Consider the following 56437-nt stretch of genomic DNA (forward strand, 5'->3'; position numbering starts at 1 on the left):
GTGCTGTTGTGATTTGGAACCATTCTGCCGGAGCAGCTTTTTGTCAGGGCAGAGGCGAGCGACGAAGGGCATACCGGAAGGTACGTTCGAGGCGCTCGCCTCTGCCCTGACGAAAAGATGCCCGGCCCTTCGGGTTGGTTGAAGCGGGCCGACTGATGTGTCGGCCGGCTTGGCCGTATGCATTGGCTACGACGCGCGCCGGCCGGCACATCAGACGGCGCCGCTTGAACCAACAGAATTGTTTCCAAATCACAACAGCACGCTCTAGGCCGCCTGCAGCACACGAACCCGCCCCGGAGCCGGGACCGGGCCGCGCGCGGTGCAGGGGAGGGGCGGCTACCTGCCGCCGGCCTCGACGATGCCCTTGGTCAGGCTGCCGGTCGCCGGATAGAGCGGGATCAGGCAGGCCTGCAGGGCGTGGTAGATGTCGCCCTTGCCGGCAAAGAGCGTGTAGCTCGGCACGAGGTCCTCGTTCAGTTCCTCGTGCCAGCCGCCGCGCTCCCCGTCGATGAAGTGGCGCGCGATGCCGTCCCAGATCCTGCGGTACCAGGTCTCGTGGAAGTCGTTCGGCAGGTGCTCGCAGAGGAAGGCTGCAGCACCGGCACCCTCGGCCATCGGCCACCAGAGCTTTTCGCGCTTGGCCGGCTGGTCCTGCCAGTCGAGCGTGTAGAAGAAGCCGCCCCTGTCCTTGTCCCAGCCGAGCGCGATCGACTGTGCGAACAGGGCCTTGGCCGCCTCGGGCATCCAGTCGTGCTTCCTGCCGCCGAGCGCCCACAGCTGCAGGACCAGCCGCGCCCATTCCAGCCAGTGGCCGGGCGTCGTGCCGGAGGGGCGGAACATCTCGTTGCCGGTATAGCCCTTGTCCACCGTCCAGTTCTCGTCGAAATGCTCCGGCACCCGGAAGCCGTTCTCGCCTGCCTTGCGGCGGATGATCAGGTCGGCGATGCGCTCGGCCTTCTTCAGATAGGCGTTGTCGCCGGTCGCCTCGTAGGCGGCCATCAGCGCCTCGGTGAGGTGCATGTTGGAGTTCTGGCCGCGATAGCCGGGGACGGGCGACCAGTCGTCCGCAAACTCCTCGGCGATCGCGCCGTGCTGCTCGTCCCAGAAGCGGGTGTCGAGCACCTCGGTCACGTCCGCGATCATCCGGTCGGCATCCGGATGCCCCGCCACCTTCGCGCTCGAGGCGGCCAGCAGCACGAAGGCATGGCCGTAGCCCTGTTTGGTGGCGTCGAGCAGGCCGGAATTGTCGAGCGACCAGTGGTAGCCGCCGCGCGCGGCGTCGCGGTGCTTTTCCCAGAGATATTTCATGCCGTGGTCGACGATGTCGTCGGAGCCGGGACGGCCGAGCAGGCTGCCGATCGAGAAGCAGTGGACCATGCGGGCGGTGGAATGGATGCCGCGGATCGGATTGCCGGCGTTCAGCGGCCGGCCTTCGATGTCGAGTTCGTAGAAGCCGCCGTTCGGGTTGAAGGTCCGGTTCTGGAAGAAATCGAAGAGGCGGTTCGCCTGGTTCCAGAGCCAGTCGCGGTGATAGGCGCGGTTGCGCCAGGCCAGATCAAGCTGTCCGTTGGTGCCCATGTTCGTACTCCTCGTGCTTTCAGGGAGAGCCGGCCGCAGGGAAGCCGCCGGCTGCTTGAGCAGTGTTTCGCCAATGAGGCGTGAGCGCGACGCGTGGAGACCGGGGGAGGTTCCGATCGGCGCCGGCAGAATGGGTGGCGAGTTATGGCCCAGATCGGCAGTCAGGGCAAGCTTGCAGCGGCAACGGCACGGGCGGTCTATATTATTTACAGCTTATATGTGTTCGCGTAGAGTTTTCGAATACTCGGGCTCGTGCGGCCCGGGATCCTGAAACTTGCAGCGAAATCTTCAGATACGAGATCGGTCACGACGAAACCGTGGCACGCGATGCCGGACGGCATTGCCGGCGGCGCGTGTGCGGGCGAGCAGGGGAGTTTTCGACCATGAAGTTCAGCAAGCGCATTCTTGCAATGACGATTCTCGCGGGCGCCGCCCTCGCCGGCGGTCCCGCGATCGCCCAGGACGCCATCTCGGCACCGGCGCAGAAGACGGTCGGCGGGCACTCGCAGCAGCAGATGGTGCCCTCGCTCGCCGTCCTCAACTCCGGAGGCGCCACGCTTGCCGACGGCAAGCTGACCATGACCGATATCGGTCCGAGCACGATCGTCTTCGCCGATCGCCCGGTGCGCGCGGCGGGTCATGTGTCGACCACCGAGTTCATGCGCCAATGGGACGAGGGCAACGACAGCTTCGCCAAGGATCCGCCGAACGCCACCATTTCCGTCTTCGGCCGCGACGGGCAATCGGTGCAGGATGCCGTGGTCGTGCTGAAGACGCCGAAGCTCGAAGGCAAGGTCCTCACCTTCGAGGTCTCGGTGCTGGAGGGCGAGATTTCCGGTGCGGACGGGCCGGCCTCGCTGTTCATCGACTGGTTTGCCGCCCGAGGCCCCTATGGCGGCGCCGTCGTCGCCGGCGGGGCCTGGCGGCACGGGCCGGTGTGGCACGGGGGATGGTATGCGCATCCGGGCGCCTATTACGGCGCGGGGGTCGCGGCTGGTGCTGCGATCGGCGCTGCGGCCGTAGCCGCCGGGCGGCCGTACTACTACGCGCCGCCGCCCTGCGGCTATTATCCCTATCCGCCGTGCTATTGAACGGTGGCCATCGCGCCGGTTGCTACGGCGACCCGGCCGATGCCGCCTCGGCGCAGATCCAGTTGCGGAACGCGCTCATCGCCGGCGTCATCGCGCGTGATTGCAGCCGGGTGAGCCAGTAGCTGCCGACCGGCACGTGGATATCGAACGGCTGCACGATCGCGCCTGAGGTCAGCTGCCGTTCGAACATCGACGGCGGCGCTAGGCCCACGCCCGCCCCCTGTAGGATCGCCTCCATCATGGCGAGCGAGGTGTCGAAGACGATGCTGCTGTGGCGCTGGACGGCGCGCGGCAGCTTCGCCGCCTCGAACCAGCGCGTCCATTCGTCCGGGCGGTAGGAGCGCAGCAGCGTGCGGCCGAGCAGGTCGGAGGGCTGGCGCAGCTCGCGCGCGATCTGCGGAACGCACAGCGCCGAAAGCGGCGCCTCCAGCAGTCTTGCGGCCTCCGTCCCGTGCCAGGCGCCGTCGCCGAAACGGATCGCGAAGTCCAGTCCTTCGGCGGCCAGGTCCACGCGGTTGTTGTTGGTCGAGAGCCGGAGCTCGATGAAGGGATGGCGATCGGCGAAGGCCGGGAGCCGCGGCAGAAGCCAACCGACCGCGAAGGTCCCGACCGCGCCGACCGTCAGGATCTCGCGGATCCTGTCGCCGCGGAAGCGCTCGACCGCCGTCGCCATGCGGTCGAAGCTGTCGCGCAGGACCGGCAGCAGGCTCTCACCCTCCGGCGTGATCATCAGCCCGCGCGGCAGGCGCTTGAACAGCGCCGTGCCGAGTTGCGCCTCCAGCGCCTTGACCTGGTGGCTGACCGCCGCCTGCGTCACGTTCAGCTCGATCGCCGCCCGGGTGAAGCTCAGGTGGCGTGCGGAGGCCTCGAAGGCGCGGAAGGCGTTCAGCGGAAGATGTGGCCGAACCATGGCGATGCCCCAGTTTTTCTAATGCCTGATCTCAGTATTCGTCCTTTGTCGCCGCGTCAAACCGCTGGTAGCAATGGGCCGCGATCCATAGGAAGAAAGGGATTTCGATGAAGATCGGCCTATTTTCTCTCGGCATTCTCGGTGCCGCCGGTGTCTTCCAGGCGGCGGAAGCCAAGACAATTTGTACGATCGTCGCCGATGCGGCGACCGGTGCGACGCTGGTGGAGGAGGGCAATTGCCAGGAGCGCTACACGCCCGCCTCGACGTTCAAGGTGCCGCTCAGCCTGATGGGGTATGACGCGGGCTTCCTGAAGGACGCGCATGCGCCGTCGCTGCCCTTCCGCGAGGGCTATCCGGACTGGGGCGGCGAGAACTGGACGCAGGCGACCGATCCGACGCGGTGGATGAAATACTCCGTCGTCTGGTTCTCGCAGGTGATGGCGCAATCGCTGGGCGAGCCGACGCTGCACGACTACGCCGCCAAGTTCGACTACGGCAACGCCGACTTCTCCGGCGACCCCGGCAAGAACAACGGTCTTGAGCGCGCCTGGATATCCTCCTCCCTGAAGATCTCGCCGCGCGAGCAGGTTGCCTTTCTCCGCAAGCTGGTGAACCGCACGTTACCCGTCTCGGCGCACGCGACGGACATGACGATGAAGATCGTGGAGACGACCGTGTTGCCGGACGGCTGGACGGCGCAGGGCAAGACCGGCATGGCCTATCCGCGCAAGCCGGACGGCCAGTTCGACTACGACCACCCCTGGGGATGGTACGTCGGCTGGGCGACGAAGGGCGAACGCACGCTGGTCTTCGCACGGCTGGTGCAGGAGGAGACGCGGCAGAAGGGTTCGGCGGGCGCCCGGGTGCGCGACGGGTTGTTCAAGGAACTGCCGGCGATGGTGCCGACGGAGTAGGACCTGACGCGAGGGCCTGGGGACGGCCACGGCGCCTCTTGGATCGCCGTGGTCGGCCGGGCCTGTTTCACGGCTGCGCTCCGTTTTGGGCGCGGCGGTTCTGCGTCATCGGAGAGGCAGGCCATCCAGGAGAAAGCCGAGGCCCTTCCGGAAGGCGCCGTCCCAGTCGCTGTCCAAAAGCAGCTGGGCGCTCTCGATCGTCGGGTACTGTTCGCCGAGGCGCGTGAGCCGCTGCTGCGCTGCCGCCATGTCGTCGTCCGAGAAGCCGAAGCTCGCGCGGGTGATGGTGGCGCCCATCACATGGTTCCAGAGCGACCAGATCGCCGCGTTCAGTTCGGCATGTCCGACACCGGCCGTGACCAAGGTCCTGCTCAGCAGTTCCAGGCGATGGAGCATGTTCGGGCCGAGGGCCCGGCGCGGCAACAGCGACGTAGTCCAGGGATGGCGCAGCATGCTGGCGCGCCAGTCTTCCAGCATGTGAACGACGTCGCCGCGCCAGTCCTGGCGGTCGGCATCTTGCGGCAACCCGCGATATTCGAGGACCGAATCGAGCGCCAGATCGAAGACGGTCTCCTTGTTGTCGACGTACCAGTAGAGGCTCATCGCGCCCGAGCCGACACGATCGGCCAGCTTGCGCATCGTCAGGCCATCGACGCCCTCGGCGTCCAGCAATTCGATCGCGGTCGCGACGATGCGCTCCAGCGACAGAGGCTGCGCATCGCCCGGCGCCTGCGAAGGCATCCTTGTCCGCTGGGGCCGTTTGCCGGGGGCGCGGCCGGATTTGGCTGCCATTCGTCCTCCTTGCCGATCGCACGCCGATTCCGGCCGACAATGCGACAATTCGAGTTTTGACCAATTGACTCGTACGTCGTACGATGCAATCAAGTCGTACGACGTACGAGTCAATCATACGGCCGTTTGGTGAAAGTTCAATCCTGCCGGCTGTCAGGGCACGCTGCCCGCAGCCCCCGGAGCCGGGAGAAAATCATGTCACGCGCAATCAACCATCTGCTTGTCGGAGGACTCATCATCATGACCATGGGCGTTCCCACCACGACGACGGCGAACGAGACCGATCGCAAGCTGACCATCGTCAATCCGCAGTCCCTCGGTGATCCGTCGCCGAATGGCTACAGCACGGCCGTGATCGTGCCTCCCAACGCCCGGCTCGCCTACATTTCCGGGCAGGGCGGCTTCGACAGCCGGGGAGCCTTGTCGCCCGACTTCGCCGTCCAGGTCGAGCAGGCCTACGCAAATCTGCGCACCGCCCTCGACGGGATCGGCGCAAGGACCGATCAGGTCGCCAAGCTCACGGTCTACGTGGTCGATCACGACATGTCCAAGCTGGAAGTCCTGACCGGGAACGTCAAGAAGATGTTCGGCGAGGCGCTGCCCGCGCAGACCCTGGTGCCCGTCCCCAAGCTCGCAATCGACCCCATGCTCTTCGAGGTGGAAGCCGTGGTCGTGCTTGACTAGCGAGGCGGCCACCGCTGCCGCCGGGCTCGGTCAGGCGGCATGGCCCGATTGACGGCATGGGGATCGTTGTGCCGTTATCGGCACAGCGCCGCATTTGCATTGGGAGGTCCATGATGGCGACCGTCGCCCTGTTTCATTCCGTCTATGGCCTTCGCCCGCTGGAACTGCAGGCGGCGGAGCGGCTGCGTGCCGGCGGTCACAGCGTTCTGGCGCCGGATCTTTACGACGGCCGGTTGGCCGGTTCGGTCGAAGAGGGTTTCGCCATCAAGGACGAGATCGGCTGGCGCAGCCTGTGCGAGCGTGCCGAACGCGCGGTCGCGGATTTGCCGCCGGACGCCGTCCTCGGCGGCTTTTCCATGGGCGCCGGCATAGCCGCAAGTCTCTGGCCCGACAGGCCGGAGGCGGCCGGCATTCTCCTCCTGCACAGCATTGCCGAAATCCCCGCCAACGCCCGGCCCGGAACGCCGGTCCAGGTCCATCTTGCCGATCCCGACCCGTTCGAGCCGGCCGACGAGGTCGCGGCGTGGCTTTCCGCGCTTGCCGGTTCTTCGATCGCGCTGGAGGTGTTCCACTATCCCGGCGCCGGTCACCTGTTTGCCGACGCCACCCTGAGCGACCACGATGCGCAGGCCGCAAGGCTGATGTGGGAGCGCGTCGAGCGGCTGCTGGCAACGCTCTGAGAGAGATCCGACGGCTCCGGTTCGGCCGAAACCTCCGGCATGACCCAGACGGAAGCGTTGCAGGCGGCCGGTCGGCCGCCTGTTCAGCTGCGCAGCCCGGGCGCTTCCTGGCCCGTGCGGGCGACATATTCGGTATAGCCGCCGCCATACTGGTGGATGCCGTCGGGTGTCAGTTCCAGCACCCGGTTCGACAGGGCGGCGAGGAAATGGCGGTCGTGCGAGACGAACAGCATCGTGCCTTCGTATTGCGACAACGCCTTGATCAGCATTTCCTTCGTGTCGAGGTCGAGGTGGTTGGTCGGCTCGTCGAGGACCAGCAGGTTCGGCGGGTCGAACAGCATCCGCGCCATCACCAGCCGTGCCTTCTCGCCGCCGGAAAGGACGCGGCACTTCTTCTCCACGTCGTCGCCGGAAAAGCCGAAGCAGCCTGAAAGGGCGCGCAGCGGCGCCTGTCCCGCCTTCGGAAAGGCGTCTTCGAGCCATTGGAGGATCGTGCTGTCGCCGTCCAGCAGGTCCATGGCGTGCTGGGCGAAATAGCCGAGCTTGACGCCGGCGCCGATCGTGACCGTGCCCTTGTCCGGCTCGGCGGACCCCGCCACCAGCTTCAGCAGCGTCGATTTGCCGGCCCCGTTGATGCCCATGATGCACCAGCGCTCGCGCCGGCGCACCATGAAGTCGAGCCCCTCGTAGATCGCGCGGCTGCCATAGGACTTGTGGACGCCCTTGATGTTGATCACGTCCTCGCCCGAGCGCGGCGCCGGCAGGAAGTCGAAGGCGACGGTGTGGCGGCGGCGCGGGGGCTCGACGCGGTCGATCTTGTCGAGCTTCTTCACCCGGCTCTGCACCTGGGCCGCGTGCGAGGCGCGCGCCTTGAAGCGCTCGATGAACTTGATCTCCTTGGCGAGCATCGCCTGCTGGCGCTCGAACTGGGCCTGCTGCTGCTTCTCGTTCTGCGCGCGCTGCTGTTCGTAGAAGGCGTAGTCGCCGGAATAGGTGGTGAGCGATCCGCCGTCGATCTCGATGATCTTGCCGACGATCCGGTTCATGAACTCGCGGTCGTGCGAGGTCATCAGCAGGGCGCCGTCATAGGTCTTGAGGAATTCTTCGAGCCAGATCAGGCTTTCGAGATCCAGGTGGTTGCTCGGCTCGTCCAGCAGCATCACGTCCGGGCGCATCAGGAGGATCCGCGCCAGCGCCACGCGCATCTTCCAGCCGCCCGAAAGCTTGCCGACGTCGCCGTCCATCATCTCCTGGCTGAAGCTCAGGCCGGCGAGCACCTCGCGGGCGCGGCCCTCCAGCGCATAGCCGTCCAGTTCCTCGTAGCGCGCCTGGACCTCGCCGTAGCGCTCGATGATCCGGTCCATCTCGTCGGCCTTGTCCGGATAGGACATCTCGGCCTCCAGCTGCCGCAGTTCGGCGGCGACCGCGCTGACCGGCCCGGCGCCGTTCATCACCTCGGAGACGGCGCTGTGGCCGCCCATCTCGCCCACGTCCTGGTCGAAATAGCCGATGGTGACGCCCTTCTCGGTGGAGACCTGCCCCTCGTCGGGAACCTCCTGCTGGGTGATCATTCGGAACAGCGTCGTCTTGCCGGCGCCGTTCGGGCCGACGAGGCCGATCTTCTCGCCCTTGTTCAAAGCGGCCGACGCCTCGACGAAGAGGAGCCGGTGGCTGTTCTGCTTGCTGATGTTTTCGATGCGGATCATGCGGCGAAGGCCCCGTCGGTTGCGGCGCCGTCACGTGGTGGATCGCCGGTCGCGATCCCTTGGAGCACCATTGGATGGGGCCAGATACATCAGCGGATTGCCGAAGGCCAGCCCCGGAGCGGGCCGGCATGCCTTCCGCTCCGGCCCGGCTCCGCTCAGCTTCGAGCGGGAATGCGGGCGATCGCCTTGATCTCGAAATCGAACCCGGCCAGCCAGTTGACGCCGACCGCCGTCCAGTTCGGATAGGGCGCGCCGCCGAGCACCGCCTCGCGGACCTTCATGACCGTCTCGATCTGGGTGGCCGGGTCGGTGTGAAAGGTCGTCACGTCGACCACGTCGTCGAGCGAGGCACCCGCGGCGCGCAGCACGGCGGTCAGATTGTCATAGGCCAGCCGCACCTGGCGTTCGAAATCGGGCTCCGGCGTACCGTCCTCGCGGCTTCCCACCTGTCCGGACACGAACAGCAGGTCGCCGGAGCGGATGGCCGCGGAGTAGCGGTGCGCCTCGTAGAGGCTGTGGCGGTTGGCGGGGAAGATCGGTTCGCGTTGCATCTCGTTTTCCTTGGATGTCGGGTTGTCTGGATGCGGAAGCCGGGCGGCTCTGGACGGCCGGGCGAGGTACGGGCTTCCCACGGCAGAGACAGGTTGATATACGTCTCGTATGTGAAACTATCTCGCATACGCGGCGTATGTCAATACGCATACGCCGCGTATCTGAAAATGGGGTGTGCCTGATGGCGACGCGGCGATCGGAAATGATGGAGGAGACCCGGAACAAGCTCATCCAGGCGGCGCGCACGGCCTTTGCGGAGAAGGGCTATGCCAATGCCTCGATGGACGACTTGACGGCTGCCGTCGGGCTGACGCGGGGCGCGCTATACCACAATTTCGGCGACAAGCGCGGCCTGCTGCAGGCGGTGGTGGATCGCATCGACGGCGAGATGGCGGCCCGGGCGCAGGCGATCGGCAACGCCGTCGGCGATGATTGGGCGGGGCTTCTGGAGGAGGGGAGAGCCTATATCGAGATGGCGCTGGAGCCCGAGGTGCAGCGGATCGTGCTGCTCGACGGGCCGGCGGTCCTGGGCGATCCCTCGCAGTGGCCGAGCCAGAACAGCTGCCTGCAGGCAACGATCGCCAAGGTGGAGCGTCTTCTCACCGAAGGCCGGCTGAAGCCCGTCGATCCCGAAGCCGCGGCACGGCTCCTGAACGGCGCCGCCCTGAACGCGGCGCTCTGGATCGCCGCCAGCAGCGAGCCGGAAAAGGTGCTGGCGAAGGCGCTGGAGGCGTTCCGCTGCCTGGCGTCCGGCCTGCTCGCAGAGCCCGTCTGAGCCGGGGCGCAAGCGCAGCCGGCCGGCTGCGGCGGACGGGTGCCGGGCGAGCCGGCGTTAGGCGCGACGCTCAGCCCTTGATGTACCAGCCCCAGGGCTCGTCGGCCTCGAAGGCAGTGATCTGCTTGGTTTCCAGGTAGTTCGACAGGCCCCAGCGGCCGAGTTCGCGGCCGATGCCGGACTGCTTGTAGCCGCCCCAGGGCGCCTCGGTGAAGGTCGGTTGCGAGCAGTTGATCCAGACGATGCCGGCGCGGAAGGCGCGTGCGACGCGCTCGCAGCGTGCCCGGTCCTTCGACATCACCGCCGCCGCCAGGCCGAAGCGGCTGTCGTTGGCCATGCGGATCGCATCCTGTTCGTCGCGGAACGGTTTGACACAGACGACGGGGCCGAAGATCTCCTCCTTCCAGACGAAGCTGTCCTCCGCCATGTCGGTCAGGATCGTCGGCTCGAGGAAGTAGCCGGTGTTCAGGCCCGCCGGGCGCTGTCCGCCGCCGGCGACCGTTGCACCTTCCTCCTTGCCGCGTTCGATCGCGGCCAGCACCTTATCGTACTGTCCCTTCGAGACGAGCGGCCCGAGCAGCGTGCCGTCGGCAAGGCCGTTGCCGATCCGGATCTTCGCGGCCTCCTCGACGAGACGCGCGAGCAGGGCCGGATAGAGGCTTTCCTCCACCAGCACGCGCGAGGTCGCCGAGCAGACCTGGCCCTGGTTCCAGAAGATGCCGAACATGATCCACTCGACGGCCCTGTCGATGTCGCTATCGGCGAAGACGACGAAGGGCGACTTGCCGCCGAGCTCCAGGCTGACGTTCTTGATGTCGCGGGCCGCGGCCGCCATGATCTTCGCGCCCGTCGGCACCGAGCCGGTAAAGGCGAGCTTGTCGATGCCGGGATGCTCGGACAGCGGCCGGCCGGCCTCGGCGCCAAGGCCGGTGACGATGTTGAGGACGCCGGCCGGCAGCCCGACCTCTTCGACGATCGCGCCGAGCTCGAGCGCCGTCAGGGGCGTCAGTTCGGAGGGCTTGAGCACCATGGTGCAGCCTGCGGCAAGCGCCGGCGCAACCTTCCACGAGGCCATCAGCAGGGGATAGTTCCACGGAATGATGGCGCCGGCGACGCCGATCGGCTCGCGCACGACCTTGGCGGAGAAGCGCGGTTCTGCAAGCGCGATCATCTCCTCCGGCGTCTCGTCCATCTCCTCGGCAAGCCCGGCATAGAATTGGAAGCAGCCGGCGGTGTCCTCCATGTCCCAGATCGCTTCCGGCAAGGGCTTGCCGTTGTCGCGCACTTCCATGCGGGCGAGCTCATCCTTGCGGGCCAGGATGATTGTGGCGATGCGGCGCAGGCATTCTGCGCGCTCTTTGCCCGACAGCCGCGGCCAGGGGCCGTGGTCGAAGGCGCGGCGGGCGGCGTGGACGGCAAGGTCGATGTCGGGCGCGGTTCCGGCCGGGGCGTGGAAGATCGTTTCCTCCGTTGCAGGATCGATGACCGGGAAGGTACCGCCCGCGGCCGGGGCCATCCATTGTCCGTCGATGAAGAGCTTTTCGCGCATGTTCGTTCCACCTTGATTGTTCCGTCTCGTGCCGGCGCCGTGCGGCATGAAGCGTTGTCCTTAGGGTCAGGATGCCCGCGTGCCGATGGCCGGAGCCGCCGCCACCTTCAGGATTTCCTCGGCCGCCCGCGTGACCCCGGCTGCCGCCTGCATCGTCTTCGCATTGGCCTTCAATCGCTCCGCCATCGCCGTGTCGGCCACGAGATCGGTGATCGCCGCCGCCAGTTCGGCGTCGCTCCAGCGATAGCGGTCGAGCTTCCTGCCGACGCCGGTCTCGGCCGCGCGCGTGGCGTTGTCGTGCCCGTCCCAGCAGTAGGGCATGACGAGCGAGGGCACGCCGAAATAGAGCGCCTCGCAGAAGGAGTTGTTGCCGCCGTGATGGATGAACAGGCTCGCCTGCGCCACGACCGAGGGCTGCGGAAACCAGCTGTCGATGAAGACGTTGTCCGGCACCTCGCGGTATTCGTCGCGCCAGTGGCCGGCGTTGATGAGGAAGCGGCAGGGCAGGGTGGAAAACACCTCGATCATCCGCTTCATCATCGAAACGTCCATCGCCCCCAGCGAGCCGAAGCTCGTCAGCACCAGCGGCGCGTCGTTGTGGCTGGCAAACCGCGGCGGCAGATAGGGCGGCTCGTGACGCACGCAGCCGTCGAGGAAGACGAACCTTTCCGCGTCAAGCGGCACCCGCCGGGGGTGGCGGATGATCTCGGGCGCCAGCAGCAGGTTCAGCCACGGCGAGGCGGAGAGGAAGCTGGAGGTCTCCGGCGGCTTCAGGCCGCATTCGGCGAGGAAGGCGGAAAAGCGCCGGTGCGCCGGCGCCGTCACCCGTTCATAGGCCTTGGCGAAGTCCCGCCAGTCCTGTCCGGGCCGCTCGCCGCAGCCGGAGAGATAGGGCGGCACGGTCTCGTCGGGCACTTCCGTCTCGGCGCAGGAAACGACACGGATCCACGGCACGCCGGCATTGGCGATCGCCGGGAACATGACGACGTTGTCGAGCACGATCGCGTCTGGCTTCAGCCGTGACAGCAGCTGGCGCAACGGCTCCTCGACGCGGATCGCGGTGTCGACGATCGCGTCCCAGGTCGGGCCGACATAGCTCTCCAGCTGTTCGAACGGGGTTTGCCGGAAGGCATCCTGGTGGCGCTCGATGAAGTCGTTCCAGTCGGTCGGCGGCCCGGAGGCGTCGTCGGCAAGCTGGTATTCGGGAAAGCCGTATTCGGCAAAGACGCCGGAAAAGCCGGGGTGGCAGATGAACACCGGTCGCGCGCCGAGCCGCCGCAACTCCTGGGCGATGCCGACGCAGTTCAGCGCCGCGCCGAAGCTCGCTTCCGGAAAGAGGGCGATCGTCTTCGATGCGGCCATGGCGTTCAACGCGACACGAGTTTGAAGGCCGGCGGCACGCCGCGCCCGGCGAGCCGGGGCCGCTGCTGGCGGGAAAGCTGCAGATGCACGCGCATGAGATCGGCGGCGAGCTCCATCTGCCCGCGCTCGATCTGCTCGAGGATCTGCAGGTGTTCGAGGTTGGACTGCATCAGGCGGAACACGGCGACATGGCCGGCGGTCGGTATCGCGCGGCGACGGCGATGATGATTGACGAGCGCTTCTGCCATGAAGGGATTGCCGCAGCCCTTCGCGATCAGCGTATGGAAATCGAAGTCGGTGCGCTCGAACAGCTTGCGGTCGAAGGTGCTCTCGCCCATCCCCTTCAGGATCAGCATCGACTGGCGCAGCGCGACCAGCGCCGGCAGGTCGCGGCGGAAGTCGGGCAGCGTCAGCGCGAGCGGTTCGGTGGCCAGGCGGAATTCGTAGCTGCGGGCGACCGCGTCGCCGCTGACCGCAAACTGCTTCAGCAGCCACTGCTGTCCGGCGCCGCGTTCGGCGATATTCTCCTCTGCCAGTTTCATCAGCGCATTTTGTACCGTCTGCCGCGAGACATCGTATCGCCGCTGCAGCGAGGCGATCGTCTGCGTCTCGGCGATGCGGCCGGCGGCGAGGTCGCGCAGGATCGCCGCATGGATCTCGCTTTCGCCGTCACCTTCCGCGGTGTCGTCGAGCCGCGCCGTCGCTGCCGGGTCGACGGCGAGCAGATAGCCGCCCTCGGGCTCGACGGTGACGAGTCCGCGCTCGGCAAGTACTTGAAGCGCCTTGCGGATCGGGGTTCTGGAGACGTTGCAGAGCGACGCCAGCGCCTGTTCGGCCAGCCGCTCGCCCGGCGAAATTCCGCGCTCGCCTGCAACGTCCAGTATTTTTTGCGCCAGTTCGACATGGCGATAGCTGGGGCGCTTCGGTTCCGGAATCATGCGCTCAATCAGGCCTCCATCGCCGCGCATGCTGCCCGTTGCGCCGCCGTTTCGCAAGTCTCGCGATGCGGAAATTGTGCATGGTGCGATTTCGGGCGAATCCCTATTGACGTATTTTTTTTATAATTAATACTGCCCAGGCACGCAGTGAAGAGTCCGGATCAACCGGCGGGCTGCATCGCACAGAGGCCAGGAACAAATCAAACAAGGGAGTTTTTTCGTGAAAGCGAGAAACGGAAAGGTCGCATTGCGCGCCGCGGCGGCTGTGATCGCCATGAGCCTGACCGCGGGGACGGCATCGGCCGCAGACCTCGTCATCTCCAACTGGGACGGCTACATGGCGAAGGACATCGCCGAGAGCTTCAAGGCGGCGACGGGCCTGGAGATCGAGGTCGTCAACCACGCGACCAACGAAGAGATCATGGGCAAGCTCATGGCGAGTGGCGGCAAGGGCTACGACATCGTCTTCGTCTCGTCGCCTTTCGCCGAGGTGTTGAATGCGCAGGGGCTCGTCGAGCCGCTGGACAAGTCCGCGATCCCCAATCTCGCCAATCTCTATCCGGAGGCCGCCGCACTCGCCTATGATCCGGGCAACGCCTTCTCCGTCCCCTACACCTGGGGCACGACCGGGCTCTGCTATCGTTCCGACAAGGTGAGCGGCACGCCCGACAGCTGGATGAGCCTGCTTCAGCCGGCAGACGACATCAAGGGCAAGACGACCATGCTGGCGACCGACCGCTGGCTGATGGGCGCGGGCCTGCTCGCCAAGGGCTATTCGGTCAACGAGGCCGATCCGGCCAAGATCAACGAGGCGCGCGATCTCCTGATCGAGGCGAAGAAGACGCTGCTCGCCTATGACGACACCACCTTCTATTCCAAGCTCGTCTCCGGCGAGGCGTCGCTGGTGCACGCCTGGGACGGCTGGTGCAACTACGGCATCTCCGAGAACAAGGACATCAAGTTCGTCGTGCCGAAGGAGGGGTCGGACCTCTGGGTCGACACCATGGTCGTGCTGAAGGGCTCGGAAAACAAGGACAACGCGATGAAGTTCATCAACTTCATCCTGGATGCAAAGAACCACGCCTGGGCGGCGGAGAACATCCTCTACAAGGTGCCGAACAAGGCCGCCATGGAGAGCCTGCCGGCAGCGCTCGGCGAGCAGTACCCGAACATGAAGATGCCGCCGGCCGAACTCGCCAAGTACGAGCTGCTCCGCGACCTCGGCCCGGCACAGAAGGACTATTCGCGCGCCGTGAGCGAGATCAAGGCCGCGAACTGACTTCGTCCTTCTCCCTGCGTGCGGGGAGACGGTGCCGGCCGGCGGATGAGGGGCCACCCCAATTGAGGTGGCGGCCTCCGTTGAGTCCAGCCCCTCACCCCAGCCCTCTCCCCGCAAGCGGGGAGAGGGGGCGCCAGTGTCGTGCCCCGCCGCGCATTTTCCTCATCGGCGGGTGCGTTGGCAGCCACGTCGCTTTTTCATGGAACAGCAGCAAGGCCCACTCCGACGTGTCGTTCAATGCCACCAGACCGAACCTGCTTGCCGCTCCCGGCGTGGCCTGGCTGATGGCCTTCATGGTGGTGCCGTGCCTGCTGGTCTTGTCCTATGCCTTCTTCCAGCGCGGCGTCTGGGGCGGCATCGACTACACCTTCACGCTGGAGAACTTCGCCCGCGTCGCCGATCCGCTCTATGCGCGGATTTTCCTCAACTCCGCCCGCATCGCGCTGACGACCACGGTGATCGCGATCCTGATCGCCTATCCGGCCGCCTATGCCATTTCGCGGGCGCCGCGGCTGCGCCAGCCGATCCTGCTCTTCTTCGCCGTCCTGCCCTTCTGGAGCAACTACCTGATCCGCACCTATGCCTGGATCGTGCTGCTCAACCGGGAGGGGCTGGTGAACAATCTCATCCGTTCGCTCGGCTACACCGGCGAACCGCTGTCGCTGCTCTATACCGAGGGTGCGGTGATCACCGGCCTCGTCTACAACTACCTGCCCTTCGTGATCCTTGCGATCTATTCGACGCTGTCGCGGCTGAACCCGGAGCTGATGGAGGCCTCGCGCGATCTCGGCGCCGGGCCGGTCCGTACCTTCTGGCGCGTGACGCTGCCGCTGACCCTGCCCGGCGTCGCCGCCGGCGGCGTGTTCGTCTTCGTGCTGTCGATCGGCAATTTCGTCACCCCGGCGCTGCTCGGCGGCGGCCGCTTCCAGATGGTCGGCAACCTCGTCTACGACCAGTTCCTGACCGCCAACGACTGGCCGTTCGGCGCTGCCCTCGGCATGGCGCTGATCGCCACCATGATCGTTCTCCTGTTCGCCCAGGCCCGCGCCACCGCGCATGCGAGCGGCGAAGGGAGAGGGGAGGCGGCATGAGCGGGCAGACGACCATGGGCGCGATGACGGCCGCGCCGCCGGCGGCGGGCGCTACCGTGCCGGGGGTGTTTCGGCGCAGGCTGCCGGGCCGCATCGTGCTGCTGTTGGTCTTCGGCTTCCTCTACCTGCCGATCGCCGTGCTCGTCCTCCTGTCCTTCAACGACAGCGGCCTGCCGACGTCCTGGTCCGGCTTCTCCACCCGCTGGTATGTCGCGCTCGCCGGCAACGGCGACATCCTGCGCGCGGCCTGGAACACGCTCGTGGTCGCCGTGTTCGCCACGCTGATCTCGACGGTGCTCGGCACGCTCCTGGCGCTCGGCATGGAGACGCGGCGGCGCAAGAGCAACGGGCTGGAGGCGCTGGCGTTTGCGCCGATGGTGATCCCCGACATCGTGCTCGCCGTGGCCCTGCTGTCGTTCTTCTCGCGGCTGAACCTGACGATGGGGCTGCACACGATCGTCATCAGCCACGTGGTCTTCGACCTCGCCTTCGTCTGCTCGGTGGTGCGCGCACGGCTGAAGAACTTCGACTACTCGATCGTCGAGGCCTCGCGCGATCTCGGCGCGTCCGGCTGGACGACCTTCTGGCGGATCACCTTCCCGGTGCTGCTGCCGGCCATCGTCGCCGGCGCGCTGCTGGCGTTCACGCTTTCGGTCGACGAGTTCATCATCGCCTTCTTCACCGCCGGCGCCGGCCGCTCCTCGATCACCCTTCCCATGCAGATCTACTCGATGATCCGCTTCGGCATCACGCCCGAGGTCAATGCGCTCGCGACGATCGTCATGGGGGTGAGCGCGACCGCGCTGATGATCTCGCAATGGCTCAACAAAGAACAGGTTCGATGAACGCAGAGACGTCCCCCATCCTCCGGATCGAGAGTGTGGCCAAGAGCTTCGGCCCGGTGACCGCCGTCGACGGCGTCTCGATCGACGTGCGCGAGAACGAGTTCTTCGCGCTGCTCGGGCCGTCGGGCTGCGGCAAGACCACGCTCTTGCGCATGCTTGCCGGCTTCGAGACGCCGAATGCTGGTCGCATCCTGCTCGACGGCCGGGACATATCGCCGCTGCCGCCGGAGAAGCGGCCGCTGAACCTGATGTTCCAGTCCTATGCGCTGTTCCCGCACATGAGCGTCCGCCAGAACCTCGCCTACGGGCTGGAGATGGAGCGGCTGGAGAAGGCCGAGATCCGCCGCCGCGTCGACGAGACGCTGTCGACCACCGATCTCACCCAGTTCGCCGACCGCAAGCCCGACCAGCTCTCCGGCGGCCAGAAGCAGCGGGTGGCGCTGGCGCGCGCGCTCGTCAAGCGGCCGAAGGTATTGCTGCTCGACGAACCGCTCGGGGCGCTGGACAAGAAGCTGCGCGAGAAGATGCAGCTCGAATTGAAGCGCATGCAGCACGAGGCCGGCATCACCTTCGTCATCGTCACCCACGACCAGGAAGAGGCGCTGGTGATGGCCGACCGGATGGCAATCCTGAAGGACGGGCGGCTGCTGCAGGTCGGCACGCCGGAGGCGATCTACGAGCGGCCGGCCGATCGCTTCGTCGCCAATTTCATCGGGGTGATGAACTTCATCGACGGCCGCGTGGGCGAGGGCGGCCTGTTCGAGGCGGAGGGACTGCGGCTGGCGCTGGCCGATGCCGGGCCCGGCCCGGCGACGCTCGCCATCCGCCCGGAAAACGTTGCCCTGGGCGCGCTAGGCGAGGGCCTCGCCGGAACGATCGCCGACATCGCCTATCACGGGCTCGACCGCGTGCTGCATGTCAAGACGGCGGCCTCACCGGTGCCGCTGCAGATCCGCGTCCCGGTGAGCGGGACGGCCACCCACCAGGTCGGCGATGCGCTGAGCCTCAGGATCGACCCGGCCCGCTGCCGGCTGTTTGCGGGAGCGGCGGCATGAGGCGTCCAATGCTCGCGGATGCGGGTGGGGCCTTGCCCCCTGCGGCCATGGTCCTTCGCCCCGCTTGCGGGGAGAAGCTGCCGGCAGGCGGATGAAGGACGTTGCCGGGGCAGAACGGAATTCACGGACGTCATAAAGAGGGAACACCATGTCCAAGACCATCGCATTCTTTCCGGAGGCGGCCTTCGGGCCGGCGCTGAACTCGGTCGGCATCGCGCAAGCCGTCGAGGCGCTCGGCCACAAGGCCGTGTTCCTCTCCGATCCGGGCTTCGTGTCGGTCTATGAGGGCTACGGCTTCGAGGCGCATCCGGTCAACCTGTCGGAGCCGATGCCGGCCGAGCAGATGGCGAAGTTCTGGGAGGACTTCATCAACGGCCATATCCCGAATTTCCGCAAGTCCCCGATCGACCAGGTCGACAACTACGTCAAGGACTGCTGGACGGCGATCGTCGACAGCGCCAAGTGGGCGCAGAAGGACCTGCCGGGCGTGCTCGCCAGGATCAAGCCGGACCTGATCTGCGTCGACAACGTCATCCTGTTTCCGGCGATCAAGCAGTTCGGCAAGCCGTGGGTGCGGATCATCTCCTGCTCTGAGAACGAGATCGAGGATCCGAAGATCCCGCCGCACCTGTCGGGCTGCGGCGAGAAGGACTATGCCTGCCATGCGGCCTATCGCGACCGCTTCAACAGGGTGATCAAGCCGATCCACGACGACTTCAACGCTTTCCTGGCGGAGAACGGCGAGGCGGCCTATCCGATCGGCCAGTTCTTCGAGGCCTCGCCCTTCATGAACCTGCTGCTCTATCCGGAGCCGGTGAAGTTCGCGCGCGAGCATCCGCTCGAGCCGAAGCAGTTCCAGTATCTCGAAGGCTGCGTGCGCAAGGAGAAGGCCTACGAGGTGCCGGCGTTCGCGGAGAAGAACGACAAGCCGCTGATCTACATCTCCTTCGGCTCGCTCGGCGCGGGCGACACCGACCTCTTGAAGCGGCTGATCGCAACCATCGGCAAGCTGCCCTACCGCGCGCTTGTCAATGTCGGCGACTACAAGGACCAGTATGCGGACCTGCCGGGCAACGTCATCGTCGACAGCTGGTTTCCGCAACCCTCCGTCATCCCGCAGGTCGACGCGGTCATCCACCACGGCGGCAACAACTCGTTCACCGAGTGCCTCTACTTCGGCAAGCCGGCGATCATCATGCCCTATGTCTGGGACGGCCACGACAACGCCACCCGCGTCGACGAGACCGGCCACGGCTTCAAGATGCCGCGCTACGACTGGACCGACGCCGATCTCGCCGCAAAGCTCGACGCCTGCATCAACAATCCCGCGATGAAGACGAAGCTCGCCGCCACCAGCGCCCACATGCAGGCCCGCAGCGGCCCGAAGAAGGCCGCGGCGATCCTGGACGAACTGGTGAAGACGGGGAAATTCGATGGCTGAGGCATCGCTTCGAGTTCACCCCCCTCTGGCCTGCCGGCCATCTCCCCCTCAAGGGGGGAGATCGGCAAAGGGCGCGCTGACCGCCCCCAACCGATCTTGGAGCACGGCAGGCCTCGAAGGCCTATTGATCGGAACGGCGACAGGACCTGGCGCTTGCCGCGTTCAGTCTCCCCCCTTGAGGGGGAGATGCCCGGCAGGGCAGAGGGGGGTGAGCGAGCGGACTTCGGATCGGAGAGAGGCACTGCCATGACCGAGACCACAAAATCCTCCGCGCCGCATATTCACGGCGCCTCCACCTTCGCCGATCTCGTCGACTGGGGCAGCCAGCCGGACAGCCTCGAGGGCCAGTCGTCCTCCTCGGGGCGGCTCGTCTTCAAGGGGCCGGACAACCGGCCGGAAAGCGGCATCTGGGTCTGCACGCCCGGCCGCTGGCGGCTGTCGATCCCGCGCGACGAATTCTGCCATTTCGTCGCCGGCCGCGCGGTCTATCGCTCCGACGAGGGCGAGGAGATCGCGGTCGAGGCGGGGACGGTCGTGATGTTTCCCGCCGGCTGGACCGGCGAGTGCACCGTCATCGAGACGATGCGCAACATCTACATGCTTGTCTGAGGAGCACCGATGACCACGCCATACTGGCCCGATGCCGCCAAGGTCGCCCTCGAGGACTGGGGCGCCAGCGCCACCGCCACCGAAGGCACGCCGCACATGAGCGGCAAGGTGCTCTCCGTCAACGCCGACGGCACCAGCGAGTGCGGCATCTGGTCGTGCACGCCGGGCACCCGCAAGATCACGATCGCGAGCGACGAGTTCTGCTGCTTCCTCGGCGGCCGGGGCCGGTATGTCCACGAGAGCGGCGAGGAGATCCCGGTCTTTGCAGGCGCCGTCGTCTTCTTTCCCGGCGGCTGGACCGGAACGTCGATCATCACCGAAACACTGACCAAGGCCTTCATGAGCCGCGGCGACTGACATCGAAGAGGAAGCACCATCATGCCCATCACGCCCTTTATGAAAAAGCCGCTCGAACAGGTCGACCTCGTCGACTGGGGCGTCATCCCGACCATGATCGAGGGCGAAAGCCGCACCTCCGGCAAGGTCATCCACAAGGGCCCGAACGGCGAATCCGAATGCGGGCTCTGGATCTGCACGCCGGGCAAGTGGTTCTGCCACGTCACCCGCGACGAGTTCTGCCACTTCCTGGAGGGGCACTGCACCTATGTGCACGAGAGCGGCGAGGTGATCGAGATCACCCCCGACACGGCCGCCTTCTTCCCGCAGGACTGGAAGGGCGAGTGCACCGTCCACGAGACGATCAAGAAGGTCTACATGATCCGGTGAGATCAAAACCTGCCCCTCACCCCGCCCTCTCCCCGCAGGCGGGGAGAGGGAGACGAAACGCTGCGGCGCGCCTCCTTCTCCCCGCTCGCGGGGAGAAGCTGCCGGCAGGCGGATGAGGGCCGTGCGCCGCCAGGAACCCAAGGAAACAACAGCATGTTCAACCCCGCCGAACCCGTCTTCTACCGGCATCCGGACTACGTGCCTGCCGCGGGCAAGCACCATCCGGTGATCGATCCGGCGCGGCTGACCGAGGTCGGCCGGTTCGCGATCACCACGATGGACGAGATGGAGACCGCCCTGGATGCGGCGACCACGGCCCAGCGTGGCTGGCGGAAGCTCGACGCCAAGTCGCGGGCGACCGTGCTGCACCGGATCGCCAACCGGATCGAGGCGACCGACATGCGCCGCTGCGCCGAGCTGATGTCGCGCGAGATGGGCAAGCCCTATCCCGAGGCGATCGGCGAGGTCGCCAACTGCGCCGGTGCCTTCCGCTATTTTGCCGAGATGGCGCGCGACGAGGCCGGCAAGGTCGCCGGCACGACGCAGGCCGGCTCCTTCCAGCATGCCCGCTACGAGCCGCTCGGCATCAGCGTCCACATCATGCCGTTCAACTTCCCGATCCTGCTGATGTGCTGGACCGTCGCCGCTTCGCTTGCCTCCGGCAACGGCTGCGTCATCAAGCCGGCGCCGGCGACGACGCTTTCGACGCTGGCGTTCATGGCCGTCTTCGAGGCGCTGCCGGCCGGCCTCGTCGCCTGCCTGCCGGGCGGCGTCGAGCTCGGCGAGGCGCTGATCGCCTCGCCCAGGACCCATGCGGTCGCCTTCACCGGATCGGTTGCGGCCGGCAGGGCGGTCGCGGTCGCGGCTGCCGGCCAGATGAAGCCGGCGGTGATCGAGGCCGGCGGCTCCGACCCGATGATCATTTCCCGGCATGCGCCGCTGGAGGTGGCCGCCGCCGGTGCGGTCACGGCGGCCTTCCACATGTCCGGCCAGGTCTGCACCTCGGCGGAGCGCTTCTTCGTCGTCGAAGACGTGCACGACGCCTTCGTCGAACGGTTCGCCGCCGAGACCAGGCGGCTTCGCATTGGCAACGGGCTGTCGAAGGCCGAGATCGGCCCGCTGGTGTCGGAGGCGGCGCGCGCCAAGGTGATCCGCCTCGTCGCGGACGCGAAGGCGAAAGGGGCGACCGTCGTCCTCGGCGGCAAGATCCCCGAAAGCGAGCCGGTCGGCTGGTTCTACGAGCCGACGATCCTGACCGGCTGCACCCCCGACATGGCGATCCTGCGGGAGGAGTGCTTCGGCCCGGTCGCCGCGATCATGAAGGTCAAGGACTTCGACGAGGCGATCAGCCGGGCGAACGACAGCGAATTCGGCCTCGGCGCCTCGGTCTTCACCACATCGCTCGAAGAGGCGATGGAAGCGGCCGACCGGCTGGAGGCCGGCATGGTCTGGGTCAACAATCCGCTGATCGACAATGACGCGCTGCCCTTCGGCGGCTGGAAGAAATCCGGCCTCGGCCGCGAGCTGTCGAAGCTCGGCCTCGATGCCTTCCGTCGCTCCAAGATGGTGATCATCGACCACAAGCCGGTGATCCAGGACTGGTGGTATCCCTATCCGGACGACTGGTTCTACGAGGCCGAGGGGCGCAAGCATGTGTGAAATGGCGTCCCTTCTCCCCGCTTGCGGGGGAGGGGCGGTCCGGCAGCGAAAACCGATAATTTGGAACGACAGGAACACGCATCATGATCATCACCATCCTCGGCGGCGCCGGCTTCATGGGCGCTGGCATCGTCCGCGACCTCCTCTCCGACCGCGCCATCGTCGACATCGGAAAAATCCGTCTCTGCGACACCTCGCGCGAGAAGATGCAGGCGCTGGCGGGCGAGCTCGGCGATCCGCGCATCGAATGCGTGGACCTGAACGTCACCGATGCGGCAGCGCTTTCGGCAGCCATCTCAGGCGCCGACATCTGCATCAACTGCGTGCCGACGCTGCTGGGCTTCCAGATGACGATCTTCGAGGCCGCCCTGGCCGCCCGGGTCGCCTACATGGACCTCGGCGGTCTCGGCACCTACACCGTCAGGCAGATCGCCGAGCACGAGCGCTTCAAGGCGGCCGGCGTCACCGCCGTCCTCGGCGCGGGCTCCGATCCCGGCATGTCGAACGTGATCTGCCGGGCGGTGGCCGACGAGCTGGACGAAATCGACAGGATCAATCTCTACTGGGCGGCGGAGCTTGCGGGCGAGGAGAACCCGGTCCTCGTGCCGCCCTACTCGGTTTCGACGGTGCTGGCGGAGTACGCCCATCCGAGCACGCAGTTCTATGACGGCCGGCATGTCGAGTGCCCGCCGATGAGCGGGCGCGAGGTCCTGGACCTGCCGGAGCCCTGGGGCCGTTGCGAGTTCATGCATTCGCCCCATTCCGAGCAACTGACCGTTCCGCTGGCCGACGGCATCCGGGAAAAGGGGATCCGGGAATTCTCATGGAAGCTGCACCTGCCGCATCGCGAGCACGAGGCCTGGGTCGGCCTGGTGAAGGCGGGCTTCGGCGATTTCGACGAGGTTGTCGAAATCGGTGGCGTCGCCGTCAAACCGCTCGACGTGCTCAACAAGGTCATCGAGCGCAACATCCGGAAGAACGCCGACCGCATTCCGGCCCAGGAAAGCCACGAGATCCACTTCGCGATCGGGCAGGGCCGCAGGAACGGCAAGCCCTGCACCGTGCGCGTGGAAGTCGTCGTCTCCCCCGACCCGATGTATGCGCCCTATGTCGACGCCTGCACCTCGATGAACGCCGCGATCGCCGCACAGCTCATCCTTAAGGAACCGAAAAGGCCGGGGGTCTACGCGCCGGAGAGCTATTTCGACGCCGCGACCTACTTCCCCGAGCTGGAAAAGAGGAAGTTCAGGATTTCGAAGACGGTTTCCTGAGGCGGGGCATCCTCAACAGGGCGATCCGCGCATCGCCCTGTTGCGACAAACCTTTCCGGATTCGTTAGATCGCCGAAAATGCCCGTTCATGATTGTGGCGGAAAAGAGAAAAATAAATCCTATCATTCTTATAGACATTCTCTATAATGGTCTCCGGCGGGCATGGCTGCCCGGCTGATGTCCGGCTTGCGTCGATATCGCGAGCCGGGCTTCCAGAGGAAGGATGATGACGATGAGCAACGTGGATGCCTTCGGCAAGGCCGGTTTCGGCCACAAGCGCGAACCGCATGCGCGAGGTGGAGCGCCCGTCCGGCGCCGGACGCTCGACGGCATTGTCTGCAATGCGGTCGCGGGCGCGGCCATCCTCTTCGTTGCGGCGCTGGTCCTCGGCCTGATCGGCTGATCCCGCTGAACGATCCCGACACGCATTCTCTCATTCGCCCGCCCTCGGCGCGACGACGCGAACCTCAGAGGTTCCACATCCTCCTGGCATTGCCCCGGTAGAGTTTTTCCCGTTCGTCCTGCGCGCACGGGCCGAAGATGGCCTGGGTCGCCGCCACCCATGTCGAAAGGCCGCCGCCCTTCGTGCAGACCGGCCAGTCGCTCCCCCAGACCACGCGATCCCAGCCGAAACTGGCAACGATGTGCTCGGCATAGGGGCGGATGGTCTCGACCGTCCAGCTCTGCGGGTCGGCATAGGCGACGATGCCCGAGATCTTGGCCATCACGTTCGGCCGCCGTGCGATCTCGCTGATCCCCCGCTTCCACGTGTCGAGTTCCCCCGAGACGATATCGGGCACGCCGCAATGGTCGAGGACGAAGCGGACGTCCGGGGCGCTGTCGATCAGGGCGAGCGCCAGCGGCTGCTGGCGGGCCAGCATGCAGATGTCGAAGGTCAGCCGGCTGCCGGCCATGCGCCGGAGGTTGTCGCGAAACAGCGCCTGCTCGGAAATGTCGTCGGGGACGACGTGAAGGACGCGCCGGAAACCCTTCACGAAGGGATCGGCCTCGCATTTTTCCAGATAGGCGGCAAAGCCCGTCTCCTCCGGCCGGCAGGCGGCGATGACGCCGGCGATCAGGTCCCCCTGCGCGGCGGCGAGGCCGCGGACCATCTCGGTCTCGACCTCGATGTCCGAGGTCGCCACGTCCACCTCCATGTGCAGGGCCGCCTCGATGCCGAGGCGCTTGGCCTCTTGCGCATATTCCGGATAGGTGAAGTCGCGGTTCAGGTCGCCGGCGCCCGAAAGCCAGGGATAGGCGAGCCGCGACTGGTCGATCAGGTGCAGGTGGGTGTCGATGAACATGGCTTCCTCCCTCGTGGTGCCGCTTCCCGTCGGCAGGCCTTCCCAGGGCCTCTCTGCCGGACACGTCGCGCGACTTTAGAAAATTCGGGGCGCCATGTCCTACAGGAAAGAGCGATTTCAACGACTTGGCGGCAGGAAATCGCATCGTCCCGGTCTCGACGTCACCCGATTGTGATCCGGCCTTTCATGTCGTTGGAATTGCGCAGCTTTTCCTTGGGTGGCAGGATCGCCGAAACGCGACTGCGCGAGCGGCCCGCCTCCGGGGCGTGGCGCTGCGCGCCGAACGGCATATCGAAACGGGCGCGGAGCACGGCGCCCCCGCATACCGACGTATAGCTGCGCAATCCGCCGAACCTGCGTCATCTTCTTCCTGTCGAGTTGGCCTCGCCGGCCGGGCGGGCTGTCCAGGGCCCGTCACTCACAGGTCATGGAGAGATGAAATGACAGATGACGACATCTCGCGGGGCACCGGTCCCCTGCGGCGGGACGTGTTGGCGCTCGGTCTCGGAGCGAGCGTAGCCACGGCGCTCCCGCATTTTGCAATGGCTGCCACAACGCACGACAACAAGGAAAGGAGACAACACATGGGCATGGTGAAGACAAAGGACGGGGTTGAGATATTCTACAAGGACTGGGGCCAGGGGCAGCCGATCGTCTTCCATCACGGCTGGCCGCTGAGCAGCGACGATTGGGACGCCCAGATGATGTTCTTCGTCGAGAAGGGCTTCCGGGTCGTGGCCCATGACAGGCGCGGGCACGGCCGTTCGAGCCAGGTCAGCGACGGCCACGACATGGATCACTACGCTGCGGACGCCGCAGCAGTTACCGAGCATCTCGATCTGCGCAACGCCGTCCATATCGGCCACTCGACCGGCGGCGGCGAGGCCACGCGCTATGTCGCAAGGCACGGCAAGGGCCGGGTCGCCAAGCTCGTGCTGATCGGCGCCGTCCCGCCGATCATGGTCAAGACGGCCGCAAATCCGGGCGGCCTGCCGATCGAGGTGTTCGACGGTTTCCGCAAGCAGCTCGCCGCCAACCGCAGCCAGTTCTACCTCGACATCGCCAGCGGCCCGTTCTACGGCTTCAACCGTCCGAACGCCGAGGTCTCGCAGGGCGTGATCCAGAATTGGTGGCGCCAGGGCATGGAGGGCGGCGCCAAGGCGCAGTACGACGGCATCAAGGCATTCTCGGAGACCGATTTCACCGAAGACCTGAAGGCGATCACGGTGCCGACCCTGGTGATGCACGGCTCCGACGACCAGATCGTGCCGATCGACGATTCCGGCCGGCTGTCGTGGAAGCTGGTCCAGAACGGCACCCTCAAGGTCTATGACGGCTACCCGCACGGCATGTGCACCACACATGCCGACGAGATCAATGCGGATCTCCTGGCCTTCATCCAGGCAAACGGCTGATCCTTGCGCGAGGGACGCTCGCCCGCGGTGACCGTCCCTCGCTTGTGCTGCCGCTCGGCCCGCACGGTCCCGGCAATCGCGAAAACGCCCTGCGGCTCCGACTGCACCGGGATCGGCGCCTTGCGCCTGCGCCACCCGGAGAGGCGAAAAAGTTCACCCGCCCCGTCGTCCCGGTTGGCCGCCCTTCGATGAAGTCATGCGCGCGCCTGTCCGGTCGTCCCAGCCGACCTAACCTTTGCGCCAGCTTGGCGCTGCCGGCGACGCCCCCTAGGGTGATGCACAATTCGTTGTGGCGGTCCCACAAGCCGCGTGTTCGGTCCCTGTCGCTGCGCAGTCCGGCGGGGAGCTTCACGCGCCTTTCCCACCCGGGCGTGAAAGCCTCGGTGCATGAGAGCCGCCAGAGTGCCGTCATCGCCAAAAGGAGGTTTGCCATGCTGCAGAGGCTTTCCGCAGCGGAAACAACCCCGATCATCAACATCGTCGATGACGACGACACCGTTTGCGATTCGCTGGTCGATCTGTTCGGCTCGTTCGGGATCCTGGCCAACGCGTTCGGCGGGCCGGCCGAGTTTCTCGCCGGCTTCGACCCCCAGCGGCCCGGCTGCATCCTTCTCGACGTCAACATGCCCGGGCTCAACGGCCTCGAACTGCAGGCAAAGCTCTCCGAGATGGGCTGCCGGCATCCGGTCGTCTTCATGACCGGAATTGCCGATGTGACCGTTTCGGTCGATGCGATGAAGGCCGGCGCGACCGATTTTCTCCTCAAGCCCTTCGACGGCGGAAAGGTGGTGGCGGCGGCCATGCATGCCATCCGCCTGGACGCCGAGCGGCGAAGCGCGTCGCAACTGGCCGAGGAGGCCAGAAGGCGCGCCGAGAAGCTGACGCCCCGCGAGCGCGAAGTCTTCAAATACGTGGCCGATGGTCTTTTGAACAAGCAGATCGCGCACGAGCTGGGTGTCAGCGAGATCATGGTGAAACTGCACCGCGGACGGATGATGAAGAAGATGGGGTGCCGCTCGCTGATCGATCTCGTCCGCCGCTATGACCTTCTGGTCTCCACGGCGCCCGGCGGCCCCGTCTCTACAAACTGAGGTTGCTGATCCGCCCCGCCTGTCGGCATCCCGGTCTGTTGACAGGGGCAAAATGTGTCCTTTATGTATAAAGTACAGATTGAGAGTCGAAGCGCTGCCGCGCCGGCCGTGGCCGTCGGGGTGTGCCCTCGCAGGCAGCGCAGAATGGGAGGAAAAGATGACCCGGATCACCGGCATGCGCGTGTTCGACCTGCGGTTTCCGACGTCCAGGAGCCTCGACGGTTCCGACGCGATGAACCCGGATCCGGACTATTCGGCCGCCTATGTCATCCTCGACACCGACCAGCCGGGCGTCAGCGGCCACGGGCTGACCTTCACGATCGGCCGCGGCAACGACATCTGCTGCATGGCGATCAGGGCGATGGAGCACCTCGTCGTCGGCCTTGACGTCGACGACGTCCGCAAGGCGCCCGGCAAGTACTGGCGTCATCTCACGGGGGACAGCCAGTTGCGCTGGATCGGCCCCGACAAGGGGGCGATGCACCTGGCGACGGGGGCGGTGGTCAATGCGATCTGGGACCTGCTCGCCCGTCTGGCGGGCAAGCCGGTGTGGCAGCTCGTCAGCGAGCTTTCGCCGGAAGAGATCGCCGACATCGTCGACTTCCGCTACCTGACGGACGTGCTGACGAGGGACGAGGCGATCGCCATCCTGAAGAAGGCGGAAGCGGGCAAGGCGGAACGGATCGAGACGCTCAAGCGCGAAGGCTATGCCTGCTACACGACGTCGGCCGGCTGGCTCGGCTATCCGGAGGAAAAGCTGCGGCGGCTCTGCAAGGAAGCGGTCGATGCCGGCTTCAACCATGTCAAGATGAAGGTCGGCCGCGATCTCGACGACGACATCCGCCGGCTGACGATCGCACGCGAGGTCATCGGCCCGGATCGCTACCTGATGATCGACGCCAACCAGGTCTGGGAGGTCGACCAGGCGATCGACTGGGTCAACAAGCTCGCATTCGCCCGGCCCTACTTCATCGAGGAGCCGACCAGCCCGGACGACATCGCCGGCCATCGCAAGATTCGCCAGGCGATCGGGCCGGTGAAGGTCGCGACCGGCGAGATGTGCCAGAACCGCATCATGTTCAAGCAGTTCATCGCCGAAGGCGCGATCGACATCGTCCAGATCGACAGCTGCCGCATGGGCGGGCTGAACGAGGTTCTGTCGGTGCTGCTGGTTGCGGCGAAGTACGGCCTGCCGGTCTGGCCGCACGCCGGCGGCGTCGGGCTGTGCGAATATGTCCAGCATCTGTCGATGATCGACTATGTCGCCGTCTCCGGCACGAAGGAGGGCAGGGTGATCGAATATGTCGATCACCTGCACGAGCATTTCATCGATCCCTGCGTCATTCGCGCCGCCGCCTACATGCCGCCGTCGCGCCCCGGTTTCTCGATCGAAATGAAGCCGGAATCGATTGCCGAATTCACGTTCCGATCCTAAAAGGTGATCGTCGCATTCGGGGCGGCGCCGCGAGGCGGGCCGCCCCTCCGCATGTAGGGGGAAGAGTTGAGCCAGATCCTGACGATTGCCGACCTCAAGGCGCGCGCGAAGCGGCGCGTACCGAAGATGTTCTTCGACTATGCCGATTCCGGCGCCTATACCGAAGGCACCTACCAGGCGAACGAGGAGGACTTCCACAAGATCAAGCTGCGCCAGCGCGTGCTCGTCGACATGACGAACCGGTCGCTGGAATCGACGATGATCGGCGAGAAGGTCTCGATGCCCGTGGCGCTGGCCCCCACCGGGCTGACCGGCATGCAGCACGCCAACGGCGAGATGCTGGCAGCCCAGGCGGCCGAGGAATTCGGGATCCCCTTCACGCTCTCCACCATGAGTATCTGCTCGATCGAGGATGTCGCCTCGGTCACCACCCGGCCGTTCTGGTTCCAGCTCTATGTGATGCAGGACCGCGACTTCGTGCTGAACCTGATCGATCGCGCCAAGGCGGCGAAATGCTCCGCGCTGGTGCTGACGCTGGATCTGCAGATCCTCGGCCAGCGTCACAAGGACATCCGCAACGGCCTTTCGGCGCCGCCGAAGTTCACGCCGAAGCATATCTGGCAGATGGCGACGCGGCCGCTGTGGTGCATGCAGATGCTGGGCACGAAGCGGCGCACCTTCGGCAACATCGTCGGCCATGCCAAGAGCGTCACCGATCTGTCGTCGCTGTCGGTGTGGACCTCCGAGCAGTTCGATCCGCAGCTCTCCTGGAAGGACGTGGCCTGGATCAAGGAGCGCTGGGGCGGCAAGCTGATCCTCAAGGGCATCCTCGACGAGGAGGATGCGCGCATGGCGGTCTCGACGGGCGCGGACGCGATCATCGTCTCCAACCACGGAGGCCGGCAGCTCGACGGCGCCCCCTCATCGATCAGCATGCTGCCGCGGATCGTCGATGCGGTCGGCGGCCATGTCGAGGTGCATCTCGACGGCGGCGTCCGCTCGGGGCAGGACGTGCTCAAGGCGCTGTGCTACGGCGCGAAGGGCACCTATATCGGCCGGCCGTTCCTCTACGGGCTCGGTGCCGGTGGCAGGTCCGGGGTGAAGCAGGCGCTGGAGATCATCCGCAAGGAACTCGACATCACCATGGCGCTGTGCGGCGAGCGCGACGTCCGCAACCTGTCGCGCCGCAACCTCCACCAGGCCGTCTGAGGCCCTGGTCAGGGCCGTCCGGAATCGCTCCATCGATTAACATTAGTTTAAGCTAATCCTTTTTGATGGGGCGTCCGGAATTGCGAGGGCCGCCAAAGGGGCGCAAACTCCCTTCGTTCTAACGGAGGGAAGCATCCATGACGGATCGCAGACAACTCGAAAGGACTGTCCGCGCGTTCTACAGGGCACGTAACGACAATGACATCGACGCGATCATGGATTGCGTCGATCCAAGGGCCAGCTTCCGCATCACCGGCAGCTACAGGCTCGGCCCTTTGACCCACATGGTCGAGGGCGAGACGGAGATCAGGGCACGGTTCAGCGACCTGATGGCAACCTGGGATCTTTCCGACATGGAGGTCGAGAGCGTCCATGTGGACGGGGACACCGTGCTGGTCCACCGCAGCGGACCGATCCGCTTCATTCCGAAGGATATCTTCATCGATACCGAGATGATGGACAAGCTGACCTTCGAGGACGGCCGCATCATCGAATACACCGAGTTCGTGGATACGCTGATGGCGGCGGAGATGGTCGGCTTCGTCAAGCCGTCCGGCATCTGGACCGGCGTTTCGGCCATGCCGGTCGATCCGCTTGCGGACGAGCGGCCCAACGCCTGATCTTCCGGCGGTTCGCCCTTGCGGCCCCGGAGTCGGCTCAGACGACTTCGCCGTAGAGCGCGCGCTCCAGCGCGGTGACCTCGGCGGCGAAGCGGCGGTATTCCGCACGCTTCAACGCAAGCAGGACGAAATGCAGCCGCTCGCCGAGGGCCTCCTTCAGGAAGGCGGAGCCTGCCGCCTTCTCGATGGCGCTGCGCCAGTCGGGGGCAAGCTGATCGTCCGCGCCTTCGGCATAGGCGGTCGTCTGGCCGCCCGGATCGGCCCTGGCCGCGATCCCCCGCTGCATGGCCGCAAGCACGGTGGCGCCGACGAGATAGGGATTGGCGTCGATGCCGGCGGCGCGCTGCTCGAGGTGGCGGCCGGCAGCGGGCCCGGCCGGGATGCGCACGGCGACCGAGCGGTTGTTGGTGCCCCAGGTGGGCGCGGTCGGCGCATAGCTCTGCGCCGCGAACCGCCGCCAGGAGTTGAGGTGGGGCGCAAAGACGAGCATGGATTCCTCCATCGTCTGAAGCAGCCCGGCCACCGCCTGCGTCAGCATCGGCGACAGGTCGCCGCCGCGATCGGCAAAGAGGTTCTCGCCGGTTTCGTCCGTGAGGCTCGCATGCACATGCATGCCCGATCCGGCGCGGCCGGCAAACGGCTTGGCCATGAAGCAGGCCATCATGCCGTGGCGGACCGCGACGGCGCGCAGCAGGCGCTTGAGCATGGCGAGGTCGTCCGCCGCCCGCAGCGCCTTGCCGTGGCGCAGCGTCAGCTCGAACTGCCCCTGCGCATATTCCGAGATCATCGTCTCGACGGGCAGGCCTTGCGCCTCGGCGGCGCGGTAGACCGCGTCGATGAACGGCTCCAGCCGATCGAGCTCGCTGACCCCGTAGACCTGGATGCCCTCCGGCCGCTCGCCGGTGAGCGGCAGCCGCAGCGGCTGGAAATGGCCGGCGGCATCCCGCTCGCGGTCGAGCAGGTAGAATTCGAGCTCATAGGCGAGCACCGGGTGAAACCCTTCCGCGCGCAGCATGGCGTCCCGCCGGGCCAAGGCATGCCGCGGATCGGCCGCCATCGGCGTGCCGTCGAGCTCGTAGAGCGCCAGCCGCACCTCGCCGCGCGGCGGATCGGTCCAGGGCAGGGGCACGAGCGAGCCGGGAACGGGCCAGGCGCGCCGGTCGGCATCGCCGTCGGACCAGACGAGGCCCGTCTCCTCCACATCCTCCCCGGAGACGTCCAGGCCGAGGATCGACCCCGGCAGGTGGCGGCCGGAACGGAAGATCGCCAGCAGCTCGTGGCGGCGGATGATCTTGCCGCGGGCAATGCCGTTGAGGTCGATCAGGACGAGATCGAACGACCCGATCTCGGGGTGCGCGGCCAGGAAAGCCTCGGCCTCGGCGATGTCGGCCACGCCCTCCGGCCGGGCGGCGGTATCCGTCGTCATGCCTGTTCCCTCCCGCTCAGCCGTGCCAGCACGCTGCCGAATGCCCCCACCAGCCCGTCGGCCTGCCCGGCCGAAAGCGCCGGGCTGACGAGGACCATATTGTGGAACGGGGTGAGGAGATAGCCGAGATTGAGCATGGCGAGATGCAGCGCCTGTTCGATCGTGTCGGACGCCGCTTCCCGTGCCTCCTGCGCATTGCGCACCGGCCGCGGCGAGAACACCACCTCGATCCGCGCCCCGACGCGCGACACCGTCCAGCCGAGGCCGTTCGCGGCGATCGCCGTCCTGAAGCCGGTCTCGATCCGGTCGGCGCGGGCGTTCATGATGCGATAGGCCTCGTCGGTCATCACCTCCTCGAGACAGGCGCGCAGGCAGGCGAGCTGGATCGCGCTGCCGGACAGGGTCGTGCCGATGCCGGAATGACCGTGGCCGCTCTGCAGGCTGCGCACGGCGCGCAGGCGGTCGGACACCGCCTCCGTCATGCCCCAGACGCTGACGGGAATGCCCCCGCCGATCGGCTTGCCCATCACCATCAGGTCCGGCTCCAGCCCGTGCAGGCGCGTGTAGCCGCCCGGACCGCTGGAGATCGTGTGCGTCTCGTCGATCAAAAGCAGCGTGCCGGCCTCGCGGGTCAGCCGCCGCAGCGTCGCATGGAAGCCCGGATCGGGCAGGATCATGCCGCAATTGGTCATCACCGGTTCGGCCAGCACGCAGGCGATGTCGCCGCCGGCGAGCGCCGCCGCAAGGGCGGCCTCGTCGTTGAAGGGAACCGAGACGGTCAGGTCCCCGAGATCGCGCACCTGGCCCAAGAGGTTGCGGCGCGAGACCGTCCGCCCGTCCACAAGGTCGACGAGCGTGTCATCGACCGCGCCGTGATAGCAGCCGTCGAAGACGAGCAGCCTCGCCCGGCCGGTCACCGCGCGGGCGATGCGGATGGCGAAGCGGTTGGCGTCGCTCGCCGTCGCGGCGAGCTGCCAGCGCGGCAGGCCGAAGCGCTCGGCGAGCAGGCGGCCCACCACGGCAGCGTCGGAAGAGGGAAGCATCGTCGTCAACCCGCGCCGGCCGGCATCGGCAAGCGCCCGCAGCACGGGCTCCGGCCCGTGCCCGAACATCGCCCCGGTGTCGCCGAGGCAGAGATCGGTGACGGAATTGCCGTCGATATCGGTCAGCGTGACCCCGGCGGCGGTGTCGATGACCGGCGGGAAGGGCGTCGGCCAATCGAGCATCCAGTGCTGCGGCACCCCGTCGAAGAAGCCGGGCCCTGCCGCGGCGTGGACGGCGGCCGTCCGCGGCCGCCGGCTTGCGAACACGCTCCGTTCCTTCTCGATCAATGCCGCCGCGCGGGCCTCGAGATCGGCCATCCGCACCGGCGTTTCCGCTACCCCCGTCAGCATGAAGCACACTCCTCGAAGCCCGTGCCGCGACCGGCCCGCCTTTTCGGTCTCGGTCGGCTAATGTGATCACTTATATTGAATTGTGATCGCATCGGTCAATGTGTCTGTGGGTTGCCGGGCAACCTGTTCCGGTGGCCATGGCGGCCGCCTGTCGCAAGGCTGCGGCCGACGCCGTCCGAAACATTTCGTAACAATTCTTTGCACATCCGTGCCAGCCCGGGCTGTAAGTCAGTCCCGGCGTGGGCCGAACTGCTCGGGGGCGTGATCCCCTGGAGCCGGCGGGGATTGGCGTGTCCGCCTGTGATCTCCGGGACGTTGACGCTCATGTCGACGAATAACTGCAGTTTCCCATCCGGAATTGTCGTGGTCACCGAGGTTTGATCTGGTTGAATCTCCTGCTTCTGTCGTACCGAGCGCCTGTTGCCGAAGCCATTTCCAGCATCATCCGCGCCGGGGGCCACGATGTGACCTGCGTGTCGGACCCGGGTTCCTTGCGCGAGGCGCTGCGGCGGGAGGCTTATGCGGCGATCGTGACCGAAACGCCGCTGGTCGGGATGGCGCGTGCGCATGCGAACCTGCCCGCCATCAACATCGATGCCTTCATCTACGGATTGTCGGACCCGATGCGCGAGACGGGCACCGCGGGCGCCAGGTTCGACGTCGAGGCCTTTCTCGGGCGCCTGCGCTATGTGGAGCGGCATCAATTCAAGTAGCCGGGACGGGGGGCGGTCACTTCGCGGCTTGCCTTCGATGGCAATAGCCGGAACATATCGGGGCATCCGATGCTCGCGCATACGGGAGCGGGTTCAATCATGGAGCAGGCATGCAGCAGAATTCCGCCGGCGCGCACATACTGATCGTCGAGGACGATCCGGACATCGGAAAGCTTCTTGCCCTCACCATGCAGGAAAACGGCATGCACGCGACGGTCCTCGAGGATGGCAGCCGCATCCAGTCCCACCTTCGCAGCATGGCCTGCGACCTCATCGTCCTCGATGTCATGTTGCCGGGGGAGGACGGGCTGACGATCTGCCGGCGCATTCGCGCCGAGAGCACGACCCCGATCATCCTTCTCACCGCATTGGGAGAGGAGGTCGACCGGATCGTGGGTCTCGAGGTCGGCGCCGATGACTACATCACCAAGCCCTTCAGCCCGCGTGAGGTGGTCGCGCGCATTCGCAGCCTTCTGCGGCGCGCCTCCTACGGTCTGGTCGCCTCTTCGAGCCGGCGTCCGCTGGTCTTCGATGGCTGGCGGCTCGATCCGCTGCGCCGCCAGCTTCACGATCCGAGCAGTGCGCGCATGGCGCTCACGACCACCGAGTTCGATCTGCTGCTGGCCTTCTGCCGCAATCCGGGCCGGGTGATTTCCCGCGAGGAGCTGCTGACTCTGACCCATTCCGGCCTTGCAGGCCCGATCGAGCGAAGCATCGACGTCCATATCAGCCGCCTGCGCCAGAAGATCGAACCCGACCCCCGGGAGCCGAAGCTCCTCCAGACCGTGCGGCTCGGCGGCTACATCTTCACCGCGCACGTCGAAGAGCTCGGGCTGCCATGAACCTGCCGTGCCACCGGATCTCGAGAGCGACATGAAATTCCGTCCCCGCCTTCCCTTCTGGTTCTCGACCGTGCACGGGCAGATCACGGCCATCGTGCTTCTCGGCCTGCTCGTCGTCATCATCGGCGGCCCGGTGGTGGAGCGCTGGTCGCGCCGGGAGACCGGATTTCTGGACATGGAAGACATGGCCGGGCGGGTCCATGCGCTTGCTACCATCCTGAAGGCTGCAACGCCTGCCGAGCGCGAAGTTCTGCTCGACACGGCGCGGAGGAGCGGTTGGGACGTCACTCTGCAGCCGCTCTCGCTTGCGGACGCATTCACGACGTCGTCATCGTCGGAAGGCCTCTACGATAGCGTCATCGATACCTTCTTTCCTTCCGATGGCGCGCAAAGGCCGCTGGGAGGGTGGAGGACGTTCTACGAGGGGCGCCGTGTGGTGGCCGCCAAGGTCGATGATCGGACCATGGTCGTCTTGGGAAACCTGCCGACCGCCCTGTTTCGTGTCGAGGTCGTGCAGCAAGGATCGTACTATGTCGTGTCGCTGGTCACGCTCATCGGGCTGTTTTCGGTCTTCTCCGTAGGGGCGATCACGCGGCCGTTGCGGCGCATCGCTTCGACCGCAAGAGATGCCGATCTCCTCCCGGGACCGACGATCTTCGAGGAGCGCGGCAGCGTCGAGATCGTTGCCGTGGCGCGCGCGCTCAACCAGATGCGCGGTCGGATCGCGACGATGCTGGAATCGCGGACACGGATGCTGCGCGGCATAAGCCACGACCTGCGAACGCCGCTGACGAGGCTGAGGCTGCGGATCGAGCAACTGCCGCAACCGGATGTGCGCGAGGCGCTTCTGGCAGATGTTGACCATCTCGACCGCCTGCTGAAGGAGAGCCTCAGCTATCTGCGCGATACCCACCAGCGCGAGGCGGTCGAACGCGCCGACCTGGCGGCGACGCTCCAAACGATCTGCAACGAATTCTGCGACGTCGGACACCAGGTGACCTATTCCGGTCCCAACCGGCTGATTGCGGCTTTTCGGCCGCTCGCCATCGCGCGTGCCCTCACGAACCTCTGCGAGAACGCGACGAAGTTCGGCGACAACGTCACCGTCGAACTGCGCTCGAACGCTGGAGGCATCGTCATCGATGTCGCAGACGACGGCCCCGGCATTCCCGAGGAGCATCTCGGGAACGTCCTCGAACCCTTCTACAAGGCCGACAGCGCGCGCAGCGGCGACACGGGCTTCGGGCTCGGGCTCTCGATCGTGTCCGAAATCGTCGAGGCCCATCACGGCCGCCTGGAACTGCAGGCCCGGCAGCCGAACGGGCTGATCGCGCGGATGATCCTGCCCGTCCGCCCGTGATCGGGCCGATCGCCTCACGCACCGGGCGCCGCCGCAACCTCCGGCAACAATTCGTAACATAACATTGCGCGCAAGCGGCGGGCGCTGCCGTAGTTCTTCGGGCCGGTTCTCAACGGAGCGGCCCGGCATGTCCAGTTCGAAAAAAGTCCATGGGTTCATAAATTTATCCGAGCCGGAGGCGTCGCGCGGCCGCGGCGCCGACGCGCTGGAAAGACATCTCTCCACCGTGCTTCTGCTGCTCGTCGCGGCCAGTGCCGTCTTTGCGGTGTTTCCCCAGCTCGATCTCGAATTCTCGCGCCTGTTCTTCGACGGGGAGCGTTTTCCGCTGGCCGACAACGCGCTTCTGGAGGCCTTCCGGACCGTGCCGGTGGGCGTCGGCGGCTTCATCGTGATCGTCGCACTGCTGTCCTTGATATCGCGTCGCTTTCGCGCGCGTCTCGGAATCCGGGCCCGCGATGCGCTGGTGCCGATCGCGACCTACGGATTGGGGGTGGGGCTCGTCGTCAACGAGATCCTCAAGGAAACGATCGGGCGGGCCAGGCCGCGTGACGTGTGGGAGTTCGGCGGCGACAGCGGCTTCACCTCCGCATGGGTCATGTCCGATGCGTGCCAGACGAACTGCTCGTTCACGTCGGGAGAAGCCGCGGGTGCCATCGCCATGTATTCCATGTTGGCGCTGTTCTCGCCGGCGTCGTCCTTCCTGCGGCGTGCGGCCGGCGGGGTGATCTGCATGACGGCCGCAGCACTCGGTCTCAACCGGATCGCGGTCGGCGCTCACTTCCTGTCCGATGTGGTGCTGTCGGTGCTAATCACGCTGGCGATCATGCTGGCCGCGAGAGCAGCCCTGCAGGGCCCGATCGGCAGCTTTGTCGACCGGCGGGCATAGGGGGGCATGCCTCCGGAGACCGCGCCAAAGCGGCCCGGTCACCGCAAACCGAAGGCCTTTGCCAGATGATCACTGAAGGCTCTCACGCGCGGCGTGATGTCCCCACGTGTCGAAAAAGACATGTTGAGGGCGATCGGCCTGCGGATCGTGCCCGCCAGGACCTGCCGTAGCACTCCTGTCGACACATCCTTCTCGCAGATGCCGCAGGGAAGAAGGCCGACGCCGTGACCGAGCAGCGCCAGCTCCCGGATCATCAGGAAGCTGTTCACCTCGACGGCGGCCTGCGGGAAGCTTGTCCCTTCCGTCATGCAATCCGCCACGAGTTCCCGGGTCGTCTCCAGCGGCAGGAACAGCGCCTGCACATCCGACAGACTGTCCGGCTCGCCATTCTCGGCGATCCAGTCGGGATGGGCGAAGAAACCGACGTGAAATTCGACCAGTTTCCGGATGACGACGCACTGGCCGCTGGACGCTCCGATCCGGATGGCCAGATCGATGTTCTCCTCGATCATGTCGAGGACATCGTTGGTCAGCTTCACGTCGAAGCGGACGTCCGGATGGATTCTGCGAAACGACGTCATGGCCTCGGCCAGAGGCGCGTACGGGAAATCGGCCGGCGCCGTCAGCCGGATCGTGCCGCGCAGCGTGTCGCGGCCATCGCTGATCTGATCGAGCGCCTGATCGAGCATCGAAAACGGCTCCTCGATCCGGTCATAGAGGGCACGTCCGTCGTCCGTGAGCGAAATCGCACGGGTGGAGCGCCGCAACAGCCGGGTGTCGAGTTGATCCTCGAGGGACTTGACCCGCAGGCTCACTGTCGACCGCGGCAGGCCGAGGCTGCGTGCTGCCGATGCAAACCCGCCCCTTTTCACCACCTCGATGAACGTGGCCAGATTGTCTAGTTTCGCCATTGTCCAGTTTTCCGATCGCAAACGTCAGAAAAGACCGTCTAGTCTGTGCGGAGATCCGCTGTCAAACCGCCGATCTCTTGGCAAGTGAAGAGGAAGATATGACACAGCGTGACCAGTATTCCGGCATCGTCACCGATGACGGCATGAGCGTTGGCCGCTGCGCGAGTGCCATGGTCCGTTCCGGGAGGCCGGCTCGGAGGTCGTGGGAGCCGTTGCCGATGTCTCGATGCCTCTGGGTTGGGCTTGTCGTTTCCGTGTTCGCCCTGTCGGGCTGTCAGGGCGGTGGTTCGTCCGCGGCCGCAACCGGGGCCGGATCGAAGCCGAGAACCCAGGAGGATGCGATGCAGAACCTGAACGCGCTGCAGGCATCCAACAAGAAGATGATGGCTGCCGGCGTCGATCCGACCGGTCTGGCCAAGACGGCCGTGATGATGGATACCATGCAGCGGACGAAGCAGTTCCAGGACGATCTTCCCCTCATGCAGGCCGAGACCAGGAAGAACCTGATGGAGGCCTGCAGCTATCAGCCGTCGATTCCGGAGTGCAAGGATTTCCGGCCGGGCCAGCCTGCCCCGGCATGGCTCTCACGCTAACCGGCGCCTGAACCCGCTTTTGTGGCAACCGGTGCCTTCGACAGGCGACCTCTCCTTCCGAACAACTCAAGATCCGAAAGATCCGTCATGACCCGCATCTGGCGAACCCGCCTTCTTGTAGCCGCCCTTTTTGCCGCAGCCGCCTTTCTGCTTTTCATCGGCATGCCTGCCGCCATCGATCGGGACGCGCCCGACGCCGCCACGCCGGTCCAAGCCGCCGAGGAGGATGCGGATGACATGGAGGCAGCACTCGCGATCGAACAGTCCAAACAGGACGCGATGCAGGCCATCCAGCATCAGCTTTCCAGGCCGTTTGCGGATTTCACCGAGGCGTACGAGACGACGATCCGCGAGCGGCAGGAGAAGGCCGCGCTGCTGGTCCAAGCCATCGTCGTTCCTGGCGACTGCAACGTCGGCGGTCTCGCGGGCATCGCGAAGGCCCCGGACGAATTCGTCAGGTCGAGGGCGCTGAAGGACGGCAGGAACGAGCTGGAGGCCACCCGCGCAAAGCTCGTGGAGGACGCCCGGACCCTGCAACTGGAGCTTTCCTCGGATGCCCCTCCTATCGTGACCGACGACGTCGTCGGCCTGATGGACCGCACCGTGCAGCAGATCGGGACGATCAACGCGGACTACGCGCAATTCTGCACCGACGCGCAGCGAAAGATCTCCGAGCTGCCGGCATCGGATGGCGCGAACATGATGGCCCTGTCGACCAGTCTGCAGGGCAGGGAGGCGGAAGCCGCCAAGCAGATTGAGCAGATCATCGAGACCATGAACAGCGACGTCGATGCCGTCGACGCGGTGCTGGTGAACTGGCTGGCGGATCCAGTTCGGCGGGCGATGGCGAACTAAGTCCTGCCCCTGGGCGGTCGATCCTGGTCCGGCGACGGGAGACAGGCCCGCAAGGCTGCGGCGTTCAGCGCCGCGCGGCGCGGGCGAGCTTCTGTTCGCGGAAGAAGATGAACAGGCCGGAGGCGACGATGCAGCCGGCGCCGATCATCATCGCGGCGCGCGGCACGTCGCCGAAGAACAGCCAGCCGAACAGCACCGCCCAGATCAGCAGCGTGTACTGCAGCGGCACCACGGTTGCGGCGTCGGCGAGCTTCAGCGACCGGTTCACCAGCATGTGCGCGCTCATCGCGACGATGCCGAGCAGGCTAAGGAGAGCGAGGTCGAGCGGCGGCACCGGCGTCCAGTTCTCCGGGTGGACGGCGATGCCGGCGATCGAAACGACCACCGCGGCCGCCATCTGCCAGAAGACCAGCGTCGTATCCGGCGTCGCCCTGAGCGAGCGGCTGAAGATGATCGCGAAGGAATAGGCGACGCTGCCGCCGAGCGCGATCAGGGCGGGCAGCTTCAGGCTTTCCGCAGACGGCTCGAGCGCGATGACCACGCCGGCAAAGCCGATCAGGATCGCCGTCCAGCGCCGCCAGCCGACGTGCTCGCCGAGCATCAGCGGGGAAAGAGCGGCGACATAGATCGGCGCGGCCAGCCAGTAGGTCATGGCATCGGCCAGCGGCATGTAGGCGACGGCGAAGTAGAAGGCGGTCGCCTCGACGGCGGAGAGCAGGGCGCGCAGCACCTGCAGGCGCGGACGGTCGACCCGCACGATCCGGTGCCAGCCATGGCGCCAGAAGAAGGGAAGCAGCACCGCGAGGGCCGCAAGGCTGCGGATCAGCATGACCTGCTGGGCCGAATAGGTCGCGACGAGCCATTTCCCGAGCACGTCGTTCAGGGTGAACATCACCATGCCGAGCAGCATCAGGGCCACGCCGAGGCGCGTTCCGCCGGCATGGGAAAGGGAAGGGGCTGTGACGTCCGTCATGATCGAGGTCCGGCGGTTTGGCGTCGCGCCGGCATGGACCTGCCCGCAGCGAGAATGGGATCACCGGCTGTCCCACATTCCGGCCCCTCAATCCAGTCAGCAAAATTGATGGCTTCATCAGGACCGCGCATGAAGCATCGCCGCCATTGTCGAAAAGCGTGGCGGCACCGTTGATCCGGCCGCCAAGCAGTGAAATGTTCGGCGTCGAGGAAGAGGCGCGAACCGCCGGCCGGTTCGCCGCGCAGACACGGACAGGGAAGAGACGATGGCAGGAAACATGCAGGACCGCGGTCGCCGGTTGCGCTCGCAGGAGTGGTTCGACAACCCCGACCACATCGACATGACGGCGCTCTACCTCGAGCGGTTCATGAACCAGGGGATCACGCCGGAGGAGCTGCGGTCGGGAAAACCGGTCATCGGCATTGCCCAGAGCGGCAGCGATCTGACGCCCTGCAACCGCCATCACGTCGATCTCGCCAAGCGCGTGCGCGACGGCATCCGCGATGCCGGCGGGATCCCGATCGAGTTTCCGACGCATCCGATCTTCGAGAACTGCAAGCGGCCGACGGCGGCCCTCGACCGCAACCTCGCCTATCTCGGCCTGGTGGAGATCCTCTACGGCTATCCGCTCGACGGCGTCGTGCTGACGACGGGATGCGACAAGACCACGCCGTCGGCGATCATGGCGGCCTCGACGGTCGACATTCCGGCGATCGTGCTGTCCGGCGGGCCGATGCTCGACGGCTGGCATGAGGGCGACCTCGTCGGCTCGGGCACGGTGCTGTGGCGCTCGCGCCGCAAGTATGCCGCAGGCGAGATCGATGCGGTGGAGTTCGTCGATGCGGTGATGGATTCGGCCCCCTCGATCGGCCACTGCAACACGATGGGCACGGCCTCGACGATGAACGCGCTCGCCGAGGCGCTCGGCCTGTCGCTGACGGGTTGCGCTGCGATTCCCGCCGCCTATCGCGAGCGCGGGCAGATGGCCTACCGGACGGGCCGGCGCGCGGTCGAACTGGTGATCGAGAACATCCGGCCTTGCGACATCCTCACCCGGGCGGCCTTCCTCAACGCCGTGCGCGTCAATTCCGCGATCGGCGGCTCCACCAATGCGCAGCCGCATCTGGCGGCGATGGCCAAGCATGCCGGCGTCGAGCTGCGCCCGGAGGACTGGCAGGAGCACGGCTACGACATTCCGCTGCTCGCCGACGTGCAGCCGGCCGGCCGCTTCCTCGGCGAGCGCTTCCACCGCGCCGGCGGCGTGCCGGCGATCATGCGCGAACTGCTCGACGCCGGCAGGCTCGATGGCAGCTGTCCGACGGTCACCGGCAGGAGCGTGGCGCAGAATCTCGAGGGACGGCAGGCGACCGATCGCGAGGTGATCCGGCCGTTCGACCAGCCGTTGAAGGAGCGCGCGGGGTTCCTGGTGCTGAAGGGCAACCTGTTCGACTTCGCGATCATGAAGACCAGCGTGATCTCGGAGGAGTTTCGCGCGCGCTATCTCAGCGAGCCGGGCCGGGAGGGCGTGTTCGAGGGACGGGCGATCGTGTTCGACGGCTCGGAGGACTATCACCGGCGCATCAACGATCCTGCACTCGACATCGACGAGCGCTGCATTCTCGTCATCCGCGGCGCCGGCCCGCTCGGCTGGCCGGGCTCGGCGGAGGTGGTCAACATGCAGCCGCCCGACCATCTCCTGAAGCGGGGCGTCACCAGCCTGCCGACCATCGGCGACGGACGCCAGTCGGGGACCGCCGACAGTCCCTCCATTCTCAATGCCTCGCCGGAAAGTGCCGCCGGCGGCGGGCTCGCCTGGCTGCGCACCGGCGACAGGATCCGCATCGATCTCGCGACGGGACGTTGCGACATGCTGGTGGACGAAGCGGAGATCGACCGGCGACGGAAGGACGGCATCCCGCCGGTCCCCGCCGATGCGACGCCCTGGCAGCGGATCTACCGGAAGACCGTCACCCAGCTGTCCGACGGCGCGGTGATCGACGGGGCGGCGGAGTTCCGCGGCATCGCTGCGACCCCGCCGCGGCACAACCACTGAAGCCGCGGCAGACAGCGGGCCGGACGGACGGGCAAGGCGTGTTCGCCGGCCGCCTCAGCCGACAGCCTTCGCCGGCGCCGGCCCGTCGGCAAGACCGCCGGCGTCGCGGTCATCGTTGCCGGCGGTGGTGCGGGCAGCCAGCGCGCTGCCGATGGCGATGAGCACCGGATTGTCGAAGCCGATCTCCGCAATGCCGTCGGCCAGCCGTTCCAGCGTGCCGCTCCATTTGCGCTCCGTCGGCCGGCTGACGTCGCTGATGACGATCGCCGCCGTTGCCGGCGGCAGGCCCTCGGCCACCAGCCGGTCGGCGATCAGCGCCGCGGTGCGTCCGCCCATGTAGAAGACCGTCGTGGTGCGCGGGTCGGCGACCGAGCGCCAGTCGACGTCCGTCGGCAGGCCGCCGTGGCGCGAGTGGCCGGTGATGAAGCGGACCGACTGGGCGTGGTCGCGGTGCGTCAGCGAGAGGCCGAGCCGCGAGGCCATGGCGCTGGCGGCCGTGATGCCGGGGATGACGTCGACGGCGATCCCCTCGCGGTCGAGATGGGCGATCTCCTCGCCGGCGCGGCCGAAGACCATCGGATCGCCGGATTTCAGCCGCACGACCCGCTTGCCGGCCTTGGCGAGCTTGACCATCGTCGCGTTGATGTCCTCTTGGCGGCAGCTCTCGCGCCCGCCGCGCTTGCCGACGAGCAGGCGCTTGGCTTCCCGTCGGGCGAGCTCGAGCACGTCGTCCGAGACGAGGTCGTCGAAGAGGATGACGTCGGCCGCCTGCAGGGCGCGGACGGCTTTCAGCGTGAGGAGTTCGGCGTCGCCGGGGCCCGCGCCGACCAGCGTCACGCGGCCGGCGGAGGGGGCTGTGGCGATCCTTTCGGCGTCTGCGAGAAGCGCCCGGCCGGCGCTCTTCTCCGGCGCGGCGACCGTGGCGAAGGCCCGGTCGACGAAACGCTCCCAGAAGGCGCGGCGCTGCGGGCCGGGCAGCAGGCTTGCATTGACGCGCTCGCGCAAACCTTGCGCGAGTTCGGCCCAGGACTTGAGGCTGCGCGGCAGCAGCGTCTCGATCCGGCGGCGGATCGCCTGCGCGAGGATCGGTGCGGCGCCGTCGGTGGAAATCGCAACGACGACGGGCGAGCGGTTGACGATCGATCCGAACTGGAACTGGCAGAAGGCCGGCTTGTCGATGACGTTGACGGGGACGCCGGCGGCCCGGGCCGATTCGTAGAAGCTCCGGGCGTCCGCATCGTCCTCGCAATCGGCGATCGCCAGCGCGGCGCCAGCGAAAGCGGCGCTGTCCCAGTCCCTCGGGTGATGGACGTAGCCGCCGGGGCGATCGGTGCTGGCGCCGTCTGCTCGCGGGGCGAGCGCCGCTCCGCCCTGGGCGTCTCCCATCAGCGCCGCGAATGTCTCGGAAAGCTCAGGCGCGTAGACATGCACCTCGGCGCCGCAGGCGGCCAGCAGCTCGGCCTTCCAGGCGGCGGCATCGGAGCCCCCGGCGACGATGGCCCGTTTGCCCTGCAGCGACCAGAAGACCGGCAGCTTCGCAAGTGCCTCCATGCGGGCGGGAGCGTCATTCCGCTGCGGCTGCAAGGCATCCATCGATGATCCCCCTGATCTCGGCGCGGCAGGAGCCGCAATTGGTTCCGGCATTGGTCTGCTTGCCGACGTCGGCGACGGTGTGGCAGCCGCCGCGGACCGCGGCGACGATCTGGTTGACGCCGACGGAGAAGCACGAGCAGACGGTCGCGCCCGGATCGGGCCGGTCGGCGCCGGGGCGGCCGGCGACGAGGGTGAAGCGCTTGCGTAGGTCGCCATGTTCGGCGCTCAGCTGCGATACCGCCCAGTTGCGCGCGACCGCCACCGGCTCGCGGGCGAGGAAGAGGGCGGCGAGCAGCCGGTCGCCGTCGAAGAAGGCGAGCCGGAGGTCTCCGGTCTGGCGGTCGGCATAGCCGAGCGGCTCGAGGTCGGGGGAAAGGGCGAAGGTGCTGCGGCACCACGCCGCCCAGTCCTCGACCGCCCGGCCGAAGGCGAGTTCGATCCGCCAGCCGCCATCGGCCCTGGCGATGGCCCAATAGTCCGCCTCGGGTGCCGAGGGCCTTTGGGCGGACACGGCAAAGCCGTATGTCGAGGCCGCGAAGGGGCGGGCGGTGACGGCGACGTTCTTCGATGCCGGCTGGCCGGATACCCTGTCGGTGACCGGCGGCACGAGCGCATCGATGCGGGCCTTTGCGGCGAACTGGTCGTTCCAGTGCATCGGCACGAAGATGCTGCCGCGCGCCTGGCGGTCGGTGACGAGGGCGCGCACGATGGCCGTTCCGAGCGGGCTCTCGACCTCCACGAGGTCGGCATTGGCGACCCCGATGTCCATCGCGTCGCGCGGATGGATCTCGGCGAACGGCTCGGCGATATGGGCGGAGAGGCGGGCGCTCTTGCCCGTCCGCGTCATCGTGTGCCACTGGTCGCGGATGCGGCCGGTGTTGAGCGTGAAGGGGTAGGCGGCGCTGGTGCGGTCCGTCTCGGCCGGCACGGCGGGGACGAAGCGCGCCTTGCCGTCGGCATGGTAGTAACCGCCTTTCGCGAAGAAGCGCGTCGTCGCCGGCCTGCCGCCTTCGGGTTGCGGCCACTGGAACGGCGCCAGGGCGTCATAGGCGGCGTGTCCGATTGCGGCATGGGCGCCGATGTCGAAATCGCGGCTGCCGTCGTTTTCGAAGGTCGAGAGGCGCGCGTGCTCGCCGAAGATGTCCGAGGGCGAGGCGTAGTCGAAGCCGGAATAGCCCATGCGACGGGCCACTTCGGCCAATTGCCACCAGTCGGCGCGGGCATCGCCGGGCGCGGCGAGGAACGGGCGCTGGCGCGAGATGCGGCGCTCGGAATTGGTGACGGTGCCGTCCTTCTCGCCCCATCCGATGGAGGGCAGCAGCACGTGCGCGTGGCGGGCGCTGTCGGTCGTCGCCAGCATGTCGGATACGACGACAAAGGGGCAGGCCCGGATCGCCGCCTCGACCGCGCCGGCATCCGGCATCGAGACGACCGGGTTGGTGGCCATGATCCACAGCGCCTTGATGCGACCGTCGGCCACGGCCTGGAACATGTCCACCGCCTTCAGTCCCGGCCGCCCGGCGATCGTGGGCGACTGCCAGAAGCGCTGCACGCGGTCGCGGTCCTCGGCGTTCTCGATCGCCATGTGCGCGGCCAGCATGTTGGCGAGGCCACCGACTTCGCGGCCGCCCATGGCGTTCGGCTGCCCGGTCAGGGAGAAGGGCCCCATGCCGGGACGGCCGATGCGGCCGGTGGCGAGGTGACAGTTGATGATGGCGTTGACCTTGTCGGTGCCGGAGGCGGACTGGTTGACGCCCTGGCTGTAGCAGGTGACGACCTTCTCGGTCCGCTCGAACAGGCCGAAGAACTGGCGGAGCTCGCTGGCGCCGAGCCCGGTCCGCTCCATCAGCGCGGGAAACGTCATCGTGCTCGCAGCGGCGAAGGCCTCCGCAAAGCCGGCCGTGTGGGCCGTGACATAGTTCTCGTCGATCGCCGTGCTCTTTGCCAGGTGCGCCAGGAGGCCGTTGAACAGGGCCACGTCGCCGTCCGGGCGGATGGCCAGGTGCAGGTCGGCGATGTCGGACGTCATCGTCCGGCGCGGGTCGATGACGACCACCTTCATGCCCGGCCGCGCCGCCTTGGCGGCCGCCAGCCGCTGGTAGATGACGGGATGGCACCAGGCGAGGTTCGAACCGGTCAGGATCACCAGGTCGGCAAGCTCGAGATCCTCGTAGGTCCCGGGCACCGTATCGGCGCCGAAGGCGCGGCGATGGCCGGCGACGGAGGAGGACATGCACAGGCGGGAATTGGTGTCGATGTTGGCCGAGCCGATGAAGCCCTTCATCAGCTTGTTGGCGACATAGTAGTCCTCGGTCAGCAACTGGCCGGAGACGTAGAAAGCGACCGAATCCGGGCCGTGCTCGGCGATGGCCCCGGCGAAGCGTGTTGCCACGAGATCCAGCGCCTCGTCCCAACCGGCCCGCCTGCCATCGATTTCGGGATGGAGCAGGCGCCCGTCGAGGTCGATGGTCTCGGCGAGCGCCGAGCCCTTCGAGCACAGGCGCCCGTAGTTCGCCGGATGCTCGGGATCACCCTTGACGGAGACACGGCCATCGTCTTCGACGCGCGCGATCACGCCGCAGCCGACGCCGCAATAGGGGCAGGTGGTCCGGGTTTCAGTCGGCATTCGGGGCTCCTGTCAGGCGATCAGACGGTCACTCCGCCGCCATCATCACGGCTTCGAGCGCGATGAAGAGCTTTCCGTCTTCGTTCCTTAAGGGGATGGTCCGCACCGAACCCTCGTCGGCGCCGAGCGCCTTGCCGGTTTCCAGCGAAATGACCCAGTTGTGCAGGGGACATGTCACCGAATTGCCGTGCACGATGCCCTGGCTGAGCGGTCCGCCCTTGTGCGGGCAATGATCCTCGATGGCGAAGACCTCGTTCTCGGCGGTGCGGAACACGCCGATCTTGCCCTGCGGCGTCTTCACGCAGCGCGCGCCGCGCAGCGGGATGTCGTCGATGCTGCCGATGTGGAACCAGTTCATCTGCCTGTCCTTTCTGTCCTCTTCCGCGCGGCCGGAGCCGGCTGCCGTGGAAATTTCCCGGCGGGGCAGGTCTCCTCCAGACACCGCCCCGCCCGCCGCTTTGCGGCGACCTCGATCCTCAAGGGAGAGACGCGATCACTCCGCGGCCTCGCTGAAACCGACCGAGGCCATCGGCCGGAACTCGTGCTTGTCCTTGCCGGAGACGCGCTCCGACCAGGGGTCCACCTGGGCGAACTTCTGGGAGAAGACGAAGCGCTCGTAGAAGGCCTTGCGCTTCTCGGCATCGCCCATGATCTGGCGGCGGATCTCGTCGAGGCCGATGCGCTTGGCCCATTTGTAGATGCGCTCCAGGTAGCGGGCCTGCTCGCGGTACATCTGCGTCAGGGCCACGATGTGCTCCAGCGCCTCGTCCTCGGTCTTGACCAGCCCGAGCACCTCGGTGCCCTTGATGTCGAGGCCGGCCGCCCCGGCGAAGTGGATCTCGAAGCCGGAGTCCACGCAGATCACGCCGATGTCCTTGCAGGTCGCCTCGGCGCAGTTGCGCGGACATCCGGAGACGGCCATCTTCAGCTTCGCCGGGGTCCACGAGCCCCACATGAACTTCTCGATGCGGATGCCGAGACCGGTGGAATCCTGCGTTCCGAAGCGGCACCAGTCGGAGCCGACGCAGGTCTTCACGGTGCGCAGGCCCTTGGCATAGGCTTGGCCGGAAACGAAACCGGCCTTGCCGAGATCCGCCCAGACCGCCGGCAGGTCCTCCTTCTCGATGCCGAGCAGGTCGATACGCTGACCGCCGGTGACCTTGACCAGCGGCACGTCGTACTTGTCGACGACGTCGGCGATGGCGCGCAGTTCCTTCGAATTCGTGACCCCGCCCCACATGCGCGGAACGACCGAATAGGTGCCGTCCTTCTGGATGTTGGCGTGGACGCGCTCGTTGATGAAGCGCGACTGGTAGTCGTCGGCATATTCGTCCGGCCAGTCGCAGACGAGGTAGTAGTTCAGCGCCGGACGGCACTTGGCGCAGCCGCAGGAGGTCTTCCATTCCAGCTCCTGCAGGACGGCCGGAATGCTCTTCAGGCCCTTGGCCTTGATCAGCCGGCGGACGTCGTCATGGCCGAGCTCGGTGCAGGTGCACATCGGCTGGACGGCGGCGGGGTTGTAGCTGTCGCCGAGCGTCAGCGTCATCAGCTGCTCGACGAGGCCGGTGCAGGAACCGCAGGAGGCCGACGCCTTGGTGTGGGCGCGCACGTCGTCCAGCGTCGTCAGGCCCTTGGCGGTGATCGTCGAGGTGATCTTGCCCTTGCAGACGCCGTTGCAGCCACAGATCTCCGCGTCATCCGGCAAGGCTGCAACGGCCGCCAAAGGGTCCAGCGGCGACCCTCCCTGGTAGGCCTGTCCGAAGATCAGCGTCTCGCGCATCTCGGAGATGTCGGTCTGCTTCTTCTTCAGATCGTTGAACCAGGCGCCGTCGGCGGTCTCGCCGTAGAGCACGGTGCCGATGATGCGGTTGTCCTTCAGCACGAGGCGCTTGTAGACGCCGGCGCTGGCGTCGCGGAGCACGATCTCCTCGCGATCGTCCCCGTCGGCGAAGTCGCCGAGCGAATAGAGGTCGATGCCGGTGACCTTGAGCTTGGTGGGCGTATCCGAATGGACGAAGGCGGCCGTGCTGTCGCCGGAAAGATGCGAGGCGGCGACCCGCGCCATCTCGTAGAGCGGCGCCACGAGGCCATAGACCATGCCGCCGACCTCGGCGCACTCGCCGACCGCAAGGATGCTGCCGTCCGAGGTCTGCATGCCGTGGTCGACGACGATGCCGCGGTTGACGGCGAGGCCGGCGTCCTTCGCCAGCCCGACATTCGGGCGGATGCCGACGGCCATCACCACCAGCGTCGCCGGAATGATGCGGCCGTCGTCGAGTTCGATGCCCTCGACCTTGCCGTTGCCGATGATCTGCTTGGTGTTGGCCTTGCAGATGACCTTGATGCCGCGTTCCTCCACCGCCTTCTGCAGCAGGTAGCCGGCGGCGGGATCGAGCTGGCGTTCCATCAGCGTCGGCATGACGTGCAGCACGGTGACGTCCATGCCGCGGTTCGCAAGACCCGCGGCGGCCTCGAGGCCGAGCAGGCCGCCGCCGATGACGACGGCCTTCTCGCGCGACTGGGCGGCGAGCAGCATGGCCTCGACGTCGTCGAGGTCGCGGTAGGTGATGACACCCGGCAGGTCCTTGCCGGGAACGGGGATGATGAAGGGCACCGAGCCGGTGGCGATGACGAGCTTGTCGTAGCTTTCCGTCACGCCGTGGTCGGAGGTCACCGTCTTGGCGTCGCGGTCGATCGCGACGATCCGGTGGCCCTTGTAGAGGGTGATGCCGTGTTCGATGTACCAGCCGTCGCCGTGGATGACGATCTGCTCGTAGGTCTTCTCCCCCGAGAGCACCGGCGAGAGCATGATGCGATCGTAGTTCACGCGCGGCTCGGCGTTGAAGATCGTGACCTGGTACTGGCCGGGCGCCTTCTCGAACAGGTGCTCCAGCATGCGCCCGGGTGCCATGCCGTTGCCGATGATGACGAGTTTTTCAGCCATAGTGTTACTCCGCGGCTTCGACGAAGCGGTGACGCTCGTAGAGGAATTTCAGGACGGCCTCGCGGCACTTCAGGTAGGTGCGGTCGGAGGCGAGCTCGATGCGGTTGCGGGGGCGGTCGATCTGTACCGGAAGCACTTCGCCGATCCTGGCCGCCGGCCCGTTCGTCATCATCACGATGCGGTCGGACAGCAGCACCGCCTCGTCCACGTCGTGGGTGATCATCACCATCGTGTTGCCGAGCCGGGCGTGGATCTCCATGACCGCATCCTGCAGGTGGGCGCGGGTCAAGGCATCGAGCGCGCCGAAGGGCTCGTCGAGCAACAGGATCTTCGGCTCCATCGCCAGCGCACGGGCGATGCCGACGCGCTGCTTCATGCCGCCGGAGATCTCCGAGGGCCGCTTGTCCTTCGCATGTGCCATCTGCACGAGATCGAGGTTGTGCATGACCCAGTCATGGCGCTCGGCCTTGGACTTGGTGCTGCTGAACACCTTGGAGACGGCGAGATTGACGTTCTCGTAGACCGACAGCCAGGGCAGCAGGCTGTGGTTCTGGAAGACGACGGCGCGTTCCGGCCCGGGGGCGTTGACCTCCCGGTTCTCCAAGAGGACGCCGCCCGAAGACACCGGCGTCAGCCCGGCGATCAGGTTCAGGAGCGTGGACTTGCCGCAGCCGGAATGGCCGATGATCGAGACGAATTCGCCCTTGGCGATCGAAAGGTTGATGCCTTTCAGAACCTCGGCGCGCACGCCGCCCCGGTCGAAATGCTTGTCGATATGGTCGAGCTTGAGATAGGCGGTCATGTTCGTTCCTCTCAATTGGCCGAAGCGCCGCGGGTGATGATGCGGCCCGCCGCGGCCACGAGCTTGTCGAGGGCGAAGCCGACGACGCCGATGTAGGCGAGGGCGACGATGATGTCGGGCAGGCGCGAGGAGTTCCAGGCATCCCAGATGAAGAAGCCGATGCCGACGCCGCCGGTCAGCATCTCGGCTGCGACGATCGCAAGCCACGACAGGCCGACGCCGATGCGCAGGCCGGTGAAGATGTAGGGGGCGGCCGACGGCAGCATGATCTTCCAGAAGAACTCCAGCTGGTTCAGCCGCAGCACCTGGGCGACGTTGCGATAGTCCTGCGGGATGTTGCGCACGCCGACGGCGGTATTGATGATGACCGGCCAGATCGAGGTGATGAAGATCACGAAGATCGCCGAGGGGTTCGAGTCCTGGAACGCTGCGAGCGACAGCGGCAGCCAGGCGAGCGGCGGCACGGTGCGCAGCACCTGGAAGATCGGGTCGAGCCCGCGCATGGCCCAGACGGACTGGCCGATGACGGCGCCGACGACCACGCCCACGATCGCCGCAAGGCCGAAGCCGTAGGCGACGCGCTGCAGCGAGACGATGACGCGCCAGCCGAGGCCGATGTCCTGGGAACCGTAGTCGAAGAAGGGGAAGGCGATCAGGTCGTAGCTCTCCTGCCAGACCTGGAGCGGCGACGGCAGCGAGGCGGTGGGCGACGAACAGAGCATCTGCCAGACGGCGAGCAGGATGGCGAGCACCACCAGCGGCGGCAGCACGTTGCGGCCGAGCGATGCGGCGATCTTGGCGGCATCGAACTTGGCCGCCGGGCGCTTGGCGAGCGGCAGGATGGTTGCGGTCTTGGGCGCGGCTGCGGCCGTCGCGATTACGTCTTTTTTCTTGGCCAGGGCGGTCATGGAGCGCTCCTCATGGGATCGGGGTGACCGGCGCGGTTCCCGCGCCGGTGGCGGGGATCAGGACGCTGCCTTGATCGCAAGGCTGTCGAGGTAGGCGGACGGGTTCTCCGGATCGAAGACCTTGCCGTCGAAGAAGGTCTCCTTGCCGCGCGAGGGCGAGGCGGGGATGTCGGCCGCGGCCACGCCGAGGTCCTTGGCGGCGGCGCGCCAGATTTCCTCGCGGTTGACCTTGTCGACCAGCGCCTTGATGTCCGTGTCGGGAGCGAACTTGCCCCAGCGGATGTTCTCGGCGAGGAACCACGTGTCGTGGCTCTTGAAGGGATAGGAGACGCCGCCCGCCCAGAACTTCATCTGCAGGTCCGTGCCGTTGACGACCCGGCCGTTGCCGTAGTTGATGTCGCCCTTGAGGCGGCCGAGGACGTCCTTCGGCGGCACGTTGAACCACTGGCGCTTGCCGAGGATGGTCGACATCTCCTCCTTGTTGTCCATGCTGTCGCACCACTGCTGGGCTTCCATCACCGCCATCAGCAGCGCCTTGGCGGCATTCGGATTGGCCTCGATCCAGTCGGCGCGCATGCCGAGCGCCTTTTCCGGGTGGCCCTTCCACAGCTCGCCGGTGGTCGCGGCGGTGAAGCCGATGCCCTGGTTGACGAGCTGCTCGTTCCACGGCTCGCCGACACAGAAGACGTCCATGTTGCCGACCTTCATGTTCGCCACCATCTGCGGCGGCGGCACGACGATGGTCGAGACGTCCTTGTCGGGATCGATGCCGCCGGCGGCGAGCCAGTAGCGGATCCAGAGGTCATGGGTGCCGCCGGGGAAGGTCATCGCGGCCTTGATCTCGCCGCCCTCGGCCTTTTTCTTCTCGAAGGCGGCCTTGAGCTTGGAGGCATCCAGCTGCACGCCCGTCTCGGCATATTCCTTGGCGACGGAGATCCCCTGGCTGTCGTAGTTCAGCCGGGCGAGGATCGCCATCGGCACGGGCTGGTTGTTCTGCGTCACCTTGCCGGTGTGCATGAGGTAGGGCATCGGCGTCAGGATATGGGCGCCGTCGATGCCGTTCGCCGCGCCGCCGAGCACGAGATTGTCGCGGGTGGCGCCCCAGGAGGCCTGCTTCAGGACCTCGACCTCCGGCATGCCGTGCTTCTCGAACAGGCCCTTCTCCTTGGCGACGATCAGCGGGGCGGCATCGGTCAGGGCGATGAAGCCGAGCTTGGCACCGGTCACTTCCGGCGCGGCGGTGGCGGCGAAGGCGCCGGAGGGGAAGGCCGTGCGGACTGCGGTGATCAATGCTGCGGTCGCCGTCGTCTTCAGAATGCTGCGACGGGTGATGCCGGTCGTGAAAGTCTTCTGCATACCGAGTTCCCTCTGCTTGTGCCGGAATGGGGGAATAAAAAAACGCCGCTCGGTTAGATGCGTCGTCGGGAGGGAGGATCCCGGACTGCAAAAACCTTGCGACGTCGATGTCTTTTGTGAGCGCCTATCGCGCGCTCATCTCGCACCGATCGCCGTTGACCGGTGCGATATTGACCTTGCAATCAGCGTGCCAGTTTTGAACTGAAGCTGTAATATGCTGAAATAAAAGGGGAAAATTCAGAATCCCGGCAGGTGCCCGTTTTCAGTGCGGTTGCTTCATCTGCCGATGTTTTGTGCGAATGCCGTAGGCGAATCCTTCGCACCTGCAAGGGAATTGTGCAGCGCGACGGAAATGTCAGGTCTCCCCGGCCTCCCGCGACACCGTGCGGGTGCTGCGCACGGCGAAGCCCGCGACATACGCCTCCAGGCGGGCGGCATTGAAGACGTGGCCGTCCATGAAGCGGTCTCCGTCCCTGTCGCCTTCGACGCGGAAGTCGGCATCCGGCGGTGCGCCGGCGTCGCCGAGCGCGGCCCGGTACAGGTCGGGGCGGTAGGCCGATGCTGCGGCGCGGGCGTTGTCGGGGGTCAGGTCGGCCTGCCCCCAGCGGACCATCTGGCTGTAGATCCACAGGGCCTGGCTCGGCCGCGGATAGTTGGCGAAGCCGCCGTGGAACAGGAAGTAGTCGTCGATGACGCGCCGGTGTCCCTTGGCGTCGAGATTGAACTCGCCGGCAAGCACATGGCGGATGATCTGGACCGGGGCGGCGATGTAGCGCGGATCGGCGAGCGCATCGGCGAGGGCGTCGTGGTTGTCCACCCGATCGCACCAGCGCGCCGCCTCGTCGAGGGCGACGATCAGCCGGGAGACCGTCTCGGGGTGGGCCTCCGCCCAGTCCGGCCGCATGCCGACCACCTTCTCCGGCGCGGAGGGCCAGATGTCCTGCTTGGCGGCGACGATGCGCCCGACGCCGCGCTCGGAGGCCACCATGTTCCACGGCGCGCCGACGCAGAAGCCGTCGATCGCCCCGGCGGCGAGCGCATCGGAGGTCAGCGGCGGCGGCACGACCACGAGCCTCACGTCGCAATCCGGATCGATGCCCCCGGCCGCGAGCCAGTAGCGGAACTCGTAGTTGTGCGAGGAGAACGGATAGGTCATGGCAAGCGTCGGCAGCGTCTCGCCGCGGGCCTTCATGTCGGCGATCACCAGCGCCAGCGCGCGCGCATTCTCCAGCGCGCTGGCCGTTTCCGGCAGGCCGGCGGTGGCCATCATCCGTTCGAACAGCCGTGTCGAAAGCGTGATCGCGTTGCCGCCGCAGCCGAGCGAAAACGGCGTGATCGTCGGCGAGGGGTTTGAGCCGAGGCCGAGCATGGAGGCCACGGGCATCGGCGAGAGCATGTGGGCGATGTCGAACTGGCGGAAGGCGAGGCGGTCGCGCACGTTCGCCCAGGAGACGTCCTTGACGAGGTCGAGCTTGATGCCGTTCCGCTCGGCAAAGCCGAACTCCGCCGCTGCGATCAGGACGGACGCATCCACGAGCGGGATGAACCCGGCCCGCACCACGCGGGCGCCTTCGCCGCCGATGCGGGGCGGCGCTGCGAGCGCCCCCGTCCTGCTGTCGTTCATCGTCATCACCATTCCGGTCTCCTCCGGCGACAGCCCGTGCCCCTCGTCTGCCATCACATCAGCAATCCCGCGGCCGTGACCACGCTTTGGGCAATCTCGGCGATCTTCTTCTTCTCGTTCATCGCAGTCTGGCGCAGGAGGGCGAAGGCCTCCTCCTCGGAGAGGCCGCGCATCTTCATCAGGATGCCCTTGGCGCGGTCGATGACCTTGCGCTCCTCCAGGGCGGATCTGGCCTCGGCGAGCTCGCGCTGCAGCCGGCTGAAGGCGTTGAAGCGGCTCACCGCCATCTCGAGGATCGGTTTGACGCGCTCCTTCTTCAGGCCGTCGACGACATAGGCGGACACGCCGGCATCGACGGCCGCGACGATCGAATCCTCGTCGGACTTGTCGACGAACATCGCGATCGGGCGCTTCACCGCCCGGGAGATCTGGAAGATGCTCTCCAGCATGTCGCGGTTGGGGTTCTCGATGTCGATGACGATGACGTCCGGGTTGATCTCCATGATCCGGCGCGCAAGCCCGTTCATGTCGTCGATGATGGTGACGTTGTCGTAGCCCGCCTCGCGCAGGCCCACCTCTATGATCGAGGCGCGGATGCTGTTTTCATCGATGACGAGCACACTCAGGCTCGCCGGGTTCGGGGTACGACTGGCCACAGGTCTACCGCCGTTCATTCGGGGCGCCGAACCATGCTCGCATCGCAGAGGGGATTTGGAAAGGTGACATGCCCGCCGTGTCGTCCTGTTGCTCCAGGCGCAATCCGCCCCGGAGCCGTCGCCACTGAATGCGCGATGGCAGCCTTAAAATCAAGCATTTTTTTGGACTGCCTAATTTATGGGCGAAGAGGCGGGATTTTCATCGCGCGGCGGAGCGCAGGCGATGTCCTTACGCAAAATCGGGCGCATCTTGCGATGCGCCCGAAGCTGTCGCGGCAGACTGACCGGTATCGATCGCCGCCTCAGGCGGCGTCCGGGCGGTGGACCGTCTTGACCTCGAGGAAATCCTCGAGCCCGAAGATGCCGCCCTCGCGGCCGTTGCCGGACTGCTTGAAGCCGCCGAAGGGGCTGCCGTAGCGGTGCGGGCCGCCGTTGATGTGCACCATGCCGGCGCGCAGCTTGGCCGCGACGCGTTCGGCGCGGTCGGCATTGCCGGTCTGGACATAGGCGGCAAGGCCGTAGTTGGTGTCGTTGGCGATCGCGATCGCTTCCTCCTCGGTGTCGAAGGGGATGATCGAAAGCACCGGGCCGAACACCTCCTCGCGGGCGATGCGCATCTGGTTGTTGACGTCCGCGAAGATCGTCGGCCTGACGAAGTAGCCCTGCTCGAAGCCTTCCGGCTTGCCGGGGCCGCCGACGAGCACGCGCGCGCCTTCGGCGACGCCGGCCTCGATCAGCGCCTGCACGCGGCCGAACTGGATATGCGAGACGAGCGGGCCGATGTGGCCGCCTTCCTCCTCCGGATTGCCGACGCGGGCCTGTTCGCCGGCCTTGCGGGCGATCTCGAGCACCTTGTCGTAGACCGAGCGCTGCACCAGCATCCGCGTCGGTGCGTCGCAGGACTGGCCGGAATTGTTGAAGCACTCGGCGACGCTGCCGGCGACGCGATCTTCCAGGTCGGCGTCCTCGAAGACGATGTTCGGCGACTTGCCGCCGAGTTCGAGGGTGACGCGCTTGACCGTGTCGGCCGCATCCTTGCTGACGGCGATGCCCGCCCGGGTCGAGCCGGTGAACGACATCATGTCGATGTCCTTGTGCTTCGAAAGGGCGGCACCGCATTCGATGCCGTCGCCGTTGACGAGGTTGAAGGTGCCGGCGGGGAAGCCGGCCTCGTCGATCATCTCGGCATAGAGGAGGGCGTTGAGCGGCGTGAATTCGGACGGCTTCAGCACGCAGGTGCAGCCGGTCGCGAGCGCCGGCACGACCTTCAGCGCGATCTGGTTGATCGGCCAGTTCCAGGGCGTGATCAGGCCGCAGACGCCGATCGGCTCGCGGCGGACG

At 66.6% G+C, this 56437-nt stretch carries 52 protein-coding genes (1 of these 52 cut by a window edge); 28 read left to right on the forward strand and 24 right to left on the reverse strand.

Annotation, left to right across the window (positions count from 1 at the left end; translation table 11 throughout):
* Window positions 1-336 precede the first annotated feature (336 nt).
* Window positions 337-1578, reverse strand: a complete 1242-nt coding sequence (locus P0086_RS08045; protein WP_148191001.1) for an AGE family epimerase/isomerase — start codon at window positions 1576-1578, stop codon at window positions 337-339.
* 383 nt (window positions 1579-1961) lie between these two features.
* Between P0086_RS08045 and P0086_RS08050 the strand changes: the two genes are divergently transcribed.
* Complete coding sequence (locus P0086_RS08050) at window positions 1962-2669, forward strand: hypothetical protein (RefSeq protein WP_112594200.1); 708 nt, start codon at window positions 1962-1964, stop codon at window positions 2667-2669.
* Window positions 2670-2691: 22 nt separating this feature from the next.
* On the opposite strand, the gene P0086_RS08055 is transcribed toward P0086_RS08050, so the two are convergent.
* Window positions 2692-3579 carry a LysR family transcriptional regulator gene (locus tag P0086_RS08055; RefSeq protein ID WP_112594202.1) on the reverse strand — a complete coding sequence of 296 codons (888 nt, stop codon included), beginning with the start codon at window positions 3577-3579 and terminating at the stop codon, window positions 2692-2694.
* A gap of 107 nt (window positions 3580-3686) precedes the next feature.
* Here P0086_RS08055 and blaOXA point away from each other — a divergent pair, with 107 nt between their 5' ends.
* A complete protein-coding gene (gene blaOXA / locus P0086_RS08060; RefSeq protein ID WP_148191003.1) occupies window positions 3687-4493 on the forward strand; it encodes a class D beta-lactamase in 807 nt (268 codons plus the stop codon).
* A gap of 105 nt (window positions 4494-4598) precedes the next feature.
* Here the strand turns inward: blaOXA and P0086_RS08065 are convergent, their stop codons facing one another.
* A complete protein-coding gene (locus P0086_RS08065; protein WP_148191005.1) occupies window positions 4599-5285 on the reverse strand; it encodes a TetR/AcrR family transcriptional regulator in 687 nt (228 codons plus the stop codon).
* Between the two features lie 195 nt (window positions 5286-5480).
* Between P0086_RS08065 and P0086_RS08070 the strand changes: the two genes are divergently transcribed.
* Entirely contained in the window at window positions 5481-5969 is a 489-nt protein-coding gene (locus tag P0086_RS08070) for a RidA family protein (protein WP_148191007.1), read from the forward strand.
* A gap of 113 nt (window positions 5970-6082) precedes the next feature.
* Entirely contained in the window at window positions 6083-6649 is a 567-nt protein-coding gene (locus P0086_RS08075) for a dienelactone hydrolase family protein (RefSeq protein WP_148191009.1), read from the forward strand.
* A gap of 83 nt (window positions 6650-6732) precedes the next feature.
* On the opposite strand, the gene P0086_RS08080 is transcribed toward P0086_RS08075, so the two are convergent.
* Both P0086_RS08080 and P0086_RS08085 read right to left on the reverse strand, forming a co-directional pair.
* On the reverse strand, window positions 6733-8355 hold the full coding sequence (locus P0086_RS08080; RefSeq protein ID WP_275784462.1) for an ABC-F family ATP-binding cassette domain-containing protein: 1623 nt from the start codon (window positions 8353-8355) through the stop codon (window positions 6733-6735).
* A 155-nt stretch (window positions 8356-8510) separates the two neighbouring features.
* Window positions 8511-8906 carry a RidA family protein gene (locus P0086_RS08085; RefSeq protein ID WP_112613111.1) on the reverse strand — a complete coding sequence of 132 codons (396 nt, stop codon included), beginning with the start codon at window positions 8904-8906 and terminating at the stop codon, window positions 8511-8513.
* 182 nt (window positions 8907-9088) lie between these two features.
* Here P0086_RS08085 and P0086_RS08090 point away from each other — a divergent pair, with 182 nt between their 5' ends.
* Window positions 9089-9682, forward strand: a complete 594-nt coding sequence (locus tag P0086_RS08090; protein WP_112594216.1) for a TetR/AcrR family transcriptional regulator — start codon at window positions 9089-9091, stop codon at window positions 9680-9682.
* A gap of 70 nt (window positions 9683-9752) precedes the next feature.
* Here the strand turns inward: P0086_RS08090 and P0086_RS08095 are convergent, their stop codons facing one another.
* From P0086_RS08095 to P0086_RS08105, 3 genes are all read right to left on the reverse strand, one after another.
* Window positions 9753-11231, reverse strand: a complete 1479-nt coding sequence (locus P0086_RS08095; protein WP_112594218.1) for an aldehyde dehydrogenase family protein — start codon at window positions 11229-11231, stop codon at window positions 9753-9755.
* A 66-nt stretch (window positions 11232-11297) separates the two neighbouring features.
* Window positions 11298-12593 (reverse strand): glycosyltransferase, encoded by a 1296-nt coding sequence (locus tag P0086_RS08100; RefSeq protein WP_112594220.1) that lies wholly within the window; start codon window positions 12591-12593, stop codon window positions 11298-11300.
* Between the two features lie 5 nt (window positions 12594-12598).
* Window positions 12599-13531, reverse strand: a complete 933-nt coding sequence (locus P0086_RS08105) for a GntR family transcriptional regulator (protein ID WP_112594246.1) — start codon at window positions 13529-13531, stop codon at window positions 12599-12601.
* A gap of 220 nt (window positions 13532-13751) precedes the next feature.
* Here P0086_RS08105 and P0086_RS08110 point away from each other — a divergent pair, with 220 nt between their 5' ends.
* From P0086_RS08110 to P0086_RS08160, 11 genes are all read left to right on the forward strand, one after another.
* Window positions 13752-14810: a spermidine/putrescine ABC transporter substrate-binding protein gene (locus P0086_RS08110; RefSeq protein WP_275784471.1), complete on the forward strand. Its 1059-nt coding sequence runs from the start codon at window positions 13752-13754 to the stop codon at window positions 14808-14810.
* Window positions 14811-15094: 284 nt separating this feature from the next.
* On the forward strand, window positions 15095-15901 hold the full coding sequence (locus P0086_RS08115) for an ABC transporter permease (RefSeq protein WP_148177934.1): 807 nt from the start codon (window positions 15095-15097) through the stop codon (window positions 15899-15901).
* Window positions 15898-16746, forward strand: a complete 849-nt coding sequence (locus P0086_RS08120; RefSeq protein ID WP_275784474.1) for an ABC transporter permease — start codon at window positions 15898-15900, stop codon at window positions 16744-16746. The genes P0086_RS08115 and P0086_RS08120 overlap by 4 nt, the downstream gene beginning before the upstream one ends.
* A complete protein-coding gene (locus tag P0086_RS08125) occupies window positions 16743-17801 on the forward strand; it encodes an ABC transporter ATP-binding protein (protein WP_148191011.1) in 1059 nt (352 codons plus the stop codon). The genes P0086_RS08120 and P0086_RS08125 overlap by 4 nt, the downstream gene beginning before the upstream one ends.
* 148 nt (window positions 17802-17949) lie before the next feature.
* Window positions 17950-19242, forward strand: coding sequence for a glycosyltransferase (locus P0086_RS08130; RefSeq protein ID WP_148191013.1), 1293 nt, complete (start codon window positions 17950-17952; stop codon window positions 19240-19242).
* A gap of 246 nt (window positions 19243-19488) precedes the next feature.
* Complete coding sequence (locus P0086_RS08135) at window positions 19489-19851, forward strand: cupin domain-containing protein (RefSeq protein WP_148150857.1); 363 nt, start codon at window positions 19489-19491, stop codon at window positions 19849-19851.
* A 9-nt stretch (window positions 19852-19860) separates the two neighbouring features.
* A complete protein-coding gene (locus tag P0086_RS08140; RefSeq protein ID WP_148150859.1) occupies window positions 19861-20208 on the forward strand; it encodes a cupin domain-containing protein in 348 nt (115 codons plus the stop codon).
* Window positions 20209-20229: 21 nt separating this feature from the next.
* Complete coding sequence (locus P0086_RS08145; protein WP_148191015.1) at window positions 20230-20577, forward strand: cupin domain-containing protein; 348 nt, start codon at window positions 20230-20232, stop codon at window positions 20575-20577.
* A 153-nt stretch (window positions 20578-20730) separates the two neighbouring features.
* Window positions 20731-22236: an aldehyde dehydrogenase family protein gene (locus tag P0086_RS08150; protein ID WP_148191017.1), complete on the forward strand. Its 1506-nt coding sequence runs from the start codon at window positions 20731-20733 to the stop codon at window positions 22234-22236.
* 83 nt (window positions 22237-22319) lie between these two features.
* Entirely contained in the window at window positions 22320-23507 is a 1188-nt protein-coding gene (locus tag P0086_RS08155) for a saccharopine dehydrogenase NADP-binding domain-containing protein (RefSeq protein WP_112613120.1), read from the forward strand.
* Between the two features lie 232 nt (window positions 23508-23739).
* On the forward strand, window positions 23740-23910 hold the full coding sequence (locus P0086_RS08160) for a hypothetical protein (protein WP_162702321.1): 171 nt from the start codon (window positions 23740-23742) through the stop codon (window positions 23908-23910).
* A 64-nt stretch (window positions 23911-23974) separates the two neighbouring features.
* On the opposite strand, the gene P0086_RS08165 is transcribed toward P0086_RS08160, so the two are convergent.
* Window positions 23975-24811: an amidohydrolase gene (locus tag P0086_RS08165; protein ID WP_148191019.1), complete on the reverse strand. Its 837-nt coding sequence runs from the start codon at window positions 24809-24811 to the stop codon at window positions 23975-23977.
* A gap of 161 nt (window positions 24812-24972) precedes the next feature.
* Window positions 24973-25155 carry a hypothetical protein gene (locus P0086_RS08170; protein ID WP_148191021.1) on the reverse strand — a complete coding sequence of 61 codons (183 nt, stop codon included), beginning with the start codon at window positions 25153-25155 and terminating at the stop codon, window positions 24973-24975.
* 240 nt (window positions 25156-25395) lie between these two features.
* On the opposite strand from P0086_RS08170, the gene P0086_RS08175 reads away from it, so the two are divergent.
* The 5 genes from P0086_RS08175 to P0086_RS08195 all read left to right on the forward strand — a co-directional run bounded on the left by P0086_RS08175 (window position 25396) and on the right by P0086_RS08195 (window position 30581).
* Window positions 25396-26226, forward strand: coding sequence for an alpha/beta hydrolase (locus tag P0086_RS08175; protein WP_148191023.1), 831 nt, complete (start codon window positions 25396-25398; stop codon window positions 26224-26226).
* A 245-nt stretch (window positions 26227-26471) separates the two neighbouring features.
* Window positions 26472-27317, forward strand: a complete 846-nt coding sequence (locus tag P0086_RS08180; protein ID WP_275784484.1) for a response regulator — start codon at window positions 26472-26474, stop codon at window positions 27315-27317.
* Between the two features lie 157 nt (window positions 27318-27474).
* The gene (locus tag P0086_RS08185; protein WP_148191025.1) at window positions 27475-28752 is read left to right on the forward strand and encodes an L-fuconate dehydratase; all 1278 of its coding nucleotides are present in this window, start codon (window positions 27475-27477) and stop codon (window positions 28750-28752) included.
* Between the two features lie 66 nt (window positions 28753-28818).
* Window positions 28819-29961 carry an alpha-hydroxy acid oxidase gene (locus P0086_RS08190; RefSeq protein ID WP_112594750.1) on the forward strand — a complete coding sequence of 381 codons (1143 nt, stop codon included), beginning with the start codon at window positions 28819-28821 and terminating at the stop codon, window positions 29959-29961.
* A gap of 137 nt (window positions 29962-30098) precedes the next feature.
* Complete coding sequence (locus P0086_RS08195) at window positions 30099-30581, forward strand: nuclear transport factor 2 family protein (RefSeq protein ID WP_112594752.1); 483 nt, start codon at window positions 30099-30101, stop codon at window positions 30579-30581.
* A 37-nt stretch (window positions 30582-30618) separates the two neighbouring features.
* Here P0086_RS08195 and P0086_RS08200 read toward each other — a convergent pair whose 3' ends face one another.
* Both P0086_RS08200 and P0086_RS08205 read right to left on the reverse strand, forming a co-directional pair.
* Window positions 30619-32007, reverse strand: a complete 1389-nt coding sequence (locus tag P0086_RS08200; RefSeq protein WP_148150359.1) for a glutamine synthetase family protein — start codon at window positions 32005-32007, stop codon at window positions 30619-30621.
* Complete coding sequence (locus P0086_RS08205; RefSeq protein ID WP_275784489.1) at window positions 32004-33401, reverse strand: aspartate aminotransferase family protein; 1398 nt, start codon at window positions 33399-33401, stop codon at window positions 32004-32006. Before P0086_RS08205 ends, P0086_RS08200 begins: the two co-directional genes overlap by 4 nt.
* 386 nt (window positions 33402-33787) lie before the next feature.
* Here P0086_RS08205 and P0086_RS08210 point away from each other — a divergent pair, with 386 nt between their 5' ends.
* The 4 genes from P0086_RS08210 (at window position 33788) to P0086_RS08225 (ending at window position 37202) form a co-directional block, all read left to right on the forward strand.
* Window positions 33788-34114, forward strand: a complete 327-nt coding sequence (locus P0086_RS08210) for a hypothetical protein (protein WP_148191029.1) — start codon at window positions 33788-33790, stop codon at window positions 34112-34114.
* A 110-nt stretch (window positions 34115-34224) separates the two neighbouring features.
* A complete protein-coding gene (locus P0086_RS08215) occupies window positions 34225-34956 on the forward strand; it encodes a response regulator transcription factor (protein ID WP_148191031.1) in 732 nt (243 codons plus the stop codon).
* 31 nt (window positions 34957-34987) lie between these two features.
* On the forward strand, window positions 34988-36316 hold the full coding sequence (locus P0086_RS08220; RefSeq protein ID WP_148191032.1) for an ATP-binding protein: 1329 nt from the start codon (window positions 34988-34990) through the stop codon (window positions 36314-36316).
* A gap of 127 nt (window positions 36317-36443) precedes the next feature.
* Window positions 36444-37202 carry a phosphatase PAP2 family protein gene (locus tag P0086_RS08225; RefSeq protein WP_148191034.1) on the forward strand — a complete coding sequence of 253 codons (759 nt, stop codon included), beginning with the start codon at window positions 36444-36446 and terminating at the stop codon, window positions 37200-37202.
* Window positions 37203-37240: 38 nt separating this feature from the next.
* On the opposite strand, the gene P0086_RS08230 is transcribed toward P0086_RS08225, so the two are convergent.
* Window positions 37241-38113 carry a LysR family transcriptional regulator gene (locus P0086_RS08230; RefSeq protein ID WP_148191036.1) on the reverse strand — a complete coding sequence of 291 codons (873 nt, stop codon included), beginning with the start codon at window positions 38111-38113 and terminating at the stop codon, window positions 37241-37243.
* Window positions 38114-38211: 98 nt separating this feature from the next.
* Here P0086_RS08230 and P0086_RS08235 point away from each other — a divergent pair, with 98 nt between their 5' ends.
* Complete coding sequence (locus tag P0086_RS08235) at window positions 38212-38706, forward strand: hypothetical protein (RefSeq protein ID WP_148191038.1); 495 nt, start codon at window positions 38212-38214, stop codon at window positions 38704-38706.
* Window positions 38707-38793: 87 nt separating this feature from the next.
* On the forward strand, window positions 38794-39561 hold the full coding sequence (locus P0086_RS08240; protein ID WP_148191040.1) for a hypothetical protein: 768 nt from the start codon (window positions 38794-38796) through the stop codon (window positions 39559-39561).
* Window positions 39562-39625: 64 nt separating this feature from the next.
* Here the strand turns inward: P0086_RS08240 and P0086_RS08245 are convergent, their stop codons facing one another.
* Window positions 39626-40534, reverse strand: coding sequence for a DMT family transporter (locus P0086_RS08245; protein ID WP_112595078.1), 909 nt, complete (start codon window positions 40532-40534; stop codon window positions 39626-39628).
* A 277-nt stretch (window positions 40535-40811) separates the two neighbouring features.
* Here P0086_RS08245 and P0086_RS08250 point away from each other — a divergent pair, with 277 nt between their 5' ends.
* The gene (locus tag P0086_RS08250; RefSeq protein WP_148191246.1) at window positions 40812-42587 is read left to right on the forward strand and encodes an IlvD/Edd family dehydratase; all 1776 of its coding nucleotides are present in this window, start codon (window positions 40812-40814) and stop codon (window positions 42585-42587) included.
* Between the two features lie 54 nt (window positions 42588-42641).
* Here P0086_RS08250 and cysG read toward each other — a convergent pair whose 3' ends face one another.
* From cysG to P0086_RS08300, 10 genes are all read right to left on the reverse strand, one after another.
* Window positions 42642-44180, reverse strand: coding sequence for a siroheme synthase CysG (gene cysG, locus P0086_RS08255; protein WP_148191042.1), 1539 nt, complete (start codon window positions 44178-44180; stop codon window positions 42642-42644).
* A complete protein-coding gene (locus P0086_RS08260) occupies window positions 44152-46806 on the reverse strand; it encodes a nitrate reductase (protein ID WP_148191044.1) in 2655 nt (884 codons plus the stop codon). Before P0086_RS08260 ends, cysG begins: the two co-directional genes overlap by 29 nt.
* 28 nt (window positions 46807-46834) lie before the next feature.
* Window positions 46835-47164, reverse strand: a complete 330-nt coding sequence (gene nirD / locus P0086_RS08265; RefSeq protein WP_112594772.1) for a nitrite reductase small subunit NirD — start codon at window positions 47162-47164, stop codon at window positions 46835-46837.
* Between the two features lie 135 nt (window positions 47165-47299).
* Entirely contained in the window at window positions 47300-49750 is a 2451-nt protein-coding gene (nirB, locus tag P0086_RS08270; RefSeq protein WP_148656557.1) for a nitrite reductase large subunit NirB, read from the reverse strand.
* A 4-nt stretch (window positions 49751-49754) separates the two neighbouring features.
* Window positions 49755-50552, reverse strand: coding sequence for an ABC transporter ATP-binding protein (locus P0086_RS08275; RefSeq protein ID WP_112594775.1), 798 nt, complete (start codon window positions 50550-50552; stop codon window positions 49755-49757).
* 11 nt (window positions 50553-50563) lie between these two features.
* Window positions 50564-51460: a nitrate ABC transporter permease gene (gene ntrB / locus P0086_RS08280; RefSeq protein WP_112594777.1), complete on the reverse strand. Its 897-nt coding sequence runs from the start codon at window positions 51458-51460 to the stop codon at window positions 50564-50566.
* Between the two features lie 57 nt (window positions 51461-51517).
* On the reverse strand, window positions 51518-52816 hold the full coding sequence (locus P0086_RS08285) for a CmpA/NrtA family ABC transporter substrate-binding protein (protein ID WP_275784530.1): 1299 nt from the start codon (window positions 52814-52816) through the stop codon (window positions 51518-51520).
* Between the two features lie 355 nt (window positions 52817-53171).
* Entirely contained in the window at window positions 53172-54446 is a 1275-nt protein-coding gene (locus P0086_RS08290) for a CmpA/NrtA family ABC transporter substrate-binding protein (protein WP_275785236.1), read from the reverse strand.
* Between the two features lie 47 nt (window positions 54447-54493).
* Window positions 54494-55114 (reverse strand): ANTAR domain-containing response regulator, encoded by a 621-nt coding sequence (locus P0086_RS08295; RefSeq protein WP_112594781.1) that lies wholly within the window; start codon window positions 55112-55114, stop codon window positions 54494-54496.
* A gap of 284 nt (window positions 55115-55398) precedes the next feature.
* On the reverse strand, window positions 55399-56437 hold the 3' portion of the coding sequence (locus P0086_RS08300; RefSeq protein WP_112613133.1) for an aldehyde dehydrogenase family protein. 395 nt of this gene lie beyond the right edge of the window; only the last 1039 of its 1434 coding nucleotides appear in the window; its start codon lies off the right edge, out of view — the gene reads right to left on this strand; it ends in the stop codon at window positions 55399-55401.

The organism is Mycoplana sp. MJR14, assembly GCF_029210525.1.
Classification (GTDB): Bacteria; Pseudomonadota; Alphaproteobacteria; order Rhizobiales; family Rhizobiaceae; genus Mycoplana.

Excerpts from the sequence above, each read along its gene's own strand:
- P0086_RS08045 (WP_148191001.1), bottom strand. The coding sequence starts at position 1,578 with ATGGGCACCAACGGACAGCTTGATCTGGCCTGGCGCAACCGCGCCTAT.
- P0086_RS08050 (WP_112594200.1), top strand. The coding sequence starts at position 1,962 with ATGAAGTTCAGCAAGCGCATTCTTGCAATGACGATTCTCGCGGGCGCC.
- P0086_RS08055 (WP_112594202.1), bottom strand. The coding sequence starts at position 3,579 with ATGGTTCGGCCACATCTTCCGCTGAACGCCTTCCGCGCCTTCGAGGCC.
- blaOXA (WP_148191003.1), top strand. The coding sequence starts at position 3,687 with ATGAAGATCGGCCTATTTTCTCTCGGCATTCTCGGTGCCGCCGGTGTC.
- P0086_RS08065 (WP_148191005.1), bottom strand. The coding sequence starts at position 5,285 with ATGGCAGCCAAATCCGGCCGCGCCCCCGGCAAACGGCCCCAGCGGACA.
- P0086_RS08070 (WP_148191007.1), top strand. The coding sequence starts at position 5,481 with ATGTCACGCGCAATCAACCATCTGCTTGTCGGAGGACTCATCATCATG.
- P0086_RS08075 (WP_148191009.1), top strand. The coding sequence starts at position 6,083 with ATGGCGACCGTCGCCCTGTTTCATTCCGTCTATGGCCTTCGCCCGCTG.
- P0086_RS08080 (WP_275784462.1), bottom strand. The coding sequence starts at position 8,355 with ATGATCCGCATCGAAAACATCAGCAAGCAGAACAGCCACCGGCTCCTC.
- P0086_RS08085 (WP_112613111.1), bottom strand. The coding sequence starts at position 8,906 with ATGCAACGCGAACCGATCTTCCCCGCCAACCGCCACAGCCTCTACGAG.
- P0086_RS08090 (WP_112594216.1), top strand. The coding sequence starts at position 9,089 with ATGGCGACGCGGCGATCGGAAATGATGGAGGAGACCCGGAACAAGCTC.
- P0086_RS08095 (WP_112594218.1), bottom strand. The coding sequence starts at position 11,231 with ATGCGCGAAAAGCTCTTCATCGACGGACAATGGATGGCCCCGGCCGCG.
- P0086_RS08100 (WP_112594220.1), bottom strand. The coding sequence starts at position 12,593 with ATGGCCGCATCGAAGACGATCGCCCTCTTTCCGGAAGCGAGCTTCGGC.
- P0086_RS08105 (WP_112594246.1), bottom strand. The coding sequence starts at position 13,531 with ATGATTCCGGAACCGAAGCGCCCCAGCTATCGCCATGTCGAACTGGCG.
- P0086_RS08115 (WP_148177934.1), top strand. The coding sequence starts at position 15,095 with ATGGCCTTCATGGTGGTGCCGTGCCTGCTGGTCTTGTCCTATGCCTTC.
- P0086_RS08120 (WP_275784474.1), top strand. The coding sequence starts at position 15,898 with ATGAGCGGGCAGACGACCATGGGCGCGATGACGGCCGCGCCGCCGGCG.
- P0086_RS08125 (WP_148191011.1), top strand. The coding sequence starts at position 16,743 with ATGAACGCAGAGACGTCCCCCATCCTCCGGATCGAGAGTGTGGCCAAG.
- P0086_RS08130 (WP_148191013.1), top strand. The coding sequence starts at position 17,950 with ATGTCCAAGACCATCGCATTCTTTCCGGAGGCGGCCTTCGGGCCGGCG.
- P0086_RS08135 (WP_148150857.1), top strand. The coding sequence starts at position 19,489 with ATGACCGAGACCACAAAATCCTCCGCGCCGCATATTCACGGCGCCTCC.
- P0086_RS08140 (WP_148150859.1), top strand. The coding sequence starts at position 19,861 with ATGACCACGCCATACTGGCCCGATGCCGCCAAGGTCGCCCTCGAGGAC.
- P0086_RS08145 (WP_148191015.1), top strand. The coding sequence starts at position 20,230 with ATGCCCATCACGCCCTTTATGAAAAAGCCGCTCGAACAGGTCGACCTC.
- P0086_RS08150 (WP_148191017.1), top strand. The coding sequence starts at position 20,731 with ATGTTCAACCCCGCCGAACCCGTCTTCTACCGGCATCCGGACTACGTG.
- P0086_RS08155 (WP_112613120.1), top strand. The coding sequence starts at position 22,320 with ATGATCATCACCATCCTCGGCGGCGCCGGCTTCATGGGCGCTGGCATC.
- P0086_RS08160 (WP_162702321.1), top strand. The coding sequence starts at position 23,740 with ATGAGCAACGTGGATGCCTTCGGCAAGGCCGGTTTCGGCCACAAGCGC.
- P0086_RS08165 (WP_148191019.1), bottom strand. The coding sequence starts at position 24,811 with ATGTTCATCGACACCCACCTGCACCTGATCGACCAGTCGCGGCTCGCC.
- P0086_RS08175 (WP_148191023.1), top strand. The coding sequence starts at position 25,396 with ATGGGCATGGTGAAGACAAAGGACGGGGTTGAGATATTCTACAAGGAC.
- P0086_RS08185 (WP_148191025.1), top strand. The coding sequence starts at position 27,475 with ATGACCCGGATCACCGGCATGCGCGTGTTCGACCTGCGGTTTCCGACG.
- P0086_RS08195 (WP_112594752.1), top strand. The coding sequence starts at position 30,099 with ATGACGGATCGCAGACAACTCGAAAGGACTGTCCGCGCGTTCTACAGG.
- P0086_RS08200 (WP_148150359.1), bottom strand. The coding sequence starts at position 32,007 with ATGACGACGGATACCGCCGCCCGGCCGGAGGGCGTGGCCGACATCGCC.
- P0086_RS08205 (WP_275784489.1), bottom strand. The coding sequence starts at position 33,401 with ATGCTGACGGGGGTAGCGGAAACGCCGGTGCGGATGGCCGATCTCGAG.
- P0086_RS08215 (WP_148191031.1), top strand. The coding sequence starts at position 34,225 with ATGCAGCAGAATTCCGCCGGCGCGCACATACTGATCGTCGAGGACGAT.
- P0086_RS08220 (WP_148191032.1), top strand. The coding sequence starts at position 34,988 with ATGAAATTCCGTCCCCGCCTTCCCTTCTGGTTCTCGACCGTGCACGGG.
- P0086_RS08225 (WP_148191034.1), top strand. The coding sequence starts at position 36,444 with ATGTCCAGTTCGAAAAAAGTCCATGGGTTCATAAATTTATCCGAGCCG.
- P0086_RS08230 (WP_148191036.1), bottom strand. The coding sequence starts at position 38,113 with ATGGCGAAACTAGACAATCTGGCCACGTTCATCGAGGTGGTGAAAAGG.
- P0086_RS08235 (WP_148191038.1), top strand. The coding sequence starts at position 38,212 with ATGACACAGCGTGACCAGTATTCCGGCATCGTCACCGATGACGGCATG.
- P0086_RS08240 (WP_148191040.1), top strand. The coding sequence starts at position 38,794 with ATGACCCGCATCTGGCGAACCCGCCTTCTTGTAGCCGCCCTTTTTGCC.
- P0086_RS08245 (WP_112595078.1), bottom strand. The coding sequence starts at position 40,534 with ATGACGGACGTCACAGCCCCTTCCCTTTCCCATGCCGGCGGAACGCGC.
- P0086_RS08250 (WP_148191246.1), top strand. The coding sequence starts at position 40,812 with ATGCAGGACCGCGGTCGCCGGTTGCGCTCGCAGGAGTGGTTCGACAAC.
- cysG (WP_148191042.1), bottom strand. The coding sequence starts at position 44,180 with ATGGATGCCTTGCAGCCGCAGCGGAATGACGCTCCCGCCCGCATGGAG.
- P0086_RS08260 (WP_148191044.1), bottom strand. The coding sequence starts at position 46,806 with ATGCCGACTGAAACCCGGACCACCTGCCCCTATTGCGGCGTCGGCTGC.
- nirD (WP_112594772.1), bottom strand. The coding sequence starts at position 47,164 with ATGAACTGGTTCCACATCGGCAGCATCGACGACATCCCGCTGCGCGGC.
- nirB (WP_148656557.1), bottom strand. The coding sequence starts at position 49,750 with ATGGCTGAAAAACTCGTCATCATCGGCAACGGCATGGCACCCGGGCGC.
- P0086_RS08275 (WP_112594775.1), bottom strand. The coding sequence starts at position 50,552 with ATGACCGCCTATCTCAAGCTCGACCATATCGACAAGCATTTCGACCGG.
- ntrB (WP_112594777.1), bottom strand. The coding sequence starts at position 51,460 with ATGACCGCCCTGGCCAAGAAAAAAGACGTAATCGCGACGGCCGCAGCC.
- P0086_RS08285 (WP_275784530.1), bottom strand. The coding sequence starts at position 52,816 with ATGCAGAAGACTTTCACGACCGGCATCACCCGTCGCAGCATTCTGAAG.
- P0086_RS08290 (WP_275785236.1), bottom strand. The coding sequence starts at position 54,446 with ATGACGATGAACGACAGCAGGACGGGGGCGCTCGCAGCGCCGCCCCGC.
- P0086_RS08295 (WP_112594781.1), bottom strand. The coding sequence starts at position 55,114 with ATGAACGGCGGTAGACCTGTGGCCAGTCGTACCCCGAACCCGGCGAGC.